This window comes from Ideonella livida, from assembly GCF_010499455.1.
Classification (GTDB): Bacteria; Pseudomonadota; Gammaproteobacteria; order Burkholderiales; family Burkholderiaceae_C; genus Ideonella; species Ideonella livida.
Window position 1 is genome coordinate 336,785 of record NZ_JAAGOH010000001.1, and the last position, 54,796, is coordinate 391,580.

Genomic DNA, 54,796 nt, shown 5'->3' on the forward strand with positions numbered 1-54,796 from the left:
CCTCAAGACGAGTTGGGCCCCTGGGAATGGGGGGCGCTAGGCCTCCTGGGCCTGGTGGTGGTGCTGGCGCCGGCGCAGTGGTGGTCCCTCAAGGCCTACCAGCATCGGCACTACATGCTGGGCGGGCTGCGCACCGGCTTCCGGGCCACGGCGCGCGAGTTCTACGGTCTGGCCCTGCGCTTTCTGCTGATGCTGCTGGCCGGCGGTGCGCTCATCGCCGGCGTCATCGTCCTCCTCACCCCCTGGCTGGCCGCTGGCGGGCATCCGGTGCTGGCCATGGTGCTGGGGGTGGCGCTGCCCCTGGCGGGAGGACTGGCGGTGTTCAGCGCCATCTGGCCCTGGTGGCAGGTGCGCATGCAGAACCTCGTCTGGACCGAAACGGGCAGCGCCCAGCTGCGGTTCATCAGCCGCCTGCGCCTGTGGCCCTACCTGCTGCTGCAATGGCGCAACGCCTTGCTGACCGCCCTCACCCTGGGCCTGTACCGGCCCTTTGCCGCCGTGGCCACTGCGCGCATGCGTCTGCAGTCGGTGCAGATCCGCAGCCGGGTGGACCTGGAAGGCCTGCTGGTCGTCGCCCGCGCCAGCCCGCAGGAGGCGGCCGGGGAAGCCGCCGGCGATGCCTTCGGCGTGGACCTGGGCCTGTGAGCCTGCCCCCACCCGGGGCGCTTGGCGCCCGATTGTTCGACGGGCACAGCGCCCGGGCACTGAAAGTGGAGCTGCGCCGCGAGGGCAACCAACTGCTGGCCCAGGCCGGGGAACGGCAGTGGCGCTGGCCCCTGGACCAGGTACGCTGGCCCGAGCGCAGCCGCGAGGGCCGGCGGGTGGCCGAGCTGCCCGACGGCATGAGCCTGCATGCCCTGGACAACACCGCCTGGGACGGCTGGTGCGAGGTCCATGTGGGCGGCCCTGGCTGGATAGACCGTCTGCAAGGCAGCTGGCGGGCCACCCTGCTGGCGTTGGCGGGCCTGGTGCTGCTGGCGGTGCTGACCCAGCAGTGGGGCGTGCCCTGGGCCGCCCGCGCGCTGGTGGAGCCGATGCCACGCAGCGTGGACCAGTCGCTGGAGGCGGCGGTGATCGACAGCCTGGGACCTCCGACCTTGAGCCCCACCCGGCTGCCCCCGGCCAGGCAAGCCGAGATCACCGCGGCCTGGGAAGCGGCCAAGGAGCGGCTGGACAGGTCGCTGGCCCGGCAGGGTGAACCGGCCTCACCCGCGCTGACGCTGCGCTTTCATGCCAGCCGTCTGGGGCCCAACGCCATGGCCCTGCCAGGCGGAACCGTGGTGATCACCGACGAACTGGTGGCCCTGGCGGGCGAGGACATGCCCCTGCTGCTGGGGGTGCTGGGCCATGAGCAGGGCCATGTGCAGCACCGCCATGGTCTGCGCATGGCGGCCCAGGTGGGGCTGCTGAGCGTGCTGGTGGGCAGCCTGTGGGGCGATCCCAGCAGCCTGGTCAGCGCACTGCCGCTGTGGTGGGGCCAGGCCGATTACTCCCGTGAGGCAGAACGGGAGGCGGACGCCTGGTCATTGCGGCTGCTGCAGGCCAACGGTCTGGACCCGCGGGCCATGGTCAGGCTGTTCCAGGCCCTGGCAGCGGGGCGGACCTGCGCCCCCCCGCCGGCTGACTGCGCGCCCCCCGCGGCGACGGGAGCCGACGTGCTCCAGACCCTGGGCTTTGCCTCCCATCCCGCCCCTGCCGAACGGCTGCGCTTCTTCGAGCAGGCCGCCGGCCGCAGCTGAGGCGCAGGCTGGGGTCGCAGCTCCCGGCTCAGGCGACGTCCGGCAGCGGATGGGCCTGCAGCCAGGCCCACTCGGCCTCGGTCCACAGGCGCTGGGTGGAGGTGAAGTGCTGCAACAGGGCGTCCTCCAGCGAGAAGGTCCCCAGGCTGCCCGGACGGGCATCCAGGACAACCTGCCCGCCTTCCAGATACTGCCACTGGCTGCGGCTGACCCAGAAGGGCACGCCCTGCACCGTCCCCAGCTGCACATCATGCGCCCCCAGGGTGAGTTCGGCAGGCAGCAGACCCATCGGGGTGCTGCCGTCGCAGCAGCCGTGGGACTGCACGATCAGGAAATCGCCATGGCGCTGGCGAAGCGCGTCGATGAGCGCACAGGCAGCAGGGCTGGCCACGACCCGCGGCACTGGCCCGGTGGAGGTCTGCGCAAGCGCAGTGGGACGTTCAGAGGAAAGGTTGGGCATGTCAGGTCCTGTCCGGTGGGCAAATCGGTGGGCCAATGAAAAAGGGGGAGCCCCTGGCTCCCCCTCGGCATGGCCGTTGTGCTGGCGGCCGGGCTTCAGAAGAAGCCGAGCTTGCTCTCGCTGTAGCTGACCAGCAGGTTCTTGGTCTGCTGGTAATGGTCGAGCATGACCTTGTGGGTCTCGCGGCCGATGCCGGATTCCTTGTAGCCACCGAAGGCGGCGTGCGCCGGGTAGGCGTGGTAGCAGTTGGTCCACACGCGACCGGCCTTGATGGCGCGGCCCATGCGGTAAGCGACGTTGCCGTTGCGGCTCCACACGCCGGCGCCCAGACCGTAGACGGTGTCGTTGGCGATCGACAGGGCCTCGGCCTCATCCTTGAAGGTGGTCACGGCCAGCACCGGGCCGAAGATCTCCTCCTGGAAGATGCGCATCTTGTTGTGGCCCTTGAACAGCGTGGGCTGGACGTAGTAGCCGCCCGACAGGTCGCCGCCCAGGTGGGCACGGTTACCACCGATCAGCACTTGCGCGCCTTCTTCCTTGCCCACCGACAGGTACGAGGAAATCTTGTCGATCTGCATCTGCGACGCCTGGGCACCCAGCATGGTCTCGGTGTCCAGCGGGTTGCCCTGCTTGATGGCGGCCACGCGCGGCAGCACACGTTCCATGAAGCGGTCGTAGATCGACTCCTGGATCACAGCACGGCTCGGGCAGGTGCACACCTCACCCTGGTTGAAGGCGAACAGCACCATGCCTTCGATGGCCTTGTCCAGGAAGCCGTCGTCCTTCTCCATCACGTCGGCGAAGAAGATGTTGGGCGACTTGCCACCCAGCTCCAGCGTGGCCGGGATCAGGTTGCTGGCGGCGGCCTGGGCGATGACCTTGCCGGTGGCGGTGGAACCGGTGAAGGCGATCTTGGCGATGCGCTTGCTGGTGGCCAGCGGCATGCCGGCCTCGCGGCCAAAGCCGTTGACCACGTTCAGCACGCCCGGGGGCAGCAGGTCGGCGATCAGCTCCACCAGCACCAACAGGCTGATGGGGGTGGATTCGGCAGGCTTGAGCACCACGCAGTTGCCTGCGCCCAGGGCGGGAGCCAGCTTCCAGGCCGCCATCAGGATCGGGAAGTTCCAGGGGATGATCTGGCCGACCACGCCCAGGGGCTCATGGAAATGGTAGGCGACGGTGTTCTCGTCGATTTCCGACAGGGCGCCTTCTTGGCCACGCAGCACGCCGGCGAAGTAGCGGAAGTGGTCGACGGACAGCGGGATGTCGGCGTTGAGCGTCTCGCGGATGGGCTTGCCGTTGTCCACGGTCTCCGCGTAGGCCAGCACTTCCAGGTTCTGCTCGATGCGGTCGGCAATCTTCAGCAGGATGTTGGCGCGGGTGGCCACCGGGGTCTTGCCCCAGGCGTCGGCGGCGGCATGGGCGGCGTCCAGCGCCAGCTCGATGTCGGCAGCGCCGGAGCGGGCGGCCTGGGTGTAGGGGCGACCGGTGATCGGGGTGATCACGTCAAAGTATTCGCCACTGAGCGGGGCAACGAACTTGCCGTTGATGAAGTTGTCGTAGCGGCTCTTGTATTGCACCTTGGCGCCAGCGGCGCCGGGGAACGCGTAGATCATCGAATGTCTCCTGTGCAGTCCAGTGGTGGATCGGATCTCCCCCGGATCGACGCTTCCCCCTGAGTGGGCCCGTCGTCCGGACGGCCGTCTTTCGCACAGCCCGTGCCAGCACCGGTTTCAGCGTCAAAGCCGGCCTTCACGGCAGAAACCAGGCCCGAATCCTGCGAACACGGGCCCCATGGCCCACGTTCACGTCACAGCTGTCACGTTCCAGAACAGAACAGCCCCGAGAAGTTGCACAAGCAACCCAGCGGGTCAGCCGCGCTTGGTGCGGACCCTCATGAAAGAGCTTGCATAAGTGGCCTGAGCCGACACACCCTCCACCATGCACCACGCCCTCACCCCCCCTCTGGCCCCGCAGCAGCTGCGCGAGGCGCGCCGCCAGTTGAACAACCATGGCGAGGTTTCCGCTGAACTGCTGGGGCCCGTGCTGGCCCGTTCCTGGCAGCGCAGCGCGCAGGCCGGCCTGACCCCGGCGGGCCGCGCGACCGGCACGCCCCATGCCTCGGCCCCGCAGCTGGCCCGGGCGCTGGAGTTGCAGCGCGAGCTGGTCGCCCACGCCCGGCCGGTCATGGAGTTTCTGCATGAGCAGACCCGCGACACCGACAGCATAGTCATCCTGGCCAACGCCGACGGCATGCTGCTGCAGGCCCTGGGAGATGCCGGCTTCCTGCAGCGGGCCGAGCGGGTGGCGCTGCGTCCCGGGGCCACCTGGCAGGAGCGCTGGCGCGGCACCAACGCCATCGGCACCGCCCTGGCCGAGGGGGCGCCCCTGGTGGTCCATGGCGGGGAGCACTATCTGGAGCGCAACGGCTTTCTGACCTGCGCGGCTGCCCCCATCCACGACCCCTGCGGCCGCCTGCTGGGGGCCCTGGACCTCTCGGGCGACCACCGCAGCTACCACCGGCACACCCTGGGCCTGGTCAAGTCGGCGGTGCGCATGATCGAGCACCGGCTGTTCGACACCCGCCACGGCCACGGCATCCGCCTGCGCCTGCATGCGCAGGCTGAAGGCATCGGCACCCTGACAGAGAGCCTGCTGGCCCTGTCCGAGGACGGCTGGGTCATCGGCGCCAACGAGCCCGCCCTGCGTCTGCTCCACATGGCCTGGCACGACATCGGCGCCAGCCGGATCGGCCAGTGGCTGGACATCGCGCCCGGGGCACTGGAAGACCTGCTGGGTCGACCCGGCAACCCGCCCGTGCTGGTGCGTGACCGCCGCGGCCAGACACTGTGGATGCGGCTGGAGCCGGGGCTGCGCAGCGTGACCGTGGCCGCTCCCAGCCCACAGGCCAGCCTGCGCACCGCCAACCCGCCTCCCCGACCACTCCCCAGCGTCGATGCGCTGGGGGCGCTGGACACGGGCGACCCCACCCTGCGCGCCGCCCTGGACCGGGCCCGCCGGGTCCTCGACAAGCCCATCGCCCTGCTGCTGGGCGGTGAGTCGGGCGTGGGCAAGGAGATGTTCGCCCGGGCGGTGCACGCCAGTGGCCCCCGGCGTGACCAGGCCCTGGTGGCGGTCAACTGTGCGGCCCTGCCCGAGAACCTGATCGAGGCGGAACTGTTCGGCTATCGCCCGGGTGCCTTCACCGGCGCCAGCCGTGACGGCGCGCCCGGCCGCATCCGCGAAGCCGATGGCGGCACGCTCTTCCTCGACGAGATCGGCGACATGCCGCTGGCCCTGCAGGGCCGGTTGCTGCGCGTGCTGCAGGAGCGCCAGGTGCTGCCCCTGGGTGGCGGCAAGCCGGTGCCGGTGGACATCCAGCTCATCTGTGCCACCCACCGCAATTTGCGCGAGGCGATGCAGGCTGGCCGATTCCGCGAAGACCTGTACTACCGCATCAACGGCCTGACGCTGCAGCTGCCAGCGCTGCGGGAGCGCCAGGACCTGCCGGCCTTGATCGAGCGGCTGCTGCGTGAGACGGCGCCAGGTCGCGCCCTGAGCCTGTCACCCGAGCTGGCCGAGCGCTTTGCTGCCTACCGCTGGCCGGGCAACCTGCGCCAGCTGGCCAATGCGCTGCGCACGGCCACGGCGCTGATGGAGTCGCATGAATGGCAGATCGACTGGGCCCACCTGCCCGATGACCTGGCAGAAGACCTGCGTCAGCCCCGGGCCACGGGCCGCCACGCCAGCGAAGACCCGGCCGACCTGCGACGACTGGAACTGGCCACCACCCGTCGGGTGGTGGAGGAATGCGAGGGCAACCTGTCGGAGGCGGCCCGTCGGCTAGGCATCAGCCGCAACACGCTCTACCGCAAGCTGCGGGAGATGCCAGCGGCGTGATGGCCCTCCCGGGCCGAGCCGCTCGCCGGAGCCGGGAGGGTGGCAATGGCCGGAGACCTCAGGCCGCAGGCGCCTCGCCCGCCTTGGCGGCCAGGCGGGCCGCACGGCGGGCCTTGCCTGCACCCTTGCCAGCCTTCTCGCCCTTTTCCGCCTTGTCGCCCTTGACCTTCTTCTTGGCCGGGCGCCCGGCCTTGACCACGGTCAGGGCCTGCAGCGCGGCCAGCAGGGCCTCGTCGCCCTGAGCCTGCAGCACCTGCAGCGCGGCGCGCAGCAGCTCGCTCTTGCGGGCCGGACGCTGCAAGGCCACGCTGCGCTGCTTGAGGGCATGCAACAGGCGATGGTCCTCATGCGGCATGGTGAAACTGTCGCGCACCATGCGCTCACCGTTGACCTTGAAACGCTCAGCCCCCGCCTTGGCGGTGCCGGTGCCCACGGCTTCAGCGGCAGCCGGGCCGGCATCGCTTGCCGCAGCGAGCTGGCGAGCCTTGCGGGCCTCGCGCTTGGCCTTGCGTTCGGCGCGGGCAGCTGCCGCGTCAGGCGTGGCGGCTGCGGGGATGACTTCAGCGGGCGTCGGGGTGTCAGACATGGAGGCCTCCTTTGAAACGATATAAATAGTTTATACAGTTTCGGCACCCATCTTGATGACAGGCCCGGGACGATTCCCTAAGCCGGTAAGTGGCCACGTCCCTGGGCGGGCAGGCCACACGCCCACCGCCGCGCCCGGCCCTCACCAGCTGACTTCGCGATCGGGCGTGGCACCGATGCGGTGGATGGACAGGTCCGCGCCTTCATATTCCTCTTCCTGGGAAAGCCGCAGGCCACCCGAAGCAGCACGCACCAAGCCATAGACCACCAAGCCACCCAGGCCCGCCCAGGCCACGCCCGCCAGGGTGCCCAGCACCTGCGCGACCAGCGACACGCCACCCAGGCCGCCCAGGGCCTCCTGGCCGAACAGGCCGCAGGCGATCCCGCCCCAGGCACCGCACAGGCCATGCAACGGCCAGACGCCCAACACATCGTCAATGCGCCACTTGTTCTGGGTCAGGGTGAAGAGCAGCACAAAGATCGCGCCGGCCACGCCACCCACCACCAGGGCACCGGCCGGATGCATCAGGTCAGAGCCCGCGCACACCGCCACCAGACCGGCCAACGGGCCGTTGTAGGCAAAGCCGGGGTCGTTCTTGCCCATGAGCACGGCCACCAGGGTCCCCCCCACCATCGCCATCAGGGAGTTCACCGCCACCAGGCCGGAGATCTTGTCGATGGTCTGGGCACTCATGACATTGAAGCCGAACCAGCCCACCGCCAGGATCCAGGCCCCCAGGGCCAGGAAGGGAATGGAAGACGGCGGATGGGCGCTCATGGCGCCATCCTTGCGGTATCGGTTGGCGCGCGGCCCCATCAGCAGCACCGCCGCCAGGGCAATCCAGCCCCCCACGGCGTGCACCACCACACTGCCCGCAAAGTCATGGAACTCGGCACCGGCGACGGATTTGAGCCAGGCCTGGGCGCCAAACTTGCCCCCCCAGACCATGCCCTCGAACAGCGGGTAGACCACCGCCACGATGACGGCCGTGGCGATGAGCTGCGGGCCAAAACGGGCGCGCTCGGCGATGCCGCCGGACACGATGGCCGGGATGGCCGCGGCAAAGGTCAGCAGGAAAAAGAACTTGACCAGCTCGTAGCCGTTCTTCTGCGCCAGCACGCCGGCGCCGGAGAAGAAGTCCACCCCATAGGCCACGGTGTAGCCCACAAAGAAGTAGGCGATGGTGGACACGGCGAAGTCCACCAGGATCTTGACCAGGGCATTGACCTGGTTCTTCTTGCGCACGGTGCCCAGCTCCAGGAAGGCGAACCCTGCGTGCATGGCGAGCACCATGATGGCGCCCAGCAGAATGAACAAGGCGTCCGTGCCCTGTTTGACCTGATCCATTTCGACTCCTCCAACGGTGTCACCCGCCAGAGGGCGCACCAAGATCACTCCAGAGCGCACCACGAAAGCAAACCATGTGCCCAGATGGTGCAGGCGCGCACCAAGTGCCGGCACCAAGAATGCACCAAGATCAAGCCAAAGGCCGCCAGCAGGCCGAGGGAACGCACCATTTGGGGATGTCGGCGTGCACCCCCATAGTGCACACACCCCTGGGTGAAACCAGCGTCAGTCCCACCAATGGAACAACGCCTGACCCAGCTGGGTCGGCCGCCAGTAGTGCAGGTCGGCGGCGGCGCACCCGGGCCACCCGGGGTCCACCGGCCCGGCCAACTGCGCAGGGGTGAGCAAGTTCACCCCCTGCGCAGCCAGGAAGGTGGCCAGGCCCTCGTGCCAGGTGAACTCAAGGGCCCCGGGCGCCGCCGATCCGGCCAGGGCCCAGGCGCCCTCCTCGGTGACCAGCAGCAGCACGCGGCCCGCCGGCAGGTCGAGCTGGCACGTCCAGAAATTGGGCGTGGCCCCGGGCGGGGTGATCTGGCGGAGCCGCCCCCCCAGGGCCTGGGCCGCCCAGGCGGCCAGGCGCCTCAGGCGCTCCTCGCCCGGCCATGGTTGTGGGACCGGCCGCGCAGGCGGTTTGCCCTCGGGTTGGGGCGGCAAATCGGGGGGGCCGCCGCGCGGTTTTGACATGCCGGTTGCCGGGGTGGGCAGGCGGGTAAGGCTGGGGGTTCAGCCCAGGCTGCCGGGCAGCAGTTGGCTGGGTTTGAGCACCCCTTCGACCTTCGCACCCTTGCGGGCCCGCTTTTGGGTATGGCTGGCCAGCGCACTGCCCTTGACCAGCTCGTCGCGCGGCTTGCCGCCGCGGCCGGTGCCCAGCACGCGCACGGCATCGGCAAAGCCTGTCACCCCCGTCAGCGTCTCCCCATCCTCCAAGGCCATCAGGGTCAGGCCCTTGCCGCCGTTGGGCTGCAACTTGAGCTCCGCCAGCCCGAAGACCAACATGCGCCCGCCAGCCGACAGGCAGGCCACCTGAGTCTGGCCCGCCCCCACCACCACCGGGGGCAGCACCTGCTCCCCCTCATCCAGCGTCAAGAAGGACTTGCCGGCCTTCTGACGGGTCTGCAGGTCGGTCGCGCGCACCAGCAGGCCGAAGCCACCGCTGTTGGCCAGCAGCAGTGTGGTCTCGCCAGCGCCGGCAAAGTAGTGCACCGGCTGCGTGCCGCTCTCCAGCTCAATCAGGCTGGTGATGGGCTGGCCGTCGCCACGTCCGCCGGGCAGGGCCGAGACGGCGGCGTTGTAGACCCGCCCGTTGCTGCCCAAGACCACCAGGGTGTCCACCGTGCGGCAGGCAAAGTGGGCCCGCAAGGCGTCACCACTCTTGAAGGCCAGGCTGCCCGGATCCACCTCATGGCCCTTGAGGGCCCGCACCCAGCCCTTGTCACTGACCACCACAGTCACCGGCTCGTCCACCACCTTGACCTCGGCCACCGCGCGCCGCTCTTCCTGGATCAAGGTGCGGCGGTCATCGCCGTGGGCCTTCACATCGGCCTCAATCTCCTTGATGACGGTCCGGCGCAGCGAGGCGGGATTGCCCAGGATGTCCTCCAAACGGGCCTGCTCGCCGCGCAACTCCTTGAGCTCCTGCTCGATCTTGAGGGCTTCCAGCCGGGCAAGCTGGCGCAGCCGGATCTCCAGGATGTCCTCGGCCTGGCGGTCGCTCAGGCGGAAACGGGCGATCAGCGCGGCCTTGGGGTCGTCGGACTCCCGGATGATGCGGATGACTTCGTCGAGGTTGAGCAGCACCAGCTGCCGCCCCTCCAGCACGTGGATGCGGTCAAGCACCTTGTCCAGACGGTGGCGGCTGCGCCGCTGCACGGTGTCAAGACGGAAGGCCACCCACTCCTGCAGCATCTGACGCAGACTCTTCTGCGTGGGGCGCCCGTCGCGGCCCACCATGGTCAGGTTGATCGGGGCGTTGGTCTCCAGGCTGGTGTGGGCCAGCAGCGTGGTGATGAGCTCCTGCTGCTCCACCGTCCTGCTCTTGGGCTCGAAGACCAGGCGCACCGGGGCGTCCTTGCTCGACTCGTCGCGCACCGCATCCAGCACCGAGAGCATCACCCCCTTGAGCTGCGTCTGATCGGCGGTCAGCGCCTTCTTGCCCGTCTTGACCTTGGGGTTGGTGAGGTCTTCGATCTCCTCCAGCACCTTCTGGGCGCTGGTGCCCGGGGGCAGCTCATGCACCACCAGCTGCCACTGGCCGCGGGCCAGGTCCTCGATCTTCCAGCGGGCGCGGACCTTGAGGCTGCCCCGGCCGCCGCGGTAGGCGTCCTGGATGTCCGAGGCGCTGGAGATGATCTGCCCCCCCCCGGGGTAGTCCGGCCCGGGGATCAGGCGGAACAGCGCCTCATCGGGCAGCTCCGGCTGGCGGATCAGGGCCACCGCCGCACCGGCCACTTCGCGCAGGTTGTGGCTGGGGATCTCGGTGGCCAGGCCCACGGCGATGCCCGAGGCACCGTTGAGCAGCACAAAGGGCAGGCGGGCCGGCAGCTGCCGCGGCTCCTCGAAAGAGCCGTCGTAGTTGGGCACGAAATCCACGGTGCCTTCGTCAAGCTCATCGAGCAGCAGCCGGGCGATCGGGGCCAGGCGGGCCTCGGTGTAGCGCATGGCGGCGGCACCGTCGCCGTCACGGCTGCCAAAGTTACCCTGCCCGTCGATCAGCGGGTAGCGCAGCGAGAAGTCCTGCGCCATGCGCACCATGGCGTCATAGGCGGCGGTGTCGCCGTGGGGATGAAACTTGCCCAGCACATCGCCTACCACCCGGGCGCTCTTGACGGGCTTGGGCGCCCCGCCCGAGCCACCAAAGCCCAGCCCCATGCGCTGCATGCTGTAGAGGATGCGGCGCTGCACCGGCTTGGCGCCGTCGCACACATCGGGCAGGGCCCGGCCCTTGACCACGCTCAAGGCGTATTCGAGGTAAGCCCGCTCGGCGTACTGGGCCAGCGAGATGGGCTCGCCAGCCGGGCTGTTCAGGGGGGAGAAGAGGTCGGTGTCGCTCATGGTGTTCAGTTCGGGCGCGGCCGGGCCAGCCCTCAGCGGGCGGCAGGCGCCAGGTTCAGGCTGCGTGCCTGCCGGTGCTGGGTCTGCTGCAGCAGCGCCCAGTACAGCTCCAGCACCAGGTGCACATGGGCACGGGTCTCGTCAATATCGGGCAGACGGCCGCCGGCGCGGCGCACACGTCCCTCCCCGGCGTTCCAGGCCGCCAGGGCCAGGTCGATGCCGCCCAGGCGGCGGCTCAGGTCGGCCAGCATGCGGGCGCCGGTCAGCACGTTGGTGCGCGGCTCCAGCAGGCGCTCCTCGGCCGGACGCTGGCGCTCCTGCGGCGTGGCGTAGCGGTCGGCGGTCACCGGGGTGATCTGCATCAGGCCGATGGCGCCGCGCGGCGACACCAGGCCCTGCCGATAGCCGGACTCGACCGCGATGATGGCCTTGAGCAGTTCCGCATCCACGCCGGTGGCGCGTGCAGCCTCGCGCAGCACGGGCTGCAGCACCTTGACCTCCGGGGCAAACTCCAGCCAGGTCAGCAGGCTGTGGCGGTCGGCGGTCTTGCCCGCCACCCGGCCGGTCTCATGACCGGGCTCGCGCAGCAGCGGTGCGTAGCGCGAGTCCAGCGGCTCGGGTGAGAGGTGGGCCACCCCCCGGGCGTCCACGAAGCCCCACCAGCGCACCGGCGCCTCTGCGCCCAGTGCGGCCGCCGGCGCCATGCTGGCGGCCACCGCCGCCCCGGCCGGAGCCGGTGGGAGTCCCGCTGCGGCGCGGCCCCCGGCGTCCGTGGCACCCACCGGAGCGACCAGCCCGGCCAGGACCAGGGCGGCCACGGACCGCCGGGCATGCCGCCAGGCCGGCACCGACCGCCGGCGGCCTGCCATCAGATGTCCACCTCCACCGAATCGCCGTGCAGCTCCATCAGGTCACGGCGGGCCTGGGCTTCGCCCTTGCCCATCAGGCGGTTGAACAGCCCAACGGTCTGCTCGAAGCCCTGTTCACCCCAACGTACCTGCAGCAGGCGCCGGGTATCGGGGTTGAGCGTCGTGTCCCACAGCTGCTCGGCGCTCATCTCGCCCAAACCCTTGAAGCGGCTGATGCTCCAGCTGCCCTCTCGGGCGCCTTCCTTGCGCAGCTTGTCGAGGATGGCCTCCAGCTCGCCCTCGTCCAGGGCGTACAGCTTGAGTGCAGGCTTCTTGCCCCGCGCCGGCGCATCCACCCGGAACAGCGGCGGCTTGGCGATGTACACATGCCCGGCCTCCACCAGCCGCGGAAAGTGCCGGAAGAACAGGGTGAGCAGCAGCACCTGGATGTGCGAGCCGTCGACGTCGGCGTCGGAGAGGATGCAGACCTTGCCGTAGCGCAGACCGGAGAGGTCGGGGTGATCGGCCGGGCCATGCGGGTCCACCCCGATGGCCACCGAGATGTCGTGGATCTCGTTGTTCTTGAACAGCAGGTCACGCTCGACCTCCCAGGCGTTGAGCACCTTGCCGCGCAGCGGCAGGATGGCCTGGGTTTCCTTGTTGCGGCCCATCTTGGCCGAGCCGCCGGCCGAGTCGCCCTCCACCAGGAACAGCTCGTTGGCCAGCAGGTCGCGGCTCTCGCAATCGGTGAGCTTGCCGGGCAGCACGGCCACGCCCGAGCCCTTCTTCTTCTCCACCTTCTGGCTGGCGCGCTGGCGGGTCTGGGCCTGGCGGATGACCAGCTCAGCCAGCTTGCGGCCGTGCTCGACATGCTGCGAAAGCCACAGCTCCAGGGCCGGCTTGACGCTGGTGGCCACCAGACGAAGCGCATCCCGGCTGTTGAGCCGCTCCTTGGTCTGCCCCTGGAACTGCGGGTCCAGCACCTTGGCCGACAGCACGAAGCTGGCCCGCGAGAACACGTCCTCGGGCATGAGCTTGACGCCCTTGGGCAGCAGCGAATGCAGCTCGATGAAGCCCTTGACCGCCCCAAAAAGACCGTCCTTCAAACCTGCCTCATGGGTACCGCCGGCCACCGTGGGGATCAGGTTGACGTAGCTCTCGCGCAGCAGCCCCCCCTCTTCGGTGAAGGCCACACACCAGGCCGCGCCTTCGCCCTCAGCGAAGTTCTCGGTCTCGCCGGCACTGGCATGGTGCTCCCCCTCAAACAGCGGTATCAGCGCATCGTGGGTCAGTGACTGCGCCAGGTAGTCACGCAGACCGCCCTGGTATTGCCAGGTCAGCGTCTCGGCGGTCTTCTCCGTATGCAGGGTCACGGTCACCCCGGGCATCAGCACCGCCTTGCTGCGCAGCAGGTGCACCAGCTCATGCCGGGGCAGGTCGGGGCTGTCGAAGTACCGGGCGTCGGGCCAGACCCGCACCGTGGTGCCCTGGCGGCGGTCGCCCCCCGCACCGGGCGCGCGGGGCCGCACGGCCAGCGCCTCGATCACGTCTCCGCCCGAGAAGGCCAAGCTGGCGACCTGCCCCTCGCGGAACACGCTGACCTGCAGCCGGGTGGCCAGGGCGTTGGTCACGCTGACCCCCACACCGTGCAGGCCGCCGGAGAAGCTGTAAGCACCACCGGCGCCCTTGTCGAACTTGCCGCCGGCATGCAGCCGGGTGAAAACGATCTCGACCACCGGCACCCCCTCCTCGGGGTGCAGGCCAAAGGGAATGCCGCGTCCGTCATCCTCGACGGTGATCGAGCCGTCGGCGTGCAGCGTCACCCCGATACGCCGGCCGTGGCCGGCCAGGGCCTCGTCGGCGGCGTTGTCGATCACCTCCTGCACCATGTGCAGCGGGTTGTCGGTGCGGGTGTACATGCCGGGCCGCTGCTTGACCGGCTCCAGGCCTTTGAGGACGCGGATGGAGGCCTCGCCATAGGCGGGCGCGGTGTTGCTGGCAGGGGACTTGGTGGCCATGGCGGGCGATTGTAGGGAGCGGGTCCGCCCCGGCCCTCGGCGATACTCACGGCGTTACCGCGCCCGCCACGGCCCGACACCCCGCCCGGCCCCCGCCGCGCCTGAGCCTGTCGGCCTGTCCGGCGCCCCCGCCCGACGTCCACTCCTCTAAGGAAACCCGACCATGATGCGTCACGCCCTCGCCGCCGCCGCCCTGCTGGCCGCCGCCTCCGCCCAGGCCTACGAATTCAAGCCGGCCGACCTGCTGGGCACCCAGGCCAACTTCAAGCTGTTCAGCCAGGACGTGAGCGCCGCGATGGCCTACAAGTCCTTCGCGCCCGCCGAAGGCCTGGGCATCACCGGCTTCGACCTGAACCTCAGCGCCCATGCCACCCAACTGCAGAGCGTGAAGGTGCTGGAGCAGGCTGCCGGCACCAGCAGCGTGCCCACTGCCTTGCCCACCGTGGCCGTGCGCGCCCAGAAGGGTCTGCCCTTTGACATCGACATCGGCGCCAGCTACGAGACCATCCCCACCGCCGGCGTGTCCGCCTTCGGTGGCGAGATCAAGTGGGCCTTCCTCGGCGGCAGCATGGTCATGCCCGCCGTGGCCGTGCGCGCCTACGGCTCCAAGGTCTCCGGCATCACCGACATGGGCATGACCAGCACCGGCGTGGACCTGTCCATCTCCAAGGGCTTCGCCATCTTCAAGCCCTATGCCGGCGTGGGCGTCATGCGCACCAAGGCCACTGACGACAGCGGCAAGTTCGCCAGCGAGACCTACAACCAGACCCGCACCTTCGTCGGCGCCAACATCAACCTGGTGATCATGGACGTGGGCCTGCAGGCCGACAAGATCGGCGACAACACCGCCTACAGCGTCAAGCTGGGCTTCCGCTTCTGACCGGCGGCGCGCCGGGGCCGCGCCCCGGCGACAGACGGGCGCGGCGCTTTTCGCTACAGTGCCGCGCACCATGCCCCCCACCGCTTCTCCCGCGCCCCAGCCACGCCTGTCCCTGCAGCAAGTCCTGCTGTGTGGCGCGCTGATCGTCACCCTGTCCATGGGCATCCGCCACGGCTTCGGCCTGTGGCTCGCCCCGATCACCACCGATCGGGGCTGGACACGCGAAACCTTCGCCTTCGCCCTGGCCGTGCAGAACGTGGCCTGGGGCCTGGCCGGCCCCTTCGCGGGCATGCTGGCCGACCGTTTCGGCGCCTACCGGGTGCTGGTCGGCGGGGCCCTGCTCTACAGCCTGGGGCTGGTGCTCATGGCGCTGTCCACCTCGGGGCTGGCCTTCACCGGCAGCGCTGGCCTGATCCTGGGCATGGCCCAGTCGGGCACCACCTACGCCGTCGTCTATGGCGTGATCGGGCGCAATGTCGCTCCCGAAAAGCGCTCCTGGGCCATGGGAGTGGCTGCCGCCGCCGGCTCCTTCGGACAGTTTCTGATGGTGCCGGTCGAGAGCTGGCTCATCGGCCACTGGGGTTGGCAGAACGCCCTCTTCCTGCTGGCCTGTGCGGCCCTGGCCATCGCGCCCCTGGCCCTGGGCCTGCGCGAACCCGACCGTGGCCCGGCCAGCACCGGCCCCAGCCAGGGCATCGGCGCCGCCCTGCGCGAGGCGCTGGGCAACCCCAGCTTCCGCTGGCTCACCGCAGGCTACTTCGTCTGCGGCTTCCAGGTCGTGTTCATCGGGGTGCACATGCCCAGCTACCTCAAGGACCAGGGACTGGGCCCCGAGGTGGCCACGACCGCGCTGGCGCTGATCGGCCTGTTCAACGTGTTCGGCACCTATGCCGCCGGCAGCCTGGGCCAGCGCCTGCCCAAACGGCACATCCTGTCGTTCATCTACCTGGGGCGCTCGGTGGCCATCGTGCTGTTCCTGTGGGCGCCGCTCACGCCTGCCAGCGTCTATGTCTTCTCAGCCGTCATGGGCTTCCTGTGGCTGTCCACCGTGCCGCCCACCAATGCCGTGGTCGCCCAGGTGTTCGGCGTACAGCACCTGTCCATGCTGGGAGGACTGGTGTTCTTCAGCCATCAGGTTGGCTCCTTCCTCGGTGTCTGGCTGGGTGGGCGCCTGTACGACGCCACCGGCAGCTACGACGTGGTCTGGTGGATTGCCGTGGGGTTGGGCCTGTTCGCCGCCGTGGCCAACCAGCCCGTGCGCGAGCAGCCGCTGGCCCGCCTGGCCACGACCTGAGCACTGCCACGCCCGACCGCCCATGTCCACCGCCCCCGCCCGCCTGCCGCCGCCCGCCCCGCGCCGCCGCACGCCGTGGGGTGCCGGCCTGGCCCGCCTGCTGGTGGCCGTGGCCGCCGCGGTGGTGCTAAGCCTGGTCTTCCTCGCCTACCTGGCCCCCGGCATGGTCTTCGACCTGGGCAGCCGCCTCTGGGCCTGCTTCTGACATTGCCGTTCCTGCCCGGGCCCACCCGAGGCCGCCGACCATGCACGCCCTGAACACCTCCCCCTCCGACTGGATCGTCCGCTGGACGCCACTGCTGGCCCCGGGCGCGCAAGTGCTTGACCTGGCCTGCGGCAGCGGCCGGCACAGCCGATGGCTGCAGGCACAGGGCCTGGCGGTCACCGCCGTGGACCGTGATGTCCAGGCCCTGCACCAGGTGACCGCCTGCGGGGCCACGGTGGTGCAGGCCGATCTGGAAGCCGAGGGCCCCTACCCGCTCGCCGGGCGGCAGTTCGACGGCGTGGTGGTCACCCACTACCTGTGGCGGCCCCGCTGGCCGGCGTTGCTCGACCTCGTGGCCCCCGGCGGCGTGCTGCTGTATGAGACCTTCGCCGCCGGCCATGAACGCCTGGGCCGGCCCAGCCGCCCCGACTTCCTGCTGCAGCCCGGCGAACTCCTGCGCGTGTGCACCGGATGGCAGGTCATCGCGTTCGAGGAAGGTTTGCTGCAGGGCCCGGACCGCATCGTGCAGCGCATCGCGGCACGGCGCCCCGGCCCCCTCACCGCCTTCACCCCACCCCTGCGGCCGTCCCCGGCGGCCGCTGGCTAGAATCTTCGTTCTTCAAGGAATCTCCATGACACCGATTGATGGCAGCATCGTGGCCCTCGTGACGCCTTTGCACGAGGATGGCAGCGTCGACTATGAGGGCCTGAAGTCGCTCATCGACTGGCACATTGCCGAAGGCACGGACGTGATCGGCGTGGTCGGCACCACGGGCGAATCCGCCACCGTCAGCGTCGAAGAGCACTGCCGGATCATCGAGGTGGCCGTGCAGCACGCCGCAGGCCGTGTGCCCGTGCTGGCCGGCGCCGGCGCCAACAGCACCGCCGAGGCCATCGAACTGTCCCGCCACGCCAAGCGCGTGGGCGCCGACTGCACGCTGCAGGTCGTGCCGTACTACAACAAGCCGTCCCAGGAAGGCATCTACCGCCACTTCAAGACCGTGGCCGAGGCCGTGGACATCCCCGTGATGCTCTACAACGTGCCCGGCCGCACAGTGGCCGACATGCAGCATGACACTGTGCTGCGTCTGGCGCAGGTGCCCGGCATCTTCGGCATCAAGGAGGCCACCGGCAGCATCGAGCGTGCCGCCTGGCTGATCAAGCAGGTTCCCGCCGGCTTCAAGGTCTATTCGGGTGACGACAGCACTGCCGTGGCCCTGATGCTGCTGGGCGGCCACGGCAATGTGAGCGTGACCGCTAACGTGGCCCCCCGCCTGATGCACGAGCTGTGCGCCGCCGCCCTGGCGGGCGACGTGGCCAAGGCCCGCGAGATTCACCTGCGCCTGCTGCCGCTGCACAAGCAGCTGTTCTGCGAGCCCAGTCCGGCCCCGGCCAAGTGGGCCCTGCACCGCCTGGGCCGTTGCCGCCCGAATGTGCGTCTGCCTCTGGTGGAGATGACGCCCCAGGGCCAGGCCACGGTGGATGCCGCGCTGCGCGACGCCGGGCTGCTCTGAGCCACCTCCTCCGTCCGTCTCCCGTCCCGCCGGGCGGCGCACCAACCTGGTCACCGCCGCCCCCCAAGCCGCCCTCCATGAAGTCCATCCTCCCCCCGCTCCGCCATGGCCTGCTGCTGACCCTGGCGGGCAGCCTGGCGGCCTGCAGTTCCCTGGGCGACAGCAACGAGACCATCGACTACCGCACGGTCGCGCGCAAGACGGCGCCCCTGGACGTGCCCCCCGACCTCACCGCCCTGAGCACCGACGCGCGGTACGCACCGCAGAGCGGCGTGGTCAGTGCCTCCTCGCTGCGGCAGCCGCGGGCCGCCGTGCCGGCCGGCGTCACCGCGGCGGGCACGCCCACCGTGGCGCTCAGCAGCCTGGGTGACGCCCACGTGGTCCGCGAAGGCTCCCGGCGCGTGCTGCGGGTGGGGCGAGCACCGGAACTGCTGTGGCCCAAGGTACGGGACTTCTGGACCGAACAAGGCTTCCAGTTCACCACCGAAGAGCCCCAGACCGGCCTGCTGCTGACCGACTGGGCCGAGAACCGCGCCAAGTTGCCGCAGGACCTGATCCGGCGCACCCTCGGACGTCTGATCGACAGCGTCTACTCCACCGGCGAGCGCGACCGCTACCGCATCCGTCTGGAACGTGTGGGCGAGCTCACCGAGATCCACCTGCGCCACGAAGGCCTGGTGGAGGTGGAGGCGGGCGACTCTCCGACCCGCCATGAGACGCGCTGGACGCTGCGCCCCAGCGATCCGGAGCTGGAGGCCGAGATGATGGCCCGCCTGATGGTGGCCCTGGGGGCCGAGAAGGCTGGCGCCCGCGCCGCAGTGGACGCCGCCGCAGCGGCACCGGCGGCCGCTGCACCAGCCGCCAGCGCGGCCGCGGTCGCGCCGGAACGCGCCCGCGCGCTCGCCAGCCAGGAGGGCGCGGCGCTGCAGCTTGACGAGACCCTGGAGCGGGGCTGGCGTCGCCTGGGCCAGGCCCTGGACCGCACCGGCTTCACGGTGGAAGAACGCGACCGCGCGCTGGGCCTGTACGCCGTGCGCTATGTCGATCCGGTGATCTCCAGCCAGGAGGCACCGGGCTTCTTCGCCCGCATGTTCGGCGCCAAGGATCCGCTCAAGGAAGCCCTGGGCCGCTACCGCGTGGTCATCCAGGCCGACGGTGCCGAACGTTGCACCGTGCGTGTGCTGACCCCGCAGGGCCGGCCGGACAACAGCGCCAGCGCCCAGCGCATCGTCCAGACCCTGGTCGAGGAGCTCAAGCGCTGACATCTGGCGCGGCCGGGACCGGGCCCACGCCCGGCGCTCGGTCCCGCAGGGCCCGATTGGACTGAGCCACCGCCGGACAAAAAAAAGACCGCCTCGTGGGCGGTCTTCTTGCTTCTGGACGAGGGCCGTGGCCCTCCAGTCCAGTGCCGTGCGGGCTGCTTACTTGGAAGCGGCTTCCGAAGCGGCCGGAGCGGCTTCCGAAGCGGCCGGGGCGGCTTCCGAAGCGGCAGCAGCCGGGGCGGGAGCGGGCTCGGAAGCGACCGGGGCGGGAGCCGGAGCCGGCTCTTCCTTCTTGCCGCAAGCGGACAGGGCAGCAGCGGCGATCAGGGCGGCCAGCAGGAGCGACTTGTTCATGGGTGTCCTCAAAAGCAAAGGGGTCGAACAAAAGACCGGGTAGTTCTGGAAGCCCGCTGTTCGCTCAGGCCTCCTTCTCAAGGAGTTCAGGTCAGGCGCTCCGCACACGCGCGCAGTGCGACACAGTTCCTGCACCTAGCTGACGATTATAAGCATACTAGGGAAGCTCCCTAGGGTTTCAAGCTTGTGACCGCCAGGGTTTCGGCCGAGAGTCGAAGGCTTGCCTGAAAAGCCCGCCCGCCGCCATCAGGCCTCGCCGTGCACCCAGCCATCGCAGGCCCACTCGTCCAGCAGTTCCCGCGCCGGACGGCTCAAGGCCTTGAGGCCGGCGGCGTCCAGCCCGCGCCGGTCGGCCAGCAGGCGCATCAGTTCAAAGTCACGCCCCCCCGCACGGAAGGACTCACCGTTGATGTAGACGAAATGGTCGTCATACATCATGCGGCTGCGGGCATCCAGGCGCACACCCAGGCCGCGAGGCACCGGCTCACCGCCCTCAAACCACACATTGGCCTTGGGCTCGGTCAGCGATTCGCCCAGGGCGCAGGACAGGCTGGCACTGTCGTTCAAGGCCTTGATGACCGCCTTCTGGGCAAACTCCTGCAGCTTGGCCGGAATCAGGCCGGGCGTGGCCGTGGCGGTCTGGGCCGGATCCCGGTAGTGCGGCTCCTTGGCCGGCGCTTCGAGGTTGTCGATCATGCGCTGGAGCACGTCACGCGCCAGATCGGTGGGCGTGGGGGTGCGAAAGCCAATGGAGCAGGTCATGCAGTCGGGGCCCTCGGCGATGCCGTCGTGGCCCCAGCGCGGGGGCAGGTAGAGCATGTCACCGGGCTCCAGCACCCACTCCTGCTCGGGCTCGAAATGGGCCAGCAGCTTGACCGGCATGTCCGGCACCAGGGTGGCGTCCTTGACCGGCCCCACGCGCCAGCGGCGGCGGCCACTGACCTGCAGCAGGAACACGTCGTACGAATCCTGATGCGGTCCGACACCGCCGCCCTCGCTGGCGTAGGAGATCATGAGATCGTCCAGCCGGGCCTCGGGCACGAAACGGAACTGCGACAGCAGCGCGTGGGCCGCTGGCACATGCAGGTCCAGCCCCTGCACCAGCAGGGTCCAGCGCGGCTTGGCCAGACCGGGAATCTGCCGGCGCGCGAAGGGGCCATGCGCCAGGCTCCAGGCTTCACCATCCTGGCGCACCAGACGGGATTCCACGTCGTCCCGCTCCGCCAGTGCAAACAGGGCGGCGCGCTCCAGCGGCGGGGTGATGCCGGGAAGGGCCTGCCGGATCAGGCAGGGCTTCTTCTGCCAGTACTGGCGCATGAACTGCGCGGGCGAGAGGCCGCCCAGCAAGGGCAGCGGGGCTTGGGGGTCGATGCTCATGGGGACGATTGTCCCTTGCCCGGCGCACCAGCCGGGCCGGGGCCAGCCGGCCATGCACGCCTCTTGGCGCAGATCAAGGGCGTGTGCGGGGGCATCCGCACCACCGGGCGGGCCGCCGCCCTATGCCATGATTGCCTGATGAACATCACTTCTCCCTGCGTCGTGACGCTCACCTGGGTGCTCTCGGACGCGCAGGGCCAGCTCATCGACGAACTGGCCGAACCGGTCGAATTTCTCTTTGGTGGCGAAGACCTGCTGCCCAAGGTCGAGGAGGCCCTGGGCGGCCAGGCCGAGGGCTTCGAGACCCATCTGCACCTCGAACCCGAACACGCCTTTGGCGACTACCGTGCCGAGCTGATGTGCTTTGAGCCGCGGGCGCTGTTTCCCGCCGAGATCGCCCCGGGCATGCAGTTCGAGGGCCTGCCTGAAGGGGCGCAGACCCAGGACATGCCGGAGGGCCTGGTCTACACCGTGACGGAGGTGTATCCGGAGCATGTGGTGCTGGATGCCAACCATCCGCTGGCCGGCCTGGCACTGCGCCTGCACCTGAAGGTGCTGGAAGTGCGCGAAGCCACCGAGGAGGAGATCGAGGCCGGCAGCGTGGGCAACGAGTCGCCCTTTACCGTGGTGCAGGCCGCCCCGGACGGCGAGACCCTGCACTGAGCCTCGACAGGCGCGGCGCCTCAGCCGCGCCCGGTGGAGCCGAAGCCGCCCTCGCCGCGCTGGCTGGCGTCGAAACTGTCCACCACACGGAAAGCCGCCTGGACCACCGGCACGATCACCAACTGGGCGATCCGCTCCAGCGGCTGCACGGTGAAGGCGGTCTGGCCGCGGTTCCAGCAGCTCACCATCAGCGGGCCCTGGTAGTCGGAATCGATCAGCCCCACCAGGTTGCCCAGCACGATCCCATGCTTGTGGCCCAGCCCGGAGCGCGGCAGGATCATCGCCGCCAGACCGGGATCGCCCAGGTGCACCGCCAAGCCGGTGGGAATCAGCGCGGTGGCACCCGGTGCCAGTTCAAGAGGCGCGTCCAGGCAGGCCCGCAGGTCCAGCCCGGCGCTGCCGGGGGTGGCGTAGGCCGGGAGCTGGTCCGCCAGTCGGGCGTCCAGCACCTTCACGTCAATGGTCGTCATGGTCAGGTCGGGGAAGGAAACGTCGGGGCGTTGGCCAGGCGCCGGGCGATCTCGGCCACCAGGGCGCGCGCCAAGGTCAGTTTGGGTGCACGCGGCAACTCCACCGCGCCCTGGGCGTCCACCAGCAGCAAGGCGTTGTCGTCCTGGCCGAACGTCGCCGGGCCGATGTTGCCCACCAGCAGGGGCACACCCTTGCGCTCGCGCTTCTCGCGGGCGTGGCGCAGCAGGTCGTGGCTTTCGGCGGCAAAGCCCACGCACCAGGGCCGCTGGCCTGCGGGCAGGCGCGCCACAGCGGCCAGGATGTCAGGGTTCTCGGTCAGGCTGAGCGTGGGCACACGCTGCTCGGCAGTCTTCTTGATCTTCTCGCCTGCCAGGGCGGCGGGCCGCCAGTCGGCCACGGCGGCCGTGGCCACGAACAACCCGTGCTGCGGCGCCAACGGCAGCACGGCGTCAAACATCTGCTGAGCGCTCTGCACGTTCAAGCGGCGCACGCCCGCGGGCGTGGGCAGGTGCACCGGCCCGGCCACCAGGGTGACCTCGGCGCCGGCCTCGGCCGCCGCACGGGCGATGGCAAAACCCATCTTGCCGCTGGAGTGGTTGGTGATGCCGCGCACCGGGTCGATGGGCTCGAAGGTGGGGCCGGCGGTGATCAGCACCCGGCGGCCGGCCAGAAGCTTGGGCTGGAAGAAGGCGATGAGCGCGTCCCGCAGCTCGGCCGGCTCGAGCATGCGGCCGTCACCCACCTCGCCGCAGGCCTGGTCGCCCGCGCCGGGCCCCAGGACGGTGGCGCCGTCGGCACGGAGCTGCGCCACGTTGCGCTGGGTGGCCGGGTGGGACCACATCTCGCGGTTCATGGCCGGAGCCACCAGCAGGGGCACACGCTCGAGCGGCCGCGCCAGGCACAGCAGCGAGAGCAGGTCATCGGCCCGGCCCTGCACCAGCTTGGCCATGAAGTCGGCGCTGGCGGGGGCAATCAGCACCGCATCGGCCTCGCGCGAGAGGCCGATGTGCGCCATGTTGTTGTCCGGCCGCGCATCCCACTGGCTGGTGAACACCGGGCGGTTGGACAAGGCCTGCAGGGTCACCGGGGTGATGAAGGCCTCGGCCGCGGCGGTCATCACCACCTGCACGGTGGCGCCGGCCTTAACCAGCTCGCGCGTCAGGTCGGCAGCCTTGTAGCAGGCGATGCCGCCGCTCAGGCCCAAGACGATGTGGCGGCCGGCCAGCTCGGCGCCGGCGGTCGCCCCGGGAGCAGGCGCAGCACAGGTCATGGCGTGTCTCGTCCTTGCGTGCGGTGAGGTCAGGCGGCGCGGGGGCTCAGGCCTCGGCGCCGTGGCACTTCTTGTACTTCTTGCCGCTGCCGCAGGGGCAGGGGTCGTTGCGGCCGACCTTGGGCTCGATCCGGCGCTGGGCCGGCTTGGCCGCGTGGTTGAGCCAGTACATGCGCAGCTCCTGGGTGGCAAACAGGGCTTCATGGATCAGCTCGTCGCGGTCCAGGTCCACGCCGTCGTAGAGGCGGTGCATGGTCTCCTGGCGGGCCTCTCCCTCGGTTTCGGCCAGCAAGGCGATGGACTCCAGCAGGTCGTGGAAGAGCTGCGCGTCCTCCGCGTCCTCGTCCGGCTCCTCCCAATCGTCGGCGAAGTCGGCGATGGCATCGCCAAAACCCAGCGCCCAGTACACACCGTCGCCAGGCCAGTCGGCCGGGGTGAGCGCCTCGTCCTCCGCCGGCGCCGCTTCCTGCGATGGCACCGGCTCGGCGGGCACCGCCACGGCCTCGTCCTGCGCGGGGGCGGCCCCCTCGGCCGGCGCGTCGCCTTCGGCCGGGGTCGCGTCCTCGGGCGTGTCGGCGTCGAACTTGTACATCAGCGGGTCGATGCGCAGCTCGTCAGGTGCATCGAGGATGGCCTCGGCGTCCAGCTGCCAGCACAGCTCGGCATAACGCTTGGCGATCAGGCGCCGGGCCGGGGCCGCATCGGCCTCATCGGCGAACACGCGGGCAAACAGCCCGTCGGCAAACACCGGCAGCCATTCCTCCACCGGCACCCGGCGCGGCCCGGCGGCCAGGGCGGCCATGTAGCCGTCCAGCCACTCCAGGTTGGCCATCGGGTCAAAGCCGACCATGCGCTCGCACACGGCCTCCAGCGCCTCGACGTCGGAATCTTGGGTTTCAGGCACGGGAGTCGGCGCCATGGGGTCTCCGGACAGGGTGAACAAAGGGCGGCAGTTTCGCATGAGCCCCTGTCGGGCGGAGACCAGACGGCCGTTCAGGCCCTGCGGGGCGGGTCAGGATGCAGGCGCGCCATGGCCAGCACGTCCACGTACCGGCCATCGCGCAGGGCATAGGCCCGCATGACCCCCTCCTGCACGAAGCCGAAGCGCTGGTACAGGGCGATGGCGCGCGCGTTGTCGGTGTAGACGGTGAGCTCCAGGCGCAGCACGCCGGCCCAGCGGTCGGCGTAGTCGCACAGCGCCCCCATCAGCGCCGCGCCCACGCCCCGGCCCTGCCAGGCCCCGCGCACGCTGATGCCCAGGCCCAGGACATGGCGCCGCCGCACCTGCGGCGAAACGGTGTGCAGCCCGGCTGAGGCGATGACCTCCGGCAGCCCTGAGGGCCCGACCGCCTGCGCCACCAGCTGCAGGTCGGCGCGCTGCGGCCCGGCGGCTGCCGGCTCAGTCAGGCGCTGCCGCCAGGCCTCCACCGATGGCCAGGGCAGCTGCAGGGTGCCGGCCTGCACGGCCTCGTCCCCGAAGAGTTGGGCGAAAGCCTCGGCATCGGCCGGGGTCGCGCGGCGCAAGGTGAAGGCGGGAGCGGTCATGGATCACCCTGAGGGCATGGGGAGTGGACTGCCGGCCAGTCTAGGCCCGTGCGGGCGCCGAACTACCCCGCCCCCACCCCGCTTATCCAGGGCTAGGCGGCCTCAAGGCCTTTCTACAGTGGCTGCACCATGAGCGCGACCGCCCCGTCACCCCACACCGCTGCGCCTGCGGCGCCCGGCGACGGCGGCGTGATGGCCGGCGTGGCCGCCGAACGCCACCGCCTGGCCGGCCTGCGGGCATACAAGGCGCAAGACTGGGAGACCGCGGTGGCCCATTTCCGGCGGGCGGCCACCGAGGCCCCAGCCGAGGAACTGCCCTGGCTGAACCTGGGCCGTGCCCAACTGGCCGCCGGGCAGTGGGAGGAGGCCGAGGCCAGCGCCCGCCAGGCGGTGGAAGTGGCCCCCGACAGCCCGCTGGCGCGCCGCCTGCTGGGCGAAATCCTGGGCCAGCGGCACCGCTTTGCTGAGGCGGCCCGGCTGCTGGACGCCCTGCCGGCGCACGCCCCCCGCGACGCCGATTGGCACAACGCCCACGGCAACCTGCTCTTCCAGGCCCGTCGCCTGCAGGAGGCGCTGGGCGCCTACATGGCCGCGCTGCAGCTGCGGCTGGACGACGCCCTGGTCCACTACCGCCTGGGCCTGACGTTTAAGGACCTGGGTCTGACCCGCGAGGCCACCGAGTGCTTCCGCTCGGCGGTGCAACTGGACCGCGAGGGGCCGACCCGGGCGCTGGCGCTGTCCCTGCTGGTGCACGAAGGCCGGCAGACTTGTGACTGGACCCACACCGAGGCCGACACCGCCGCCCTGCTGGCTGCGGTGGACAGCGCCGACGAGACCGACGCCCAGCTGCTGTCCCCCTTTGCCCTGCTGGCCATCGACGCCACCCCCGAGCAGCAGCGCCGCTGCGGCGCGCTGCGGGTACGCGGCCTCACCCGCCACCTCACGCCCCTGCCACCGGCGGGGCCGCGCCAGCCGGGCCGGCTGCGGCTGGGCTACCTGTCCTGCGACTTCAGCCAGCACGCCACCTCGGTGCTGCTGGCCGAGCTGCTGGAGCTGCGCGACCGCAGCCGCTTCGAGGTTTTCCTCTACTCGCATGGCGCCGACGACGGCAGCGCCATCGGGGCGCGGGTGCGCGCCGCGGCAGACCACTGGCACGACGTCAGCCAGTCCTCGCATGGCGACATCGCCCGCCTGATGCGGGCCCACGACCTGGACATCGCGGTGGACCTCAAAGGCCACACCCGAGGCAGCCGCTTTGAACTGCTGGCCTGGCGACCGGCCCGGGTGCAGGCCGCCTGGCTGGGCTACCCCGCCACCACCGGCGCCGACTTCATCGACTACCTGATTGGCGACCCGGTGGTGACCCCGCTGGAACACGCGGACGACTTCAGCGAGCGCATCGCCCAGCTGCCCTACGCCTACCAGCCCAACGACCGGCACCGTGCCCTGCCACCCGCCCCGCCGCGCGCGGCGCTGGGCCTGCCGCAGGACGCGGTGGTGCTGTGCAGCTTCAACCAGGCCTACAAGATCAGCCCGAGGCTGCTGGACCTGTGGGCCGAGATCCTGGCCCGCGCGCCGAACACCGTGCTGTGGATGCTGGCCTGGAACCCGCACGCCCAGGTCAACCTGATGCGGGAGCTGGGCGCCCGGGGCGTGGCCGCCTCGCGGGTGGCCTGGGCGCCCAAGCTGCCGCTGGACGCGCACATCGCCCGACTGCGGCAGGCCGACCTCTTCCTGGACACCTGGCCCTGCAACGCCCACACCACCGCCAGCGAGGCGCTGTGGGCCGGCGTCCCCGTGCTGACCGTGCCCGGCCGGACCTTCGCCTCCCGCGTGGCCGCCAGCCTGGTGCACGCCTGCGCCCTGGGTGCGCTGGTGTGCGAGGACGAGGCGGCCTATGTGGCACGCGCCGTCTCCCTGGCCCGCAATCCCGACACCCTGGCGGGCATCAAGGCCTTCCTGGAGCGGCGGCGCCTTCGCCTGCCGTTGTTCAACACCCCGCGACTGGCCGGCGCGCTGGACGCCCTGTACGAACGCATGGCCGCCCGGCACGCCGCCGGCCTGCCCCCCGACCACCTGCCTGCCCAGTGCCTGCCCGACGAGGCCGGCCCGGCCCTGGGCGGCTGAGCCCCCTGTCCACACGGCCCGCACATGCATCCCCACGACCTGCCCTGGCCCGACGCCGCGCCCACCCCGGCCCTGCACCTGTGCCTGCTGCAGCCCCCCGGCTACGTGCACACCCTGGGCCTGGTCGATGCCGCCCGCTACCTGCGCTGGCAGCTGCGCCGCCAGGGCGCCAGCGTGAGCCTGGCCAAGAACCGCCTGCGCCACGACGCGGTCAACCTGGTGCTGGGCGCCCACCTGCTGGGCCGCCACCCCACCCTGCCGCCGGACCTGCTGGACGGCCACTGCTGCCTGGTCGTCAACCTGGAGCAGCTCGGCCCTGGCGGCGCCCCGGTGGCCCCGGACTACCTGGCCCTGCTGCAGCGCAGCGCGGTGGTGGACTACGACACGGGCAACCTGGCCGCCTATGCCCGCGATCCGGCTGATGTGCCCGTGATCGGCTTCGGGCCCGCCTCCTACCTGGTGCCGACCGACCCCCTGCCCCTGGGCCAGCGGCCCATCGACCTGCTGTTCTTTGGCAGCCTCAACGAGCGCCGCCGTGCCTTGCTGGCCCGGATCGAGGCCGCCGGCCTGCAGGTCACCCAGTTCGACCACCCGCTCTATGCCCAGGAGCGCGACCACTTCATCGGACAGGCCAAGGCCGTGCTCAACGGCCACTTCTACGCCACCAGCCGTTTCGAGCAGGTGCGGGCCTTCCACGTGCTGTCGCTGGGCACGCCGCTGCTGTCCGAGCGCGGCCCGCTGACCCAGGCCGCGCCGGTGTTCGAGGCGGCGGTCGACTGGTTGCCCGCCGACGACCTGGCCCTGACGCGCTTCCTGCGCGAAGACTTCGGCTCGCCCGCCTGGTGCGCCAGCGCCCAGGCCCGCCTGCACGCCTTTGCCCACGACCAAGCGGCCGACAGCGCCCTGCAGCAGGCCTACGCCGGCCTGCTGGGCTTTGCCGCCGGCTACGCCCAGGCCTACGCCCGGGCCCGGCCGGCCCCCGGCCCCTGGCGGCCGCGCTGCATCAACCTGGGCTCCGGCAAGGACTACCGGCCCGGCTGGCTCAACCTCGACATCCTGGAACGCACCCAGCCCGACCTGGTGTTGGACCTGGGCCAGCCCCGGCAGTGGCCCCTGCAGGCCACCGGCCCGCTGGGCGCCACCGTGCGCCTGGAGGCCGGGTCGGTGGACCTGGTCTACGCCAACAACGTGCTCGAACACGTGCCCGACCTGCCCGCCCTGATGGGCAATGTGCTGACGCTGCTGCGCGAAGGCGGCGAGTTCCACATCGAGGTGCCCTACGAAGGCGCCTGCACCGCCTGGCAGGACCCCACCCACGTGCGTGCCCTCAATGAGGCGTCCTGGCGTTACTACACCGAATGGTTCTGGTACCTGGGCTGGTTTGAACACCGCTTCGAGACCGCCCAGTTCCAGTGGCTGGACGAGCAGCTGCGGCCCTGCACCCGCGACCAGGCCGCCTTCATGAAGCTCACCCTGCGCAAGGTGGCCACCACCCCGCGCGAGCGCACCCTGGCCCGCACCCTGCAGCCCGACTTCGGTGGCCTGCCGCAGGACTGGCCGGCCGACCCCACCCCCGACACCCCGCCGCAGGTCGCCCCTGCGGCCGGCAGCGCAACGCCCCCTCCCCTGCAGGCCGCCACCCGGCCGCAGCCCGCCTGAAACGGCGCCACGCCCGCCCACCAAGACAAGGAGCCCCCATGACCGCCCCCACCAAGGAATTCCTGCTGCTGAGCTTTGACCACCCGCAGCAGGCGGTGAGCAGCGTGGCCGGCCGCATGGCCGCCGGCCTGACCTGCCTGGGCCTGAACGCCCGCGTGCTGCACCTGCCCGCCGACGCCGCCGAGCTTGCACGCCTGGGCAGCGAGCAGGTGGCCGGCATCCTCTCCCTGGGCCCCCTGCCGCTGGCCACCCGGGTCGAGGGTGAGGTGCTCTGGCGCCGCTTCAAGGTCCCGGTGTCGGTCTACCTGCTGGATGCGGTGCTCTACGACCTGGCCCGGGTGCCGGTGATGCGCGACTTCCTGGCCGACGCCGTGGCCGACGGCCGCCTGGGCCTGATCTCCCCGGAAGCCGGCTACCGCGAGTGGCTGGCCGAGGCGGTGCCGGTACGCTGGCAGCACCTGCCCTTTGGCGCCTTTCCGGCGCTGGGCGCCCTGGCCGAGCCCGTGGCCCCGCAGCAACGGCTGTGCGTGGTCGGTCACGTGGGCAACGAGCTGGGCGGCGGCCAGGCCGGCGAAAGCCTGGAAGCCCTGCTGCAGCGCACCCTGCAGCATTTCACCGACGCCACCGCCCGGGCCCGCGTGGCCGAGGCCCTGCGCGCGCCCCACGCCCACGCCATGCCCGCCCGCACCGTGGCCGACGCCCTGTGCTGGAGCCCGCGCGAGGTGCTGGTGCGCGACCGCCTGGCCGCCCTGGTGGCCATCGACTCCTGGGTCAAGCGCGAGCGCCGGCTGCAAGCCGTGGAAAGCCTGCGCGAGCTGCCCGTGGACTTCTTCGGCACCGGCTGGGACCGGCTGCTGCCGGCAGGCCCGCACTGGCGCCACGTCGGCCAGATCGCCCACGGCGACATCGCCCGGCTGCTGCCGCACTACCAGGCCCTGGTCAACTTCGACCCCAACTGGGCCCATGGCGTGCACGACCGGGTCTACACCGCCGCGGCCATGGGCTGCCCGGTGCTGACCAACCACAACAGCGGCCTGGACGCCGCCGGCCTGCCGGAGTCCCTGGTCTGGCGCTACGACGCCAACCGCCCGGACCTGGCCACCCTGGTGGAAGAGGCCGGCTGGCTGCACCGCCCGGCCCTGGCCCGCAGCCCCGGCGAGGCGGTGCTGGCCCGCCACAACTGGGCCAGCCGCATGATCGAGTGGGTGCAGGCCGAAGACAGCCACGTGCCCGCCGACGCCGACCAGCAAGAAGCCGCCAGCCAGCGCCTGCGCCTGGGCGCGCCCACGCTCAAGGTGGTGACCGGCGCCGGTGCCCCCACGCCCGCCTGGCGCGCGCCCCGCCTGCCCCGCGGCGTCAGCACCGCGGTCTGCCCGGTCTGAGTCCACATCCGACGCCGCGCCTCCCCCGCGCCAAGCCACCATGCCCGCCACCCTGCGCCTGATCCACCTGGCGGCCAGCCTGGACACCCCCCGCACCGCCTGGCTGCAGGCCCTGGGCCAGCTGCCAGGCGTGCAATGGGTGGGCAGCCGGCGCGGCCCCCCGGGCCAGCCCGACCTGCGCAGCGCCGCCTGCCTGCTGGGCGCCTGGCCCGCCAACCGCATCCCCCGCCCGCTGGTGCAAGCCTGGCTGGGCCCGGCCCTGCGGCCCGACACCACCCACCTGCTGCTGGGCCCGGGCATGTTCCTGCCCCACCACCGCTGGCGCGGCGCCGTGCTGCTGCAAGACCCGGAAACCGCCTTCCTGCACCGCTGGGCCGGCGAGGCCGAAGCCTGGGGCCTGAGCCCCGAGGCCCCCGCCCTGCTGGGCCTGTGGGAGGTGCGCCAGCGCCCCCGCCTGGCCCTGTGGGCCCACAGCCTGGCGCCGGAACAGGCCTGGCGGCTCCACGTGATGGACGACCCGGTGCAGCAGTACCTGTTCGTCTTCGGTCTGCGCCTGACCCAGCTGCGGCGCAGCCGCCAACCCCTGCTGGAGGTGCCCGCCGCCCGGGACGACCCCAGCGCCGCCTGGCAACGCCTGCTGCAGGCCCTGGAGCTGCCGCCCTGGCCCCAGCCGGCCGGCTGGGCCAGTGCCCTGCGCCCGCCGGCGCCAGCCCATCCGGGCTGGCCGCTGCCCCGGGCGGCCTTCCGCCGCCTGGCCCTGCACCACGGCCTGGCACCACCGCCCACCCCCTCGGACCGGCCTCAAGTGACTTGAGCGCCGACGGCCCCCGAACAACCCGGGCTCCGCCCACCTGATCCGGCCTTAAGTCCACGACCCCGACCCCTAGAGTCCTCCCCACATCCCGGCGCCACCCTACGGTGCCCTGCCCCAGACCCCACCACCCTCCCGGAGAAACCGCATGCTCACCGTCGTCATCGCCCGCTACAAGGAAGACCTGGGCTGGCTGCACCAGCTGCCCGCCGACGCCCGCCTGCTGGTCTACAACAAGGGTCCGGAACTGGCCGCCGGCGTGCTGCCCGCCAACGCCCGGGTCATCCCGCTGGAGAACCAGGGGCGCGAGAGCGATACCTACCTGCACCACCTGATGCACGACCTGGACATGGACCCGCAGGGCTTCACCCTGTTCACCCAGGGCGGCCCTTTTGAGCACGCCCCCTGGCTGCTGGACCTGGTGGAGCTGCGTGACCACTGGCGCGACGTGCAGCCCCTGTCGGTGCAGTGGCTGGCCGAGCAGCAGATCCCCCCCGGCCGCCTGGTCAAGGAGGACCAGCGCGACTGGATCGAGGACGTGCCGGTACGGCCGGAGCACTACTCGCTGCACACCTGGGCGCCGCTGTCCTTCCACGACGTGGGGGCGGTCAAGATCGGGCTGGCGTACCACAACATGCACGGGCTCAAGCCCGGCACCCACATCGGAGCGCACTTCTGGCACCTGTGCGGCCTGCACACGCTGGCCGCACAGGCGGCACAGGCCGACCTGGGGGTGTTCTCCTACGGCGCCATCTTCGCGGTGCGCAACGCCCGCCTGCACGACTTCGTGCGCCAGCAGGGCGAATGCCTGCCCAAGATGCGCCAGCTCAGCCGCAGCTACGAGACCTACGGCTATATGTTCGAGCGCTCCTGGTTGCACTTCTTCGGCGAGCCCTGCCTGCGCCTGCCTGCACTGGGCCAGGCCGCCAGCCTGCAGCTCGCCACCGAACCGGCCCAGACCCCGGCCGCCGCCAGCCCCCAAACCCCAGCCCAAGACGAGGCCTGCCAGCTGGCCGACGTGCGCGAACAGGCCTTTGCCGCCAGCCGCGCCGGGGACCTGGACGGCGCCATAGCCCTGCTGGGCCAGGCCCTGCAGCGCTGGCCCGGCCAGGTGGAGGTGATCTCCGACCTGGCGGCGCTGGCCCTGAGCCACGGTGAACCTGCGCAAGCCGCCACGCTGGCGCAGCACGCCCTCAAGCTGCAGCCCGAGCATGGCTGCAGCCTCTACACCCTGGCCATGAGCCAGGAGGCCACCGGACAGGCCGAGGCCGCCCTGCACACCTGGCTGCGCCTGGCCGACGGCGCCGCGGTGGCCCACCTGCGCGAACAGGCCCCCGAACTGATCGAGGTGGTGGCCAAGCGCCTGGAGGACTATCGCCTGGCCATGGCCGCCTGAAGCACGCCAGGGCCGCACCATGACCGTCATCGACCTGCCCACCCGCCAGGCCCGCCGCCCCCGACAGCCCCTGACCGAGGCCCAGGTGCTGGCCCTGCTGGAACGCCCCGCGCCCCCGGAGCAAGCCGCGGCCGAGGCGCTTCCCGCCCCCTCTGGCGGCAGCCCCCTGGCCCGTCGCATGAAGGCCAGCAAGCTCTACGTCTTCACCCTGCCCAAGGCCGGCACCTACTTCCTGGCCGAGCTGGCCTCGCGCCTGGGCTGGTACCACAGCGGCATCCACCTGGGTGAGGACCACTACCTGGACACCGCCGCCCAGAGCCTGGCTGAGAACGCGCACAACCCCTCGGCCGTGCGTCGCCAGCAACCCTTCACCCGCACCCTGGCCGAGCTGCCGGCGGGCGCGCTGTGCGTGGGCCACATGCCCCCGCTGTACTTCAACCGTCCGCACCAGGCCGAGGTGGCGGTGCTGGCCTGCCGGCGCCACCCGCGCGAGGCCCTGGTCTCGGAGTTCATCGACTTCCGTTTCCGGCGCGACGACGAGCTGGTGCGCTGGATCCATCCCCGCACCGTGCCCGACCACCTGGCCGCCTTCACCCTGTACCTGCGCCAGCACGGCCCGGTCATGGCCGACATCGTGGCCACCTGGGTGGCCTACCACCAGCTGCGCCAGTCGTCCTGGTATGTGCGCACCCGCCCCATCGGCGAGTACGCCGCCGTGGACTTCGAAACCCTGATGGGCGCCGACCCCCTGCCCGCACTGCGCACCATCGCCCGGGCCTTTGGCCAGCGGCTGGACGACGCCAACCTGCTGGACCTGCACGCCCGCGCCAAGGCCGCCGACAACAAGACCAAGGCGGTGGGCCAGCGTTTTCCCATCCCGCGCGAAGCGCTGTGGACGCCACAGGCCGAAGCGGCCTACCAAGACCTGGGCATGCCGGAACTGGCCCGGCTGCTGGGCTATCCGGGCTGAGGCCCGGCGCGGCGCCCGACCGCCCCCCACGGTTAGCATCCGTAGCCCCGGCACCTGCAGCGCCGGCCAGCCGCCGGGTGCCACAGACGCTGGGTACCATGGGACAGCACGCGGCCCGGACCGGCGCCCGCGCCCCCTGTCCCACTGAAAGCCCGCCATGCGCCGCTGCATCCTCCACTTCGGCATGCACAAGACCGGAAGCTCCGCCATCCAGTCCTACCTGTTCGAGCATCCGCCCACCGACCCCACGCGCTGGACCTACCTGCACTTTGGCCACGCCAACAGCAGCGGGTCGGTGCAAAAGCTGCATTCCCGCCAGGCGACCCGCAAGATCGCCCGCGCCGGAGGCCACCCGGCGCGCCTGGCTGCCGCCCAGGCCCGGCTGCAAGCCCAGCTGGAGCAGGCCCTGGCGCAGGCCCCGGCCGACACCCTCATCCTCTCCGCCGAGGGCCTGACCCATCTGCAGGAGCCGGAGCTGGACGCCCTGGTGCAGACCCTGCGCCGGCATGTCGACGTGGTACAGGCCGTGGGCTACCTGCGCCCGGTGGCCAGCCACATGGACAGCGCGCAGCAGCAGCTCATCCGCGGCGGCGGCCACCGCTTCGTGCCCTCGGCCAGTTTTCCGCGCTACCGCACCCAGCTGGAGAAGTTCGAGCGGGTGCTGGGCCGTGACCAGGTGCAGTATTGGCCCTATGAGCCGTCCACCTTCCCCGACGGCTGCGTGGTGCAGGACTTTCTGCAGCGCCTGGGGCTCACGCCCCTGCCCGGGGCCCAACCCCGGGTCAACGAGCGCCTGTCGGCCGATGCCCTGTCCCTGCTCTATGTCCTCCAGCACGCGGCGCTGGTGCCGGCCAAGCAAAAGGACACGCGGGCGATCCGCGACCGCCTGATCCAGCAGCTCATCCGCCTGCAAGGCCCGCGCATGACCCTGGACCCGGTGCTGGTGGCCGGGCTGATGGCCCAGCACCGCGACGAGATTGAATGGGCGCAGGCGCGGGTGGCCATCCCCCTGGACACCCCGCAGGCCGCCTCCGCAGGCCTGCGCCAGGTGGCCACCGAAGCCGACCTGCTGCGGCCCGGGCCCGAGGCGGTGCGCTGGCTGTCCGCACAGCTGGGCACGCCGCTGGCCGAGGATGCGCCGCTGCCGGTCCTGGAAGGCGCCCTGTTCCAACTCTGGCGACGTCTAGAGGCCGAGGCATCGGGCCAGCCAGCCCCTGCGCTGCTGAGCGGTGTCGAGCTGGCACGGGCGGTGCGCCGCGCCCAACGCGAGGCCAAGCGGACCAAGCGCCGGCAGATCCAGCGCCGCCGTGAGGCGCTGCAGGCCAAGGACCAGACGCCACCGGCATCGGCCCCCGGCGCCGCCGCCGCCTGAGCGCCACACCGCACCGGGCTGCACCCGGCAGCGCTCAATGCGCCCGGTAGCTCGGGAACATCTCCGCCCGGGCCAGGCTGCCCGCCTCCACCGCCGGCCGGGCGGCCGGGGTGCCAAAGTGCAGGCCGGCCGGGGCCAGCGCCTGCTCCAGCACCGCGCGCACAAACTGCCGGCCATAGCGCACCCGGCCCTGCTCGCCCCCCTGCCACCACGCCAGGTGGTGGCCCAGGTAGCGGGTGAGCTGCGCCGCGCTGAGCCGGCCCTGGGCCACCAGGGGCTGCAGGCTGGCCAGCACCGCCTCCAGCATCACATCCAGCTCGGTGGGGCTGGCCCCCAGGCAGACGGCGTCGCCGTTCTGCAGCAAGCCACCCAGGCTGAGGTGCTGGTCCGAGGCGGACTCGATGAAATGCGTGGCACACACCCAGCCGTCCTCCTGCAGCGGTGAGCGGCCCGCCTTCTGGCTGAAGGCGTAGTTGGGGCCACCCAGCGGGCGGGTGTGGCGGATGGGGGTGTCGTCAACGATGGCCAGCCGTCCCAGCGCGCTCAGGCGTGGCCACAGGCTGTCCAGGCCGTAGCCGCTGATCGCCCCGTCCAGCGTGGGGTACACCCGCGCCAGAAAATCCACCGACAGCACCGGCGCCATGATCTCCACGAAGTTGGTGAAGCGCAGCTGGAAGGCCGGATGCTGCAGGGTGATGGGGTGGGCGAAGTAGGAGTCGTGGCTCAGCGCCGGCTGGGCCAGCTCCAGCCGCAGGTCGGCGCAGATGGCAAACAGGCGGCTGGCGTTCTCCGGTGTGCAGGCCAGGTCGTCGTCGGGGATCCAGACGTACTGGTAGCGGGAAACGGTGTCCCAGTGCTGTGCCAGGGTGGCCTGCAGACCAGGCCATTTGGCCCCCTTGACCAGGTGGGTGAACACCGCCTGATCGGCCTCGGCCGGCGGCTCATCGCCGTACCACGAGAAGGCCACGTCGAAGTTCTGCTGCGCCAGGCCGGCCATGGCCTGCGGATGGAGCGAGCCGGGACCGGCACGCCAGAGGATGAGGTAGGGGCGCTCGCTCAGGGGGGGGGCGTCGGACATGGCAGAGGGTGGCGGCAGGGGATGACCCACTGTAGGCAGCCGCGCCGGTCGGCCATGCGCCGAACTGCAGGGCGAAGGCCCCGCAGATGCAGCCGCCGGCGGCGCCACCCCGGCCCGGGGCGCTGCCGCCGACCCTCCCGGGTCATTCCGGCTCGATGCGGGCGGCCTTGACCACCTTGCCCCACTTGGCGGCCTCGGACTTGATGAAGGCCGCGAAGGCCTCGGGCGTGCCGCCGCCGATCTCATTGCCCTGGGCCAGCATCAGCTCGCGCTGCACCGGGTCCTTCAGGGCGGTGTTGGCCGCCTTGTTGAGCAGGGCGACGATGGCCGCCGGCGTGCCCTTGGGCACCACCAGGCCCTGCCAGTTCATCGACTCCACCTCGGGATAGCCCATCTCGGCCATGGTGGGGATGTCCGGCATCAGCGGCGAGCGCTCCTTGCTGGTGATGGCCAGGCCGCGCAGCTTGCCGGCCTTGAGCGAGGGCATGGCCGCATACATCTGCTCGAACATCATGTCCACCTGCCCACCCATCAGGTCGGTGGTGGCCGCGCCGCCGCTGCGGTAGGGGACGTGGGTCATGTCGATGCCGGCGCTGTGCTCGAACAGCGCGCCGCTGAGGTGGTGCGAGCCGCCGATGCCCCCCGAGGCGTAGCTGAGCTTGGCGTTCTTGGTCTTGGCGGCGGTGACGATGTCCTTGACCGTCTTGAAGGGCGAGTCCGGCCGCACGGTGAGGATCAGCGGACCGCGCTCGATCAGCATCACCGGAATCAGGTCGTTGAAGGGGTCGTAGCTGAGCTTCTTGAACAGCGCATGGTTGACCGCCAGGGGCGCGAAATTGCCCATGCCGATGGTGTAGCCGTCGGGCTTGGCCTTCGCGATGGCATCGGTGCCCACGTTGCCGCCGCCGCCAGCGCGGTTCTCCACGATGATGGTCTGGCCCAGTTGCGAGCCGATGAGCTTGGCCATCTGGCGCGAGCGGATGTCGGCGCCACCACCGGCACCGTAGGGGCAGATCCAGGTGATGACCTTGCTGGGATAGGTCTCCTGGGCCAGGCCCAGGCGGGGGGCCAGGGCGCCCAGGGCGGCGGCCTGCAGAAGATGTCGACGTTGCATGGGGTGGGTCTCCTGTGGTTGTGGGCTGCGCCAGGCGCTGCAAGGGATGCGCGGCGGGGCAGCAGCGGTGGCATGTTCAGTGCTGACGGCTTTCAGCGCACTTTCAACCTGGCGGATCAGGCCTAGGCAAAAACCCGCAGTCCTGCCAAGCCCCCGGGGCAGGCCGGGGTTTCGGCGCGGAACTGGACGGTCTTTACCCCGCAGTTCGAGGCCTTGGATGACAGGCTGTGTAGGAATTTGCCTGACACGGGCATTGGAGAAACCGGGACTCCAGTCACCGAACGCCGCCGATGTTTCGCCCCCGTGTCGCTCCGTAAAGTTCACTCCAACGCAACACCACCGCAACACGCCCCAGGAGAAGCACCATGGAAACCTCTCAAATCCTCGCCGAGATCCGCGAAGCCAACCTGTCCTACCTGATGCTGGCGCAGAGCCTGATCCGCGCCGACCGCGAGCAGGCCCTGTTCCGCCTGGGCATCTCGGAGGAAACCGCCAGCCTGCTCAACACCCTGACGCCGGCGCAGATGATGAAGATCGCCAGCGGCAACACCCTGCTGTGCCGCTTCCGCATGGACGACGAGCTGGTCTGGAGCCTGCTGACCAGCCACGGCAAGGCCGCCGCCAACGACAGCGTCAGCCGCCTGCACGCCTCCATCCTGATGGCCGGCCGCCACCAGGAAGCCGCCTGAGCGGCCTGCCCTGACGCCTCCGACCGACCTCCACGCCTCCCAGACGGAGCCCCGCCATGGCACGCACCAAGAGCATCCTTGACGAACAGCGGCAGATCGAACGTGCGGTCACGCTGATCAAGCTGGGCGCCCGCCTGCAGGTCCTGGAGTCGGAGACCGACCTCTCCTACGAACGGCTGTTGCGGCTGTACAAGGAGGTGTCGGGCAAGAGCCCCTCCAAGGGTCAGCTGCCCTTCTCCACCGACTGGTTCATGACGTGGCAGCCCAACATCCACGCCAGCCTCTTCCTCAACATCCACGAGTACCTCAACAAGACCGCGGAGATGGAGGAGATCGACACCGTCATCAAGGCCTACCAGCTCTACCTGGAGCATGTGGAAGTGCAGCAGCTGGAGCCGATGCTGTCGGTGACACGCGCCTGGCGCCTGGTGAAGTTCGTGGACAACGGCATGCTGACCATGACCCGCTGCACCCGCTGCGGGGGCCACTACGTGACCCATCCGCACGAGATCGCCAAGCACTACATCTGCGGCCTGTGCAACCCGCCGGCGCGGGCAGGCAAGGGCCGCCAGGCCGGCTCGCTGCAGCTGCCCAACGCCGCCGAGCGCGAGCTGTCGGCCGCCGGCCCCTCCGGTCTGGACGATTGACCCCCCAGCCCGGCAGGCCGGCCCGCCGGCCGCCACCGGGGCTGCACAACGGGCCGCACCGCACTTCAGCGGTCGCCCCTCAAGTTTTCCGGCGGTGCCGCCGACAACACAGTGGCTGGCACCACCACCTCCCGCCGCCGACAGGCCACCCGGCACGGCGGCGACGGGAGTCGACAGGTCTCGTGGCAGTGGTTTTGTGTTCGTGTTCGTCTCCTCCTTAAGCACACCTTGTGCTTCTTCGGGCGGGCTGCTTTCAGCCCGCCCCTTTTCTTTGGGCGCGCGACTTCACGACAGGGCCTGCACCGCCGGCCCGCCCCTCAAGCCGGCGGGCCGGCGGGCCGATAAGACCGGCAGAGGCCATCCCGCCAAGGGACGGCCGGGACCTGACGGAAAGCCCCTCACACCATGTTTGTCATCGTCGGCTGGCTGGTCGCCATTGGCTGCATCTTCGGCGTGTACATCGTGCACGGCGGCAACATCGGCGTCATCCTGAAGGCCCTGCCCTTCGAGATGATCACCATCTTCGGCGGGGCGCTGGGCGCCTTTGTGGCCAACAACCAGCCCAAGGTGCTCAAGGCCACCGCCAAGGGCCTGGGCGCCTGCTTCAAGGGCAGCAAGTACTCCAAGGCCCGCGCCATGGAGTTGCTGGCCCTGCTCTACGACATCCTGCAGAAGGCCCGCAAGGAAGGCCTGATGTCCATCGAAAAGGACGTCGAGGACCCCCACAGCTCGGCCATCTTCCAGAAGTACCCGGTGGTGGGCAACGACCACCATGCGGTGGAGTTCATCACCGACTACCTGCGCATGATGGTCTCGGGCAACCTCAACGCCCACGAGATCGAGTCGCTGATGGACACCGAGCTCGAGACCCACCACCACGAGGCCCACTCCGCCGCGGCGGCCATTGCCCGCCTGGCCGGTGCGCTGCCCGCCTTCGGCATCGTGGCCGCGGTGCTGGGGGTGGTCAACACCATGGGCTCGGTCGGCCAGCCGCCGGCCATCCTGGGCGGCATGATCGGCTCGGCCCTGGTGGGCACCTTCCTGGGCATCCTGCTGGCCTACGGCTTTGCCGAGCCGCTGGCCGGCCTGCTCGAGCAGAAGATCGACGAGGACGGCAAGGAGCTGCAGTGCATCAAGACCACGCTGCTGGCCTCGATGCAGGGCTACGCGCCCCAGGTCGCCATCGAGTTCGGCCGCAAGGTGCTCTATTCGACCGAGCGGCCATCGTTCTCCGAGCTGGAAGCCCACGTCAAGAAGAAGTGAGGTGCGGCCATGGCCGGCGACGCCAAGAAGCTCCAGCCCATCATCGTCAAGAAGGTCAAGAAGGGTGGCCACGGCGCCCATGGCGGCGCGTGGAAGATCGCCTACGCCGACTTCGTCACCGCCATGATGGCCTTCTTCCTGCTGATGTGGCTGCTGGGCTCCACCACCGAAGGCGACAAGAAGGGCCTGCAGGACTTCTTCGCTTCCCCCCTGAAGGTGGCCATGATGGGCGGCAGCGGCTCGGGCGACGCCTCGCACGTCGTCAAGGGCGGCGGTGAGGACCTGACCCGCCAAGGCGGCCAGGTCAAGAAGGGCGACATCGACTCGCCACGCAAGACTTTCAACCTCAAGGCCCTCAAGGCCGAGCATGCGCGGGCCGAGACCCAGCGCCTGCAGGCCCTGCAAAGCGAGATCGAGAACGAGATCGCCAACAACGCCAAGCTCAAAGGGCTGAGCAGCCAGATTCGCCTGGACATGACCCGCGACGGCCTGCGCATCCAGATCGTGGACGATCAGAGTCGGCCCATGTTCGACTCCGGCAGTGCGGTGGTCAAACCCTATATGCGCGAGCTGCTGCAGAGCATCGGCGACGTGCTGGGCGAAGTGACCAACCTCATCACCCTGGAGGGGCACACCGACGCCACGCCCTTCCCCGGCGGCGACCGGGGCTACAGCAACTGGGAACTCTCGGCCGACCGGGCCAACGCCTCGCGGCGCGAACTCATGGCCGGCGGCCTGGCCGAGAACCGCATCCTGCGGGTCCAGGGCCTGGCCTCCAGCCAACCCTTCGAGAAGAACGAGCCCGGCAGCCCGCTCAACCGCCGCATCAGCATCATCGTGATGAACCGCGAGGCGGTGGACCGGGTGTTCAAGCCCCAGCCCGTTGCCGAAAGCGAGGACGAAGGCGAGCAACTCCCCTCAACTCCCCCCGTCAGCACCCGATAACCCTTCCAGCGAGACCGCGCCAACTCCGCACGAGGACCCACCATGAACCCCAGTGACCTGAAATTCCTTGTCGTCGACGACTTCTCGACCATGCGGCGCATCGTGCGCGGGCTGCTCAAGGAGATGGGCTGCAACAACGTGGAAGAGGCCGAGGACGGTGCCGTGGCCCTGCACATGCTCAAGAGCGCGCGCTTCGACTTCGTCGTCAGCGACATCAACATGCCCAACATGAACGGCTTTGACCTGCTCAAGGCCATCAAGGCCGAGCCCAGCCTCAAGCACCTGCCCGTCCTGATGGTGACGGCCGAGGCACGCAAGGAAGACATCGTCCTGGCCGCCCAGAGCGGCGCCGCCGGCTACATCGTCAAGCCCTTCACCAAGGCCACCCTGGAAGAGAAGGTCCAGAAGATCATGCAGAAGATGGCCGCCACGGCCTGAGGCTGCCGCCCTCCGCCCCATGCCAGGGAGACGACGATGAAACTGGACGATCTCACCACCTTGACCCCGAGCGAGCCCATGACGGTCTCGCCGGAGGTGTTTCAGCAGCTGGGCTCCATCACTCGGCTGCTGCACGACACCATGCAGCAGTTGGGCGTGATGCCCAAGCTCCAGGTGGCCACCGACGGACTGCCCGACGCGCGCAGCCGCCTGACCTACATCGCCAACAAGACCGCCGACGCAGCCAACAAGGTCCTGAACTCGGTCGATCAGGCCAAGGCCGACCACGCCCACATCTCAGCGGCCACCCGCGAACTGGCAGCCGCCCTGGTGGCCGATCCCGTGCGCGCGGTCGCCTCCGGCAAGGTGATGAACTTCGTGCAGGACGTGGAACAGGCCACCGCCCGCATCGACGGCCACCTCACCGACATCATGCTCGCCCAGGACTTCCACGACCTCACCGGCCAGGTGGTGGCCAAGGTGGTGACCCTGGCCAACGACCTGGAAGACAGCCTGGTCAAGCTGCTGGTGCAGGTGGTCCCCCCCGAACAACGGGAAAAGGTGGACCCCACGGTGCTGCAGGGCCCGGTGGTCAACGCCGAAGGCCGCACCGACGTCGTCACCGACCAGGGCGAAGTGGACGACCTGCTGGCCAGCCTGGGCTTCTGAGCGGCGGCACCGGCACGGTCCGCGCGAAGCCCGCCCCGACCCTGCCCACCCCGCCCTTCCCGCCTGCCCCTTGCGGGGCCACATGCGGCAACATGCCAGCATGACCCCAACCCCCTGCCCCTGCGGCCGTCCCGACGGGCGCGGCCGGCCCCTGGCCTATGCCGCCTGCTGCGGCCGCTGGCACGCCGGCCCCCTGCACCTGCAGGCGCCCGACGCCGAGGCCCTCATGCGCTCGCGCTACAGCGCCTTCGTGCTCGGCCTGGCCGACTACCTGCTGGCCACCTGGCACCCCCGCACCCGGCCCGCCCACCTCGACCTGCACGAGCCCGGCCTGCGCTGGCTGGGCCTGGAGGTGCGCCAGCACCGGCCCACGGACGCGCAGCGGGCCGAGGTCGAATTCGTCGCCCGCAGCAAGCAGGGCGGACGCGCCCACCGCCTGCACGAGCGCAGCCGCTTCGAGCGTCTGGACGGCCGCTGGCTGTACGTGGACGGCGACCTGGACCCCGGCCGCCCATGACCACGGCGCCCATCGCCCTGATCCACCACGACGCCCACCTGCTGGTCGTGGACAAGCCCGCTGGCCTGCTGGTCCACCGCAGCGCCCTGGACGCCCATGAGACCGACACCCTGGTCGAGCGCCTGCAGCGCCAACTGGGGCTGGGTCCACAAGACTTCCTGGCGCCGGCCCACCGACTGGACAAGGGCACCTCAGGCCTGCTGGTGCTGGCCCGCCAACGTGCGGCCGCCCAGGCGCTGGGCCTGCAGTTCGACCCCGGCCACGCAGCACCGGACGCCCCGCGCCCGGACCGCCCCCACCGCCGCTACCTGACCCTGGTGCGCGGCTGGCCGCCCTTGCAGACCCGGGTGGACCATCCCCTGGCCCGCGACCCTGAGCGCCCCAGCCAGGGGCAAGTCCAACTCGCCGCCAGCACCTGGCTGCGCCGGCTCGCCCGGGTCGAGTGGCCCTTCACCACCGACCCGCGGCACCCTGGCAGCCGCTATGCCCTGGTCCTGGCCGAGCCCCAGACCGGCCGGCGCCACCAGATCCGGCGCCACCTCAAGCACCTGGCCCATCCCGTGGTGGGCGACAGCACGCACGGCAAGGGCCAGCACAACCGCGCCGTGGCCGCCTGGACGGGCCACCCGCGGCTGTGGCTGCATGCCCTGGGCCTGCGCCTGGCCCATCCCGCCGACGGCCGGCCCCTGGCGCTGCAAGCCGCACCCGGCCCGGAATGGGCGCACCTGCTGGGCCTGCCCGGCTGGACCGTGGAGCCGGACCTGCCCCCGCTGCCGCCCGCCCACGGGCCCGATGCCCTGCACGCCTGGGCCGACGCCCTGGCCACCCTGGACATCGAGCCAGCCCCCGCCGCCCCCAGCCCCCGCTGACGCCCCGGCCCAGGCCGAACCGCCACAATCCGCGGTTTCGCCCTTTGCCCACCATGCCCCGCACCGGACTCCTCGCCGCCGCCAGCGCCTACCTCATGTGGGGCCTGTTCCCGCTCTACTTCCACCACCTGGCCTCGGTCCAGGCCGTGGAGGTGGTGCTGCACCGCTCCGCCTGGTCCCTGGTCTTTGTCGGCCTGCTGCTGGCCTGGCAGCGGCGCTGGGCCTGGCTGGGGCCGGTGCTCGCCCAGCCACGCACGGTGGGCGTGTTCGCCGTCAGCGCCCTGCTGTTGTCGTCCAACTGGGCGCTCTACGTGTGGGCGGTGCAGCACGGTCAAGTGCTGGAGTCCAGCCTGGGCTACTTCATCAACCCGCTGTTCAACGTGCTGCTGGGCGTGCTGGTGCTGGGCGAGCGGCCCCGGCCGGTGCAATGGGCCGCCATCGGTTTGGCCGCGCTGGGCGTGCTGTGGCTGGGCTGGGTGGCCGGGCGCCCCCCCTGGATCGCCCTGGCGCTGGCGGCCAGCTTCGGCCTGTACGGCCTGCTCAAGAAGCTCGCCCCCCTGGGCGCCTTGGAAGGCTTGGCGCTGGAGACCGGCCTGCTGGCGCCCCTGGCCTTTGGCGGCCTGGCCTGGGCCCTGCTGCAGGGTGGCGACAGCGCGCACGCCAGCGCCGGCACCTGGGGCTGGCTGCTGCTGGCCGGCCCCTTCACCGCCGTGCCGCTGCTGCTGTTCGCCTATGGCGCGCAGCGCATCCCCCTGGGCACCCTGGGCCTGCTGCAATACCTGGGCCCCAGCGTGCAGTTCGCCCTGGGCGTGTGGGTGCTGCACGAACCCCTGCAGCCCGACCGCCTGCTGGGCTTCGCCCTCATCTGGACCGCCCTGCTGATCTACAGCGGCGAGACGGTCTGGCGCCTGCGCCGGCCGGCCGCGGCCTGAAGCCCCAGGCCCAAAGCCGCCCTTGCCCCCAGACGCCATGGGCGGTGCTACACTCCGCAGCGTTTGTGGGGACGTAGCTCAGCTGGGAGAGCGTCGCGTTCGCAATGCGAAGGTCGGGAGTTCGATCCTCCTCGTCTCCACCAACCCCAACACCCCAAGGCCGCTGCACCACAGCGGCCTTTTTTTTACCGGCCGGAGCTGGGCTGCCCCTTGAACACTTGCGCGCGGTGCCAGGCCACATACGGTGGGGCCGGCCGATGCTCAGGCAGGATGGGGCCCTGCAGGGGCTGGGCGTGGTGGCGCATCAAGACCTCTTCAAAGCGCTCGCCGCCCTGCACATGGTCGGATACCCAGATCTGGTGGCCGTCCGCCACGGTCAGCGCCCCAAGGTCAAAGAGCTTGTGGTGCATCGCGCACAGGGCCAATCCGTTGTCAATGCTGTCCGGGCCATGGGCCATGTGCCATTGGATGTGCGCCGCCTCGAGCCCGAGGCTCAGCTCGCCCATGCGCAGGTCCAGCGCACAGACCGCGCACCGGAACCCGTAGGCCTGCAAAACCGCCTGGCGGAAATGGGGATCTCGCCGCCGTCGGTGGCGCGCTGCGTCGGCCACGTCCAGCTCATCCAGCCCGACGGCCGCGCGGATGTCGGCATGCAGCGTCGTGGGGAAGTTGTCATCCAGCAGCACCTGCGCGGCCTGGTCGAGCCTCTCCGGTGAACCGTCGAGCGCCATCAGGGCGTCGGACGCCAGTTGGCCAACCGCCTGCGCGGCACGAAGCTCAGCTTTGGTCGGGTCGTGGCGAGGCGAGCGGAGCGCTACGTGGCGGCTGGCGGACACCACCCACAGGCCGTCGTGCTGGAGGCGCCAGAACGGATATTCCGGATGCAGGGTCTTCGCACCGGGGCCAAACGCCCTCAGCAGCGCGGACAGCGCCGTCTCGCACTCGGTGAAGGGCAGCTGGCGCTGACCACGGTGAAGTCGTCCGAGCACCAGCAGGAGCAACAGGGGCTTGTGCGGGGCGCGGACGTCACCTCGGCGCCAGGTGTTCAGCCGCCTGAAGTGCGCCAGGACGTCGGCGCCGCCGTCCGGAGGGCAGGCGCCGGGGTTCGCACCGCTCAAAGCATGCGCGCGATCAGCGCCCCTTCGGTGGGCCCTTCCAGCGGGAGGAAGACGCGCAGCGGGTTGCCCTGGGCCACCTCAATGGGCTGCCCCTCCTGGTTGTGCATGGCGCTCAGGGTGACGATGCGGTTGCCGGCGGGGTGGATGATTTCCAGCCGGTCGCCCACGGCGAAGCGGTTCTTGGTCTCCACCTCGGTCCAGCCGTCGGCGCGCTGGCCGATGACCTCCGCCACGAACTGGCTGCGCTCGCCCACCGAGTGGCCGGTGATGTAGTTCTGGTAGTCCTGCGAGGGGCGGCGCTCCAGGAAGCCGCTGGTGTAACCGCGGCTGGCCAGGCCTTCCAGCTCCAGCAACAGCTCGGGGTTGAAGGGCTTGCCGGCCACGGCGTCATCAATGGCGCGGCGGTAGACCTGGGCGGTGCGGCTGACGTAGTACTGGCTCTTGGTGCGGCCTTCGATCTTCAGCGAGTCCACGCCGATCTTGGCCAGCTTCTCCACCTGCTCCACGGCGCGCAGGTCCTTGCTGTTCATGATGTAGGTGCCGTGTTCGTCCTCCATCACCGGCATCAGCTCGCCGGGGCGCTGGCTTTCCTCCAGCAGGTAGACCTGGTCGGCCAGGGGGTGGCGCGGCGCGCCGCCGCAGGCGGCGAAGCTGGCGTCGGCCTCCTCCTGCTCCTTACGGAAGTCGAAGTCGCGCATCAGCTGCACCGGCTGCACCTCGCCGCTGTCGTTGGCCTCGGTGCCGGCGTGGGTCTTGTAGTCCCAGCGGCAGGCGTTGGTGCAGGTGCCCTGGTTGGGGTCGCGGCGGTTGAAGTAGCCGCTGAGCAGGCAGCGGCCGGAGTAGGCGATGCACAGCGCACCGTGCACAAAGACTTCCAGCTCCATGTCCGGGCATTCCTGGCGGATGCCGGCGATCTCATCCAGGCTCAGCTCGCGCGAGAGGATGATGCGCCGCACGCCCAGCCGCTGCCAGAACTTCACCGTGGCCCAGTTGGTGGTGTTGGCCTGCACCGAGAGGTGGATGTCCACCTCGGGCCACTTCTCGCGCACCTGCAGGATCAGGCCGGGGTCGGCCATGATGAGGGCGTCGGGCTTGAGGGCGATGACGGGTTCGATGTCACGCAGGTAGGTGCGGACCTTGTCGTTGTGCGCGATCAGGTTGCTGGTGACGAAGAACTTCTTGCCGCGCTGGTGGGCCTCGGCAATGCCTTGGGCCAGCTGTTCCAGGCGGAACTCGTTGTTGCGTGCACGCAGGGAGTAGCGCGGCTGGCCGGCATACACCGCGTCCGCGCCGAAGTCGTAGGCCGCCCGCATCTTGGCCAGGGAGCCAGCGGGCAGCAGCAGTTCAGGAGCCTTGAGCATGGGCCGGATTGTCCATGCATGCCCCAGCCCTTGGGGGGCCGGGGGCTGTGGGCCAGCGGGAGCAGCGCTCAGAAACGGTAGCCGACGGCCACGGCGGTGGAGCGCGGATCGAGCCGGGTGTCGATCTGCTGGCCGCTGCTGAGGTGGGTGGTGGTCTTGAGCTTGGTCTGCACCAGGGCGGCGTCCAGGAACCAGCGCTCCCCCAGGGCCAGGGTCACGCCCAGCTGGGCCGACAGGCCCCAGGCGGCATCGATGCTCAGGCGGGTGGGGGGGCCGCCGGCGTTGGTCATGGCGGTCAGGGCGCCGCTGCCCTCCTCGCCGTAGAACTTGGCATAGGTCAGGCCCAGACCCAGGTAAGGCCGCACGCTGGACCCGACGGCAGCAAAGCGGTACTGACCGAAGACGGTGGGCGAGACCTGCTTGGTGCTGCCGATCTTGCCGGAACCGGCGATGGCGCCGTCGCCCACGATGTCGTGGGTGTAGGGCAGGCCGCCAAAGGCCTCCACGGTGAAATGCTCGCCCAGGGGGACCGTGAGGGTGAAGATGGGCTGGGTGTTGGCCCGCACGTCCACCTGGGTGCCAGGCAGGCTGGGGGCGGACAGGTCACCGCTGCCGAGCTGGGGGGCGATCTGGTTGAGGCCGAGCTTGAGCGACCAGCCGGATGGCAGCAGGGCCTGGGCAGCGGCGGACAGCGGCATGGCGGCGGCCAGCAGCGCCAGGCCGGCCAGGGACAGGGAGGTTCGCGACATGGGGGGACTCCTGGGATCTGGGTTTCGCACGGGCGCCAGGCTCACAGCCAACCGCGCTGGGCCATGCGGATGGCCACCAGCTGCGCCAGCAGCGAATGGCCGTAGGGGGTCGGATGCACGGCGTCGGCGAACAGGTAGCGGGAGGTGTCGCCGGTGTTGAGCGTGGCCGGCGAGCACACCAGCGAGGACGAGACCACGCTCAGGTTGCAGGCGGTGTCGCTGACGTTGGAGAGCTGGTACTGGTCCGGATGGGCCAACTGGTCCTGGTTGACGGCAAAGGCGTCCACCACCAGCAGCCTGTCGCTGCTGCCCAGGGCGGTGCGCAGGGTGGTGTTGAAGGTGGTGACCATGTTCAGGATCAGGGCCTGGGCGCTGCTGCCCTGCCCGACCGCCATGGGGGTCTGGCTGACGTCGGGCACCTCCACCACCACCACCCGCTGCGCCCCCTTGGCCAGGATCTGGTCCTTGACCAGGGTGGCCAGCTCGGTGGCGGCGGTGGCCATGGCGGTGACGGCGGTGGTGGCGGCAACGGTGGCGTTGCCCCCGGCCCCCACCGTGGCCGAGAAGGTGGCCAGCTGGATGAACAGGTCGTTGGCCCCGCCCAGCACCGTCACCAGGTCGTCGGCGGCAAAGCGGTCCCCGCTCTGGCTCAGGTGGTCGGCCACCTGGGTGACCAGGGGCACGGTGGTGGCGCCCATGGCGTCACCCAGCAGCTTGTGGCCCGGGCCCACGGGATGGGTGACGCGGGCGCCCCCCTGGGCATAGGCGTGGCAGCCGGTGTGGGTGGTGACGGTCTGGGCAAAGCCGGCCAGGCTGCCGCTGGACTCCAGGCCGGTGCGGTAGGCGCAGGGGGTGTCCACGCCCAGCTGCGCGGCCAGGCGCTGCACCCAGATGCGCGAATCGCTGCCGCCGTTGACGGTGAACTTGCCGCCCCCGGTGGCCGCCACCAGGCCGGTGGTGGCGTAGCTGCCTACATCGCTCAGGCTGTCGCCGAAGGACACCAGCTTGCCGTAGCTGGCGCGCGGGGCCTGGTCACCGTCTCCCCCGCCGCCGCAGGCGGACAACATCAACCCCACCGCCACGGCCAGCGGCCACCGACGCATCTGCTTCATGACTTCCTCACTTGATCACCACCAAAAACGAACGACCGTTCGCTTTTCAAGTGGAGACTGTAGGAGGGCGCCACAGCGGGCGTCCGGGGGCAAACCCGGGAAGCTGGGGTAGGTCCGGAGGTGAACCTGTCACACAGGGGACGACGGCGTCCCCCCCCGGCCTCACTTGCCGGCGCGCAGGGCCTTCTCGTCGTCCTCGCGGAAGCGGCGCGAGCCGCAGCTCAGCCGCCACTCCTCGCGGTCCAGGTCCAGGTCCTGGCTCTGCTGGTCCAGCTGCGCCTTGGTGGCGTTCCAGGCCGAGAACTGCGGGTCCAGGCCCTGGCTGCGCTGATTGAACTGGGCCACCTGGGCGTCGGCCTCGCCGGCCCGGCGCTCGTAGTCGCTGGCCCAGTCGTGGCGTGCCTTGTTGAGCGCCAGGCGTTCCTGCTCCAGCTGCGCGCGCTGGCGTTCGATCTGGCCGCGCGAGAGGCCGTCCGGGTTGGTGTCCAGTCGGGCCAGGCGCTGCTGCCAGTCCCGCTGGCGGGCGTCGTGTTCGGCCTCCTGCGCGCGCAGGCTGCGCAGGGCCTGCATCACCTGTTCCACGGCCGCGCGCTCGCCGGCCAGGGCTTCGCGCTGGCGGTCCAGGGGCTCACGCACCTGGTTGTGGCGGGCGATGGCCTCCTCCAGGGCCTTGCGCCGCTGGGTCAGGCCGTCCTGCTGGCCCAGGCAGGCCCGCAGCTCGTCCTTGGTCATGATCTTGCCGCCGGCGGCCGGGGGCTGGCCACCCAGCGTGCCGGTCTTGCCTTGGGCCTGGGCGGCCGGTGCCACCAGGGCCAGGCCCAGCAGCAGCGCCGGCAGCAGTGCCGGCGAGGTCAGGGGTTTCAACGGGGACATGGGATTCCTTGTTCTCAACACTTGCGCACCACCACGCTGCCGATGGAGTAGCCGGCCCCGAAGGAGCAGATGACGCCCAGGTCCTGCGGACGCAGGTCGGCGCGGTGGTGGTGGAAAGCAATGATCGAGCCGGCCGAGGAGGTGTTGGCGTACTCGTCCAGGATGAGCGGCGCCAGGTCAGGATGCACCTCCTGCCCGGCCAGCTTCTTGATGATGAGCTGGTTCATGCCCAGATTGGCCTGGTGCAGCCAGAAGCGGCGCACCTGGGCGGGGCTCAACCCCAGGCCCTGCAGGTGCTGCTGGATGTGGGCAGCCGCCATGGGCACGACTTCCTTGAAGACTTTGCGGCCCTCCTGCCGGAAGGTCTTGTCGCGGGCCAGGGGGTCGCTGTCCTCGCTGCGGTTGAGGAAGCCGAAGTTGTTGCGGATGTTGTTGGAGTACTGGGTGGCCAGGCGGGTGCCCAGCACTTCCCAGGTGTCGGCGGCGGTGGCGGTGGCGGCAGCCTCCACCACCACGGCGGTGCACACGTCGCCGAAGATGAAGTGGCAGTCGCGGTCACGCCACTCCAGGTGGCCCGAGGTGATCTCGGGGTTGACCACCAGCACGCAGCGCGCGGTGCCGGCGCGCACGGCGTTGACCGCCTGCTCGATGGCAAAGGTGGCCGAGGAGCAGGCCACGGTCATGTCAAACCCGTAGCCGCCGGCGCCCAGGGCATGTTGGATCTCGATGGCCATGGAGGGGTAGGCGCGCTGCATGTTGGAGGCGGCGCAGAGCACCGCGTCCACGTCGGCGCCGGTCTTGCCCGCCGCGGCCAGGGCCTGGCGGCCGGCGTCCACGGCGATCTCGGCCAGCAGCGAGAGCTGGTCGTCGGGCCGGGGCTGCAGGCGCGGGTACATGCGGGCCGGGTCCAGCACGCCGGACTTCTCCATCACGTAGCGGCGCTGGATGCCGGAGGCCTTCTCGATGAACTCGACGCTGGAGGGCTGCAGGGCCTCGCGCTGGCCCGCGGCGATGGCCGAGGCGTGTTCGGCGTTGTGGCGGGCCACGTAGGCGTTGAAGGCTTCGACCAGTTCCGCGTTGGTGATGACCTCGGGCGGCTGGAAGAGGCCCGTGCCGCTGATGACGACAGGGGACTGGGACATGGCAGGGGAAAGAGGCAGAAGAAGGGCGGATTGTCCCGCCGCACCGGGCGGCGGGCTGTCACCGTCTGGACCGGGCCTGGGGGCCGCAAGCGCCCCGGGCGACCCGCCGGCGGCCTCGGCGGCGGTCTCAGCTCCGCTTGCGGGCGGGCGCGCGGCGGGGCGCGGGAGCCGGCTCGGGGGCGGGCGGGGGCACCTGGCGCATGGCATCGGACAGGCCCATCAGCACCCCGCTGACCAGGGCGTGGTAGCTGCCGGCCAGGCTCTGGGCAGCCTTCAAACCGGCCTGGCGGCCCTGCTTCATGGCGGCCTGCATCTGTTCGGTGACCTGCACCACCGTGGCCGCCGCCTGCTGCCCGGAGGCGGTGCCGGCCAGCTTCATCTGGTCGAGCACCGGCTGCCAGGCGCTGGCGGCGGGATGCTCGGCCCCGGCGGCCTTGCGCACCACGCCCAGCAGCAGGGTGTCGAACTTGTCGAGCTCCTCCAGGGCGTTCTGCATCTGCTTCTCGCCCAGGTTCACACCATGCTCGACGAAGCGCTCCAGGGCCACGCGGTTGGCCTCCACCGCCTTGAGCAGCGCATCGTCCACCCCGGCCACGGCCGTGGCCAGCATCTGCTCGACATCGGCCGCGGGCGCAGGGTTGCGGGCCGCGCCGGCGCTGGCGGCCTCGGTCACCGACTTGACCACGCCCTTGATGTTCTTGAGGGTCATCTCACGGCCCTGCAGGGCCTTGAGGGTGACTTCGGTGACCTGCTGGCGCAGCGCCTGGCTGTGGCGCGCGCTGGACTGGGCGAACTGCTCGATGAGCGCATCCTGATCGATGCCGGCTTTGAACATGACGTCTGTCTCCTGTGGGTGGACCAAGGCCGGCGGCACCGACCGTGCCGCGCACGATAGCGCCAGCCACCGCCCCCCGGCTGAGGGCTTGCCCGCCCCCGGGACGGTCCGGTGGGGCGTCAGCGCAGCGGCGGCGCGATGCTCTCGGCGTATTCGTAGAGCGCGGCCAGCAGGTCCATGCCGGCCTCGTCCTCGCGGGCCTCGCACTCGGCCTGCAGGGCGTCCACGCGCTCGAAAAAGGCCGCCAGCGTGAGCCCGCCGCCGGTCCCGTGGTGCAGGCGGTCGACCCGGTGCTGATGCCAGCGGGCCTGGCCGGCGTCGTCCAGCGCCTGGGGGTGGTGGCGGGCGTGGAAGCGGAACACCAGCTCCTGCAGGCGGGGGTCGTCAAAGCCGGCCCGGGCCCAGGCCGGGTCGTCGCCGCTGAGCGCGCGCAAGCGGTCCAGCCGGCCGCGGTCCTGCGGACTGAGGAAGCCGCCGTACAGGTCCTCGTCCACGTCCACGGGCCCGGCGGCCGCCGGACGGCTGAACACCTCGGGCCAGATGCCGGCCATGCTGACGCCCTGGCGGGCGCAGGTCTCGGCGTGGCGCAGGGCTTGGGCCATGTCCACGCCCCAGCGCTCGGCCAGGGCGGGGCTCAGGGTCTTGAGGTTGCCGATGACCACCGGCGACTTGTTGACGTGGATGGATTTCAAGGGCAGCCGGGTCATGCCCTCGGGCAGGTCCTCGGTGCGGGTGAACAGGCGCTGGCGGATGGCCGCGGCGTCCAGGGTGAACAGCTCGGCGGGGTCCTGCGCCAGGTCCCAGACGATGAGCTCATTGCGGTTGGTGGGGTGCGGCGCCAGGGGCCAGACCACGGCAATGCAGCCGCGTTCGGGGCCGTACATGCCCGAGACGTGCAGGAAGGGCCGGCCCACGCCGATCTCGGCCCAGACCTCGTCCTTGCGCCGCATGCGCAGGCAGAAGTCCCAGAGCCGGGGCTGGGCGGCCTTGATGCGGCGGGCCAGCGCGATGGTGGCGCGCACGTCGGACAAGGCATCGTGCGCGGCCTCGTGCACCAGGCCGTTGGCCCGGGTCAGGTCTTCCAGCTTGAAGGAGGGGCGGCCATCGGGGTGGCGTGGCCATTGCAGGCCCTCGGGCCGCAGCGCGTACATGCAGCGCACGGTGTCCAGCAGGTCCCAGCGGCCGCAATCGTGCTTGTACTCCCGGGCATAGGGATCGCGCAGGGTGCGCCAGAACAGGTGGCGGGTGACCTCGTCGTCAAAGCGGATCGAGTTGTAGCCCACGCCCACGGTGCCGGGCTCGCCCAGCTGGGCCTCGATGGCGGCGGCGAACTCGTCTTCGGGCAGCCCATGCTCCTGGCAGTGCTGCGGCAGGATGCCGGTGAGCAGGCAGCTCTCGGGGTCGGGCAGCGTGTCCAGCGGGGGCTGGCAGTAGAACATCTGCGGCTCGCCCAGTTCCTGGAGGTCGGCATCGGTGCGGATGCCGGCGAACTGGGCCGGTCGGTCGCGGCGCGGCACGCGGCCGAAGGTCTCGTAGTCGTGCCAGAGGAAGCTGAAGGTGCTCATGCCCGGCACGATAGCGCAGCGGCCGGGCTCACCAGCCCGCCGGACGCTCCCGCACGAAGGTGGGAAAGCGCGGCAGCCCCGATGGGGTGCGGCCACGGTAGGCATAGGTGACCCAGCTGCCCACGGGGGGTGGGTCCTCCCGCTGGCGGTCGGTCAGGCCGCTGCCCAGGCGGAAGACACGCCCCTGCCCATCCTGCACGCGCAGCGCGCCCACCCGGCCCGCCAGGCGGCCCTGTCCGGGCTCGTGGGCCAGCACCCGGGCCTCGTCGTCCTCCACCGGCTTGTACTTGGCCAGGGTGGCCAGCCGGCCGGCCTGGTAGAGGGCGTCGGCACGGTGCAGCACCAGCCCCTCGCCGCCCTGGGCCACCACCTGGTCGCGCCAGGCGCGCAGGGCGGCGGCATCGGCCACCCGGCGCTGGCCCAGCAGGGCCACGGGCCAGCCATCGGCCACGGGGTCGTGGGCCGGGGCCTCGGGCAGCCAGCGCCGCAAGGCCTCCAGGCGTTGGGTGAACCCACCGGGCTGGCCCGGCGCTTCAAAGACCCGGTAAAGCACCTGCGACCAGGCGGCGGGATCCGCGGCCTGCTGGCGCACCTGGCCGGAGAGCAGGTCAAAGCGGCCACGCCCGCCCCACAGCTCCCCGTCCAGCGCCACCGGCGGCAGCCGGGCCAGCCAGGCGGCCGGCGCGGCCACCTCGCCACCGCCCCGCAGGCGCAGGCGCTGCCCGTCCCAGAAGGCACGCACGCCGTCGAGCTTTTCGCTGACCCACCAGTCCCGGGGGTCGGCCCCGTCGGCCCAGGTGCTGGCCAGGGACAGCCCTGGCGGGGCCGACGGCTGGGCCCCGGCCTGTGCGCCCGCACCCAGGCCAGCCCAGGCGGCCAGCCGGCCCAGGCAGTCGCGGCGGTTGCAGGGGGTGAACGGGTTGGTGGCGCCCGGTGGGCGGCGGTAGCAGGTCATGGCAGGACTCCCGGCTGATGAGGCAAGCGGACGGCGGACGGCCCGCATGCAGACCAGCGCCCGCAGGCATCTTGGGAAGTTCCGGCGGCGCCGGCATCCCCCCACCGGGGGCCCTCGGGCGGGGGAGATCCGCCCGGCGGTGGGCGCGCGCCGATCAGCGCCCTGCGCTGAGGAAGCGTTCGATCACCTGCACCAGGTGCAGCGGCGTCTCGTGCGCCGGGTAATGGCTGGCGCTGGGCAGGATGCGGATGTGGGCATGGGGAAAGGCCTCCATCCAGGTTTCGCGCACAAAGGCCTCGGTCAGCGCCGGGTCGTGCGCCCCCACCAGGGCCAGCATCGGGTGCGGCGCCCCTTCAACCACCACGGCAAAGTCCTGGCCGGTCCAGGCCTGCACATAGCCCAGGAAGGCCTCGGGCTGGAGCTGCAGCGCCGAATGCTGGACCTGCTGGTCCAGCCAGGTGCCCGGCAGGCGGTTGGCGGTGAGCAGGTCCAGCAGCGCCCGGCGCACTTGCAGGTCGTCGGCGGCCTGCATGAAGCAGGCCTGGCTGCCGGCATCCAGCGGAAAGCCGCTGGCCGGGACGGGACAGACACCCACCAGGCGGAAAACCCGCTCGGGGGCCTCCATCAGCACCCGCTGGGCCACCATGGCGCCCATGTCGTGGCCCACCAGGGAGAACTCAGGCCACCCCAGCTCATCGGCCAGGGCGAGCACGTCCCAGGCCATCTCGACGATGGAGTGGTCGCCCTCCTCCTGCAGCCGGGCGCCCATGCCGCGCGGCTCGAAAAACACCGCGGTGAAGCTCTGGCCATCGATCCAGCGGTGCAGCTCCCCCCAGGACAGGTCGGGCCCCAGCCAGCCGGGCAAGAAGAAGACGGGATGCGGGCCGTGGCCGACCCGCAGCGGGGCGTGGGAGAGGGTGTCCATGCGCGCCTGGCAGCAGGCTCAGCGGGACGTGCGGGGCAGCGGGGCCAGCAGCGCGTCGGTGCTCTGGCCCTGCTGGGCCAGCAGGGCCTCCAGCGCGGGCAGCAGCGGCCCCAGGCGCTCGTCCAGGGCGTCGCGCACGGTGTCGACGAAGACCTGGGTGGCACGCTCGATCTCCACGTTGAGGGGCTGCCCTGGCTGCAGGGTGCCGAAGGTGGTCATGCGCAGGGTCTCCGGAATCAGCCAGACCTCGAACCAGCCGGCGCGGCGGTCGGCGTCGGCCACGGTCAGGCTGGCGCCGTTGAGGGCGATGTAGCCCTTGGCGAACACGTAGCGCATCCAGGGTTCGGGCACGGCAAAGCGCAGCACGTAGTTGTTCTCGGGCTGGCGGATGCTCTGCAGCGTGGCGGTGAAGTCCACATGGCCGCTCAGCGGATGGCCGCCGATCTCGGCACCATCCTTGGCTGCCCGCTCCACATTGAGCGCGTCACCCACCTGGAAG

53 protein-coding genes and 1 tRNA gene (2 of these 54 cut by a window edge) are annotated in these 54,796 nt (G+C 70.8%); 27 read left to right on the forward strand and 27 right to left on the reverse strand.

Annotation, left to right across the window (positions count from 1 at the left end; translation table 11 throughout):
- Both G3A44_RS01610 and G3A44_RS01615 read left to right on the forward strand, forming a co-directional pair.
- Window positions 1-645, forward strand: partial view of a YjgN family protein gene (locus tag G3A44_RS01610; protein ID WP_163455731.1) — the 3' portion only. It extends 561 nt beyond the left edge of the window; 645 of the gene's 1,206 nt are visible here — the last part of the coding sequence; its start codon lies off the left edge, out of view; it ends in the stop codon at window positions 643-645.
- On the forward strand, window positions 642-1,739 hold the full coding sequence (locus G3A44_RS01615; protein WP_163455732.1) for a M48 family metallopeptidase: 1,098 nt from the start codon (window positions 642-644) through the stop codon (window positions 1,737-1,739). The genes G3A44_RS01610 and G3A44_RS01615 overlap by 4 nt, the downstream gene beginning before the upstream one ends.
- A 28-nt stretch (window positions 1,740-1,767) precedes the next feature.
- Here G3A44_RS01615 and G3A44_RS01620 read toward each other — a convergent pair whose 3' ends face one another.
- The gene (locus tag G3A44_RS01620) at window positions 1,768-2,199 is read right to left on the reverse strand and encodes a DUF779 domain-containing protein (RefSeq protein ID WP_163455733.1); all 432 of its coding nucleotides are present in this window, start codon (window positions 2,197-2,199) and stop codon (window positions 1,768-1,770) included.
- Window positions 2,200-2,294: 95 nt separating this feature from the next.
- On the reverse strand, window positions 2,295-3,815 hold the full coding sequence (gene exaC, locus G3A44_RS01625) for an acetaldehyde dehydrogenase ExaC (RefSeq protein WP_163455734.1): 1,521 nt from the start codon (window positions 3,813-3,815) through the stop codon (window positions 2,295-2,297).
- Between the two features lie 325 nt (window positions 3,816-4,140).
- On the opposite strand from exaC, the gene G3A44_RS01630 reads away from it, so the two are divergent.
- Window positions 4,141-6,099, forward strand: coding sequence for a sigma-54-dependent Fis family transcriptional regulator (locus tag G3A44_RS01630; protein ID WP_163455735.1), 1,959 nt, complete (start codon window positions 4,141-4,143; stop codon window positions 6,097-6,099).
- 58 nt (window positions 6,100-6,157) lie between these two features.
- On the opposite strand, the gene G3A44_RS01635 is transcribed toward G3A44_RS01630, so the two are convergent.
- The 6 genes from G3A44_RS01635 to G3A44_RS01660 form a co-directional block, all read right to left on the reverse strand.
- The gene (locus G3A44_RS01635; RefSeq protein WP_163455736.1) at window positions 6,158-6,685 is read right to left on the reverse strand and encodes a hypothetical protein; all 528 of its coding nucleotides are present in this window, start codon (window positions 6,683-6,685) and stop codon (window positions 6,158-6,160) included.
- A gap of 141 nt (window positions 6,686-6,826) precedes the next feature.
- Window positions 6,827-8,032, reverse strand: a complete 1,206-nt coding sequence (locus tag G3A44_RS01640; RefSeq protein ID WP_163455737.1) for an ammonium transporter — start codon at window positions 8,030-8,032, stop codon at window positions 6,827-6,829.
- A 225-nt stretch (window positions 8,033-8,257) separates the two neighbouring features.
- A complete protein-coding gene (locus tag G3A44_RS01645) occupies window positions 8,258-8,716 on the reverse strand; it encodes a hypothetical protein (protein ID WP_163455738.1) in 459 nt (152 codons plus the stop codon).
- A 39-nt stretch (window positions 8,717-8,755) separates the two neighbouring features.
- The gene (gene parC, locus G3A44_RS01650; RefSeq protein ID WP_163455739.1) at window positions 8,756-11,083 is read right to left on the reverse strand and encodes a DNA topoisomerase IV subunit A; all 2,328 of its coding nucleotides are present in this window, start codon (window positions 11,081-11,083) and stop codon (window positions 8,756-8,758) included.
- Window positions 11,084-11,115: 32 nt separating this feature from the next.
- Window positions 11,116-11,901, reverse strand: coding sequence for a lytic transglycosylase domain-containing protein (locus G3A44_RS01655; RefSeq protein WP_310734304.1), 786 nt, complete (start codon window positions 11,899-11,901; stop codon window positions 11,116-11,118).
- Window positions 11,902-11,951: 50 nt separating this feature from the next.
- A complete protein-coding gene (locus G3A44_RS01660; protein ID WP_163455740.1) occupies window positions 11,952-13,949 on the reverse strand; it encodes a DNA topoisomerase IV subunit B in 1,998 nt (665 codons plus the stop codon).
- A gap of 163 nt (window positions 13,950-14,112) precedes the next feature.
- On the opposite strand from G3A44_RS01660, the gene G3A44_RS01665 reads away from it, so the two are divergent.
- The 6 genes from G3A44_RS01665 (at window position 14,113) to bamC (ending at window position 19,104) form a co-directional block, all read left to right on the forward strand.
- Window positions 14,113-14,829 carry a hypothetical protein gene (locus G3A44_RS01665; RefSeq protein ID WP_163455741.1) on the forward strand — a complete coding sequence of 239 codons (717 nt, stop codon included), beginning with the start codon at window positions 14,113-14,115 and terminating at the stop codon, window positions 14,827-14,829.
- A gap of 70 nt (window positions 14,830-14,899) precedes the next feature.
- Entirely contained in the window at window positions 14,900-16,123 is a 1,224-nt protein-coding gene (locus G3A44_RS01670) for an MFS transporter (RefSeq protein WP_163455742.1), read from the forward strand.
- A gap of 22 nt (window positions 16,124-16,145) precedes the next feature.
- On the forward strand, window positions 16,146-16,328 hold the full coding sequence (locus G3A44_RS01675; RefSeq protein WP_163455437.1) for a hypothetical protein: 183 nt from the start codon (window positions 16,146-16,148) through the stop codon (window positions 16,326-16,328).
- A 40-nt stretch (window positions 16,329-16,368) separates the two neighbouring features.
- Window positions 16,369-16,935, forward strand: a complete 567-nt coding sequence (locus tag G3A44_RS01680; RefSeq protein ID WP_163455743.1) for a class I SAM-dependent methyltransferase — start codon at window positions 16,369-16,371, stop codon at window positions 16,933-16,935.
- 25 nt (window positions 16,936-16,960) lie between these two features.
- On the forward strand, window positions 16,961-17,842 hold the full coding sequence (gene dapA, locus G3A44_RS01685; protein WP_163455744.1) for a 4-hydroxy-tetrahydrodipicolinate synthase: 882 nt from the start codon (window positions 16,961-16,963) through the stop codon (window positions 17,840-17,842).
- Between the two features lie 77 nt (window positions 17,843-17,919).
- Complete coding sequence (bamC, locus tag G3A44_RS01690; protein WP_163455745.1) at window positions 17,920-19,104, forward strand: NlpB/DapX family lipoprotein; 1,185 nt, start codon at window positions 17,920-17,922, stop codon at window positions 19,102-19,104.
- Between the two features lie 159 nt (window positions 19,105-19,263).
- On the opposite strand, the gene G3A44_RS01695 is transcribed toward bamC, so the two are convergent.
- Entirely contained in the window at window positions 19,264-19,458 is a 195-nt protein-coding gene (locus tag G3A44_RS01695) for a hypothetical protein (RefSeq protein WP_163455746.1), read from the reverse strand.
- Between the two features lie 246 nt (window positions 19,459-19,704).
- Window positions 19,705-20,829, reverse strand: a complete 1,125-nt coding sequence (locus G3A44_RS01700; protein WP_163455821.1) for a cupin domain-containing protein — start codon at window positions 20,827-20,829, stop codon at window positions 19,705-19,707.
- Between the two features lie 144 nt (window positions 20,830-20,973).
- On the opposite strand from G3A44_RS01700, the gene G3A44_RS01705 reads away from it, so the two are divergent.
- Window positions 20,974-21,498 carry an FKBP-type peptidyl-prolyl cis-trans isomerase gene (locus G3A44_RS01705; protein ID WP_163455747.1) on the forward strand — a complete coding sequence of 175 codons (525 nt, stop codon included), beginning with the start codon at window positions 20,974-20,976 and terminating at the stop codon, window positions 21,496-21,498.
- Between the two features lie 20 nt (window positions 21,499-21,518).
- Here the strand turns inward: G3A44_RS01705 and dut are convergent, their stop codons facing one another.
- From dut to G3A44_RS01725, 4 genes are all read right to left on the reverse strand, one after another.
- The gene (gene dut / locus G3A44_RS01710; RefSeq protein ID WP_203561250.1) at window positions 21,519-21,968 is read right to left on the reverse strand and encodes a dUTP diphosphatase; all 450 of its coding nucleotides are present in this window, start codon (window positions 21,966-21,968) and stop codon (window positions 21,519-21,521) included.
- A 2-nt stretch (window positions 21,969-21,970) separates the two neighbouring features.
- Window positions 21,971-23,239: a bifunctional phosphopantothenoylcysteine decarboxylase/phosphopantothenate--cysteine ligase CoaBC gene (coaBC, locus tag G3A44_RS01715; RefSeq protein ID WP_163455748.1), complete on the reverse strand. Its 1,269-nt coding sequence runs from the start codon at window positions 23,237-23,239 to the stop codon at window positions 21,971-21,973.
- Between the two features lie 46 nt (window positions 23,240-23,285).
- On the reverse strand, window positions 23,286-24,158 hold the full coding sequence (locus G3A44_RS01720) for a UPF0149 family protein (RefSeq protein ID WP_163455749.1): 873 nt from the start codon (window positions 24,156-24,158) through the stop codon (window positions 23,286-23,288).
- A 74-nt stretch (window positions 24,159-24,232) separates the two neighbouring features.
- On the reverse strand, window positions 24,233-24,784 hold the full coding sequence (locus G3A44_RS01725) for a GNAT family N-acetyltransferase (RefSeq protein WP_163455750.1): 552 nt from the start codon (window positions 24,782-24,784) through the stop codon (window positions 24,233-24,235).
- A gap of 129 nt (window positions 24,785-24,913) precedes the next feature.
- On the opposite strand from G3A44_RS01725, the gene G3A44_RS01730 reads away from it, so the two are divergent.
- From G3A44_RS01730 to G3A44_RS01760, 7 genes are all read left to right on the forward strand, one after another.
- Window positions 24,914-26,911, forward strand: coding sequence for an O-linked N-acetylglucosamine transferase, SPINDLY family protein (locus G3A44_RS01730; protein ID WP_163455751.1), 1,998 nt, complete (start codon window positions 24,914-24,916; stop codon window positions 26,909-26,911).
- A gap of 24 nt (window positions 26,912-26,935) precedes the next feature.
- Window positions 26,936-28,570: a methyltransferase domain-containing protein gene (locus G3A44_RS01735; RefSeq protein ID WP_163455752.1), complete on the forward strand. Its 1,635-nt coding sequence runs from the start codon at window positions 26,936-26,938 to the stop codon at window positions 28,568-28,570.
- A 38-nt stretch (window positions 28,571-28,608) separates the two neighbouring features.
- Window positions 28,609-29,952 carry a glycosyltransferase family protein gene (locus tag G3A44_RS01740; RefSeq protein ID WP_163455753.1) on the forward strand — a complete coding sequence of 448 codons (1,344 nt, stop codon included), beginning with the start codon at window positions 28,609-28,611 and terminating at the stop codon, window positions 29,950-29,952.
- A 40-nt stretch (window positions 29,953-29,992) separates the two neighbouring features.
- Entirely contained in the window at window positions 29,993-30,766 is a 774-nt protein-coding gene (locus G3A44_RS01745) for a hypothetical protein (protein WP_163455754.1), read from the forward strand.
- A gap of 145 nt (window positions 30,767-30,911) precedes the next feature.
- A complete protein-coding gene (locus G3A44_RS01750; protein ID WP_163455755.1) occupies window positions 30,912-32,159 on the forward strand; it encodes a tetratricopeptide repeat protein in 1,248 nt (415 codons plus the stop codon).
- A 19-nt stretch (window positions 32,160-32,178) separates the two neighbouring features.
- Entirely contained in the window at window positions 32,179-33,129 is a 951-nt protein-coding gene (locus G3A44_RS01755; protein WP_163455756.1) for a hypothetical protein, read from the forward strand.
- 184 nt (window positions 33,130-33,313) lie between these two features.
- Window positions 33,314-34,501, forward strand: a complete 1,188-nt coding sequence (locus G3A44_RS01760) for a hypothetical protein (protein WP_163455757.1) — start codon at window positions 33,314-33,316, stop codon at window positions 34,499-34,501.
- Between the two features lie 34 nt (window positions 34,502-34,535).
- On the opposite strand, the gene G3A44_RS01765 is transcribed toward G3A44_RS01760, so the two are convergent.
- Together G3A44_RS01765 and G3A44_RS01770 are read right to left on the reverse strand one after the other, a co-directional pair.
- Window positions 34,536-35,579 (reverse strand): DUF707 domain-containing protein, encoded by a 1,044-nt coding sequence (locus G3A44_RS01765; RefSeq protein WP_163455758.1) that lies wholly within the window; start codon window positions 35,577-35,579, stop codon window positions 34,536-34,538.
- 142 nt (window positions 35,580-35,721) lie between these two features.
- A complete protein-coding gene (locus G3A44_RS01770) occupies window positions 35,722-36,693 on the reverse strand; it encodes a Bug family tripartite tricarboxylate transporter substrate binding protein (RefSeq protein ID WP_163455759.1) in 972 nt (323 codons plus the stop codon).
- 365 nt (window positions 36,694-37,058) lie between these two features.
- On the opposite strand from G3A44_RS01770, the gene flhD reads away from it, so the two are divergent.
- The 10 genes from flhD (at window position 37,059) to G3A44_RS01820 (ending at window position 43,805) form a co-directional block, all read left to right on the forward strand.
- A complete protein-coding gene (flhD, locus tag G3A44_RS01775) occupies window positions 37,059-37,382 on the forward strand; it encodes a flagellar transcriptional regulator FlhD (RefSeq protein ID WP_163455760.1) in 324 nt (107 codons plus the stop codon).
- Between the two features lie 56 nt (window positions 37,383-37,438).
- Window positions 37,439-38,029, forward strand: a complete 591-nt coding sequence (flhC, locus tag G3A44_RS01780) for a flagellar transcriptional regulator FlhC (protein ID WP_163455761.1) — start codon at window positions 37,439-37,441, stop codon at window positions 38,027-38,029.
- A gap of 405 nt (window positions 38,030-38,434) precedes the next feature.
- Window positions 38,435-39,292 (forward strand): flagellar motor stator protein MotA, encoded by an 858-nt coding sequence (gene motA / locus G3A44_RS01785; RefSeq protein ID WP_163455762.1) that lies wholly within the window; start codon window positions 38,435-38,437, stop codon window positions 39,290-39,292.
- A gap of 9 nt (window positions 39,293-39,301) precedes the next feature.
- Window positions 39,302-40,237, forward strand: coding sequence for a flagellar motor protein MotB (gene motB / locus G3A44_RS01790; protein WP_163455763.1), 936 nt, complete (start codon window positions 39,302-39,304; stop codon window positions 40,235-40,237).
- Window positions 40,238-40,279: 42 nt separating this feature from the next.
- A complete protein-coding gene (gene cheY, locus G3A44_RS01795) occupies window positions 40,280-40,675 on the forward strand; it encodes a chemotaxis response regulator CheY (protein WP_163455764.1) in 396 nt (131 codons plus the stop codon).
- A 36-nt stretch (window positions 40,676-40,711) separates the two neighbouring features.
- Entirely contained in the window at window positions 40,712-41,344 is a 633-nt protein-coding gene (locus G3A44_RS01800) for a protein phosphatase CheZ (protein ID WP_163455765.1), read from the forward strand.
- A gap of 100 nt (window positions 41,345-41,444) precedes the next feature.
- The gene (locus tag G3A44_RS01805; protein WP_163455766.1) at window positions 41,445-41,861 is read left to right on the forward strand and encodes a YchJ family protein; all 417 of its coding nucleotides are present in this window, start codon (window positions 41,445-41,447) and stop codon (window positions 41,859-41,861) included.
- Window positions 41,858-42,730, forward strand: a complete 873-nt coding sequence (locus G3A44_RS01810) for a pseudouridine synthase (RefSeq protein WP_163455767.1) — start codon at window positions 41,858-41,860, stop codon at window positions 42,728-42,730. Before G3A44_RS01805 ends, G3A44_RS01810 begins: the two co-directional genes overlap by 4 nt.
- A 53-nt stretch (window positions 42,731-42,783) precedes the next feature.
- The gene (gene rarD, locus G3A44_RS01815) at window positions 42,784-43,662 is read left to right on the forward strand and encodes an EamA family transporter RarD (RefSeq protein ID WP_163455823.1); all 879 of its coding nucleotides are present in this window, start codon (window positions 42,784-42,786) and stop codon (window positions 43,660-43,662) included.
- 67 nt (window positions 43,663-43,729) lie between these two features.
- Window positions 43,730-43,805 (forward strand) — tRNA-Ala (locus G3A44_RS01820).
- A 42-nt stretch (window positions 43,806-43,847) separates the two neighbouring features.
- On the opposite strand, the gene G3A44_RS01825 is transcribed toward G3A44_RS01820, so the two are convergent.
- The 11 genes from G3A44_RS01825 to G3A44_RS01875 form a co-directional block, all read right to left on the reverse strand.
- Window positions 43,848-44,780 carry a phosphorothioated DNA-binding restriction endonuclease gene (locus G3A44_RS01825; RefSeq protein WP_163455768.1) on the reverse strand — a complete coding sequence of 311 codons (933 nt, stop codon included), beginning with the start codon at window positions 44,778-44,780 and terminating at the stop codon, window positions 43,848-43,850.
- Entirely contained in the window at window positions 44,777-46,141 is a 1,365-nt protein-coding gene (trhP, locus tag G3A44_RS01830) for a prephenate-dependent tRNA uridine(34) hydroxylase TrhP (protein ID WP_163455769.1), read from the reverse strand. The genes G3A44_RS01825 and trhP overlap by 4 nt, the downstream gene beginning before the upstream one ends.
- A 68-nt stretch (window positions 46,142-46,209) precedes the next feature.
- On the reverse strand, window positions 46,210-46,890 hold the full coding sequence (locus G3A44_RS01835) for an OmpW/AlkL family protein (protein WP_163455770.1): 681 nt from the start codon (window positions 46,888-46,890) through the stop codon (window positions 46,210-46,212).
- A 41-nt stretch (window positions 46,891-46,931) separates the two neighbouring features.
- On the reverse strand, window positions 46,932-48,002 hold the full coding sequence (locus tag G3A44_RS01840; protein ID WP_239061639.1) for an SGNH/GDSL hydrolase family protein: 1,071 nt from the start codon (window positions 48,000-48,002) through the stop codon (window positions 46,932-46,934).
- Window positions 48,003-48,164: 162 nt separating this feature from the next.
- Window positions 48,165-48,875: a hypothetical protein gene (locus tag G3A44_RS01845; protein ID WP_163455771.1), complete on the reverse strand. Its 711-nt coding sequence runs from the start codon at window positions 48,873-48,875 to the stop codon at window positions 48,165-48,167.
- A gap of 14 nt (window positions 48,876-48,889) precedes the next feature.
- Window positions 48,890-50,017 (reverse strand): beta-ketoacyl-ACP synthase III, encoded by a 1,128-nt coding sequence (locus G3A44_RS01850; RefSeq protein WP_163455772.1) that lies wholly within the window; start codon window positions 50,015-50,017, stop codon window positions 48,890-48,892.
- Between the two features lie 127 nt (window positions 50,018-50,144).
- On the reverse strand, window positions 50,145-50,852 hold the full coding sequence (locus G3A44_RS01855; protein ID WP_203561251.1) for a DUF6781 family protein: 708 nt from the start codon (window positions 50,850-50,852) through the stop codon (window positions 50,145-50,147).
- Window positions 50,853-50,971: 119 nt separating this feature from the next.
- The gene (gene sbcB / locus G3A44_RS01860) at window positions 50,972-52,417 is read right to left on the reverse strand and encodes an exodeoxyribonuclease I (protein WP_163455773.1); all 1,446 of its coding nucleotides are present in this window, start codon (window positions 52,415-52,417) and stop codon (window positions 50,972-50,974) included.
- A gap of 28 nt (window positions 52,418-52,445) precedes the next feature.
- The gene (locus tag G3A44_RS01865; protein ID WP_163455774.1) at window positions 52,446-53,372 is read right to left on the reverse strand and encodes a DNA ligase; all 927 of its coding nucleotides are present in this window, start codon (window positions 53,370-53,372) and stop codon (window positions 52,446-52,448) included.
- Window positions 53,373-53,526: 154 nt separating this feature from the next.
- Window positions 53,527-54,297: an alpha/beta fold hydrolase gene (locus G3A44_RS01870; protein ID WP_163455775.1), complete on the reverse strand. Its 771-nt coding sequence runs from the start codon at window positions 54,295-54,297 to the stop codon at window positions 53,527-53,529.
- Between the two features lie 18 nt (window positions 54,298-54,315).
- Window positions 54,316-54,796, reverse strand: partial view of a riboflavin synthase subunit alpha gene (locus G3A44_RS01875; RefSeq protein ID WP_163455776.1) — the 3' portion only. Its footprint extends 227 nt past the window's final position; the window shows 481 of its 708 coding nt (coding positions 228-708); its start codon lies beyond the right edge, outside the window; the stop codon is at window positions 54,316-54,318.

What these genes read in the sequence shown, in the direction of transcription:
- G3A44_RS01620 (WP_163455733.1), bottom strand. Translation starts at nt 2,199, where the DNA reads ATGCCCAACCTTTCCTCTGAACGTCCCACTGCGCTTGCGCAGACCTCC.
- exaC (WP_163455734.1), bottom strand. Translation starts at nt 3,815, where the DNA reads ATGATCTACGCGTTCCCCGGCGCCGCTGGCGCCAAGGTGCAATACAAG.
- G3A44_RS01630 (WP_163455735.1), top strand. Translation starts at nt 4,141, where the DNA reads ATGCACCACGCCCTCACCCCCCCTCTGGCCCCGCAGCAGCTGCGCGAG.
- G3A44_RS01635 (WP_163455736.1), bottom strand. Translation starts at nt 6,685, where the DNA reads ATGTCTGACACCCCGACGCCCGCTGAAGTCATCCCCGCAGCCGCCACG.
- G3A44_RS01640 (WP_163455737.1), bottom strand. Translation starts at nt 8,032, where the DNA reads ATGGATCAGGTCAAACAGGGCACGGACGCCTTGTTCATTCTGCTGGGC.
- G3A44_RS01645 (WP_163455738.1), bottom strand. Translation starts at nt 8,716, where the DNA reads ATGTCAAAACCGCGCGGCGGCCCCCCCGATTTGCCGCCCCAACCCGAG.
- parC (WP_163455739.1), bottom strand. Translation starts at nt 11,083, where the DNA reads ATGAGCGACACCGACCTCTTCTCCCCCCTGAACAGCCCGGCTGGCGAG.
- G3A44_RS01660 (WP_163455740.1), bottom strand. Translation starts at nt 13,949, where the DNA reads ATGGCCACCAAGTCCCCTGCCAGCAACACCGCGCCCGCCTATGGCGAG.
- G3A44_RS01665 (WP_163455741.1), top strand. Translation starts at nt 14,113, where the DNA reads ATGATGCGTCACGCCCTCGCCGCCGCCGCCCTGCTGGCCGCCGCCTCC.
- G3A44_RS01670 (WP_163455742.1), top strand. Translation starts at nt 14,900, where the DNA reads ATGCCCCCCACCGCTTCTCCCGCGCCCCAGCCACGCCTGTCCCTGCAG.
- G3A44_RS01675 (WP_163455437.1), top strand. Translation starts at nt 16,146, where the DNA reads ATGTCCACCGCCCCCGCCCGCCTGCCGCCGCCCGCCCCGCGCCGCCGC.
- G3A44_RS01680 (WP_163455743.1), top strand. Translation starts at nt 16,369, where the DNA reads ATGCACGCCCTGAACACCTCCCCCTCCGACTGGATCGTCCGCTGGACG.
- dapA (WP_163455744.1), top strand. Translation starts at nt 16,961, where the DNA reads ATGACACCGATTGATGGCAGCATCGTGGCCCTCGTGACGCCTTTGCAC.
- bamC (WP_163455745.1), top strand. Translation starts at nt 17,920, where the DNA reads ATGAAGTCCATCCTCCCCCCGCTCCGCCATGGCCTGCTGCTGACCCTG.
- G3A44_RS01695 (WP_163455746.1), bottom strand. Translation starts at nt 19,458, where the DNA reads ATGAACAAGTCGCTCCTGCTGGCCGCCCTGATCGCCGCTGCTGCCCTG.
- G3A44_RS01705 (WP_163455747.1), top strand. Translation starts at nt 20,974, where the DNA reads ATGAACATCACTTCTCCCTGCGTCGTGACGCTCACCTGGGTGCTCTCG.
- dut (WP_203561250.1), bottom strand. Translation starts at nt 21,968, where the DNA reads ATGACGACCATTGACGTGAAGGTGCTGGACGCCCGACTGGCGGACCAG.
- coaBC (WP_163455748.1), bottom strand. Translation starts at nt 23,239, where the DNA reads ATGACCTGTGCTGCGCCTGCTCCCGGGGCGACCGCCGGCGCCGAGCTG.
- G3A44_RS01720 (WP_163455749.1), bottom strand. Translation starts at nt 24,158, where the DNA reads ATGGCGCCGACTCCCGTGCCTGAAACCCAAGATTCCGACGTCGAGGCG.
- G3A44_RS01725 (WP_163455750.1), bottom strand. Translation starts at nt 24,784, where the DNA reads ATGACCGCTCCCGCCTTCACCTTGCGCCGCGCGACCCCGGCCGATGCC.
- G3A44_RS01730 (WP_163455751.1), top strand. Translation starts at nt 24,914, where the DNA reads ATGAGCGCGACCGCCCCGTCACCCCACACCGCTGCGCCTGCGGCGCCC.
- G3A44_RS01735 (WP_163455752.1), top strand. Translation starts at nt 26,936, where the DNA reads ATGCATCCCCACGACCTGCCCTGGCCCGACGCCGCGCCCACCCCGGCC.
- G3A44_RS01740 (WP_163455753.1), top strand. Translation starts at nt 28,609, where the DNA reads ATGACCGCCCCCACCAAGGAATTCCTGCTGCTGAGCTTTGACCACCCG.
- G3A44_RS01745 (WP_163455754.1), top strand. Translation starts at nt 29,993, where the DNA reads ATGCCCGCCACCCTGCGCCTGATCCACCTGGCGGCCAGCCTGGACACC.
- G3A44_RS01750 (WP_163455755.1), top strand. Translation starts at nt 30,912, where the DNA reads ATGCTCACCGTCGTCATCGCCCGCTACAAGGAAGACCTGGGCTGGCTG.
- G3A44_RS01755 (WP_163455756.1), top strand. Translation starts at nt 32,179, where the DNA reads ATGACCGTCATCGACCTGCCCACCCGCCAGGCCCGCCGCCCCCGACAG.
- G3A44_RS01760 (WP_163455757.1), top strand. Translation starts at nt 33,314, where the DNA reads ATGCACAAGACCGGAAGCTCCGCCATCCAGTCCTACCTGTTCGAGCAT.
- G3A44_RS01765 (WP_163455758.1), bottom strand. Translation starts at nt 35,579, where the DNA reads ATGTCCGACGCCCCCCCCCTGAGCGAGCGCCCCTACCTCATCCTCTGG.
- G3A44_RS01770 (WP_163455759.1), bottom strand. Translation starts at nt 36,693, where the DNA reads ATGCAACGTCGACATCTTCTGCAGGCCGCCGCCCTGGGCGCCCTGGCC.
- flhD (WP_163455760.1), top strand. Translation starts at nt 37,059, where the DNA reads ATGGAAACCTCTCAAATCCTCGCCGAGATCCGCGAAGCCAACCTGTCC.
- flhC (WP_163455761.1), top strand. Translation starts at nt 37,439, where the DNA reads ATGGCACGCACCAAGAGCATCCTTGACGAACAGCGGCAGATCGAACGT.
- motA (WP_163455762.1), top strand. Translation starts at nt 38,435, where the DNA reads ATGTTTGTCATCGTCGGCTGGCTGGTCGCCATTGGCTGCATCTTCGGC.
- motB (WP_163455763.1), top strand. Translation starts at nt 39,302, where the DNA reads ATGGCCGGCGACGCCAAGAAGCTCCAGCCCATCATCGTCAAGAAGGTC.
- cheY (WP_163455764.1), top strand. Translation starts at nt 40,280, where the DNA reads ATGAACCCCAGTGACCTGAAATTCCTTGTCGTCGACGACTTCTCGACC.
- G3A44_RS01800 (WP_163455765.1), top strand. Translation starts at nt 40,712, where the DNA reads ATGAAACTGGACGATCTCACCACCTTGACCCCGAGCGAGCCCATGACG.
- G3A44_RS01805 (WP_163455766.1), top strand. Translation starts at nt 41,445, where the DNA reads ATGACCCCAACCCCCTGCCCCTGCGGCCGTCCCGACGGGCGCGGCCGG.
- G3A44_RS01810 (WP_163455767.1), top strand. Translation starts at nt 41,858, where the DNA reads ATGACCACGGCGCCCATCGCCCTGATCCACCACGACGCCCACCTGCTG.
- rarD (WP_163455823.1), top strand. Translation starts at nt 42,784, where the DNA reads ATGCCCCGCACCGGACTCCTCGCCGCCGCCAGCGCCTACCTCATGTGG.
- trhP (WP_163455769.1), bottom strand. Translation starts at nt 46,141, where the DNA reads ATGCTCAAGGCTCCTGAACTGCTGCTGCCCGCTGGCTCCCTGGCCAAG.
- G3A44_RS01835 (WP_163455770.1), bottom strand. Translation starts at nt 46,890, where the DNA reads ATGTCGCGAACCTCCCTGTCCCTGGCCGGCCTGGCGCTGCTGGCCGCC.
- G3A44_RS01840 (WP_239061639.1), bottom strand. Translation starts at nt 48,002, where the DNA reads ATGAAGCAGATGCGTCGGTGGCCGCTGGCCGTGGCGGTGGGGTTGATG.
- G3A44_RS01845 (WP_163455771.1), bottom strand. Translation starts at nt 48,875, where the DNA reads ATGTCCCCGTTGAAACCCCTGACCTCGCCGGCACTGCTGCCGGCGCTG.
- G3A44_RS01850 (WP_163455772.1), bottom strand. Translation starts at nt 50,017, where the DNA reads ATGTCCCAGTCCCCTGTCGTCATCAGCGGCACGGGCCTCTTCCAGCCG.
- G3A44_RS01855 (WP_203561251.1), bottom strand. Translation starts at nt 50,852, where the DNA reads ATGTTCAAAGCCGGCATCGATCAGGATGCGCTCATCGAGCAGTTCGCC.
- sbcB (WP_163455773.1), bottom strand. Translation starts at nt 52,417, where the DNA reads ATGAGCACCTTCAGCTTCCTCTGGCACGACTACGAGACCTTCGGCCGC.
- G3A44_RS01865 (WP_163455774.1), bottom strand. Translation starts at nt 53,372, where the DNA reads ATGACCTGCTACCGCCGCCCACCGGGCGCCACCAACCCGTTCACCCCC.
- G3A44_RS01870 (WP_163455775.1), bottom strand. Translation starts at nt 54,297, where the DNA reads ATGGACACCCTCTCCCACGCCCCGCTGCGGGTCGGCCACGGCCCGCAT.